This is a genomic window from Pseudomonas helleri (assembly GCF_009600315.1).
GTDB lineage: Bacteria > Pseudomonadota > Gammaproteobacteria > Pseudomonadales > Pseudomonadaceae > Aquipseudomonas > Aquipseudomonas helleri_A.
In genome coordinates, this window is record NZ_WIWC01000018.1 from 1 (window position 1) to 57,367 (window position 57,367).

Sequence of the window (57,367 nt, forward strand, 5' to 3'; positions counted from 1 at the left end):
GACGAAGGGGATCGAACCCTCGACAACGGGAGTCACAATCCCGTGCTCTACCAACTGAGCTACGCCCACCATATTGCATGAATCTTTAAAGAACAAAGCCGCTATAGCGGCTCTATTCCGCGAATTTATAGCCAGTAACGCTACAAACCCATATTTGGTGCGGACGGAGAGACTCGAACTCTCACACCTTTCGGCGCTGGAACCTAAATCCAGTGTGTCTACCAATTCCACCACATCCGCATTTCAAACACTTGAAGCAAAGACGCCAGATTATTAATCTGGCGGCCTTCTAAATATGGGGTGGACGAAGGGGATCGAACCCTCGACAACGGGAGTCACAATCCCGTGCTCTACCAACTGAGCTACGCCCACCATATTGCCTGTACTGCTTTACTTGTGCCAAAGCTGCCTAATGGCGCACCCGGCAGGACTCGAACCTGCGACCATCCGCTTAGAAGGCGGATGCTCTATCCAGCTGAGCTACGGGCGCCTTAATAATCTGTACTCTGTGACGACTACAAACTAAGTGCTTTCAGTATCACCAAGCTGGACAACAACTTCGCTCCACTTTCATAACCAGTGCTAGGCTGTGCCCGACAAGTGCGACGAATCTTATAGACGACCCCGTAGGTCGTCAACTCTTTTTTAAAAAAAGTTCAGAAATATAAAGGAGTTAGGGGAATAAGCAGACCAAGCGCCTTTGCCCTCACGTCACGGCATGCGAGAATGCTCGTCCTTTTTCCACCCTTTACGATGGTTAATCACGCGTAATGACTGCACAACTAATCGACGGTAAAGCGATCGCCGCCAGCCTGCGCCAGCAGATTGCCAAACGTGTTGCCGAGCGTCACGAGCAAGGCCTGCGAACGCCCGGCCTGGCAGTGATTCTGGTCGGCAGCGATCCTGCTTCCCAGGTTTATGTCTCGCACAAGCGTAAAGACTGCGAAGAGGTAGGCTTTCTCTCTCAAGCCTATGACTTGCCTTCAGACACCACCCAGCAAGCACTGACCGACCTGATCGACCGTCTGAATGACGACGCGAATATCGACGGCATTCTCCTGCAACTGCCTTTGCCCGAGCATTTGGATGCCTCCAAACTACTTGAGCGCATCCGCCCGGACAAAGACGTTGACGGTTTTCACCCCTATAACGTCGGCCGTCTTGCACAACGCATTCCGCTACTGCGCCCCTGCACCCCAAAAGGCATCATGGCGCTGCTGGAAAGCACCGGCCAGGACCTGTACGGAATGGATGCAGTGATTGTCGGCGCCTCCAATATCGTGGGCCGCCCCATGGCCATGGAGCTATTGCTGGCTGGCTGCACCGTGACCGTGACCCACCGTTTCACCAAGGACCTGGCTGGCCACGTTGGCCGCGCTGACCTGGTGGTCGTGGCAGCCGGAAAGCCGGGCCTGGTTAAAGGCGAGTGGATCAAGGAAGGCGCCATCGTCATCGACGTTGGCATCAACCGTCAGGCGGATGGCAAGCTGGTGGGCGACGTGGTGTACGAAACCGCCCTGCCCCGCGCCGGCTGGATTACCCCGGTGCCGGGCGGTGTAGGCCCGATGACTCGCGCCTGCCTGCTGGAAAACACGCTGTACGCGGCCGAAACACTGCACGACTGAGTGTTTGCCCCCGCATAAAAACGGCACCTCAGGGTGCCGTTTTTAGTTCCTCCAACAAAAGACGAACAAACAAAAGCCCGCACGCGGCGGGCTTTTGTTCACGCAACGGGCAACCTAGTCAGCCAAGCGCCAGGTTGTGCCGCCTTTACCATCTTCCAGCACCACGCCCATCGCTGCGAGCTGGTCGCGAATCCGATCGGACTCGGCCCAGTCTTTAGCTGCACGAGCCGCCAAACGGGCTGCGATCAAAGCATCCACTTCAGCCGCATCGACCTTGCCTTCAGCGCCCGCCTGCAAGAAATCATCCGCTTCGAGCTGCAAAATACCCAGCACGTCAGCCAACTGTTTGAGGCGCGCGGCCAAACCAGCCGCCGCCTGCAAGTCAGTTTCGCGCAGGCGGTTGATCTCACGAACCATCTCGAACAGCACGGCACAGGCTTCCGGCGTGCCGAAGTCATCGTTCATCACCTGCGTGAAGCGTTCAACAAACGCCTCACCACCGGCCGGAGCCGCTTTTGGCAGCCCTTTGAGCGCGTGATAGAACCGCTCAAGAGCCGCTTTCGCATCCTTGAGGTTGTCTTCGGAGTAGTTGATCGAGCTGCGGTAATGGCTGGACACCAACAGATAACGCACCACTTCCGGGTGATATTTCTCCAGGACGTCGCGAATGGTGAAGAAGTTGTTCAAGGACTTGGACATCTTCTCGCCATTGATGCGAATCATCCCGCAGTGCATCCAGGCATTGGCGTAGGTTTTACCCGTCGCCGCCTCGCTTTGAGCGATTTCGTTTTCATGATGCGGGAACTCAAGGTCACTGCCACCACCATGAATATCGAACGTCTCGCCCAGGCAGCAGGTGGACATCACCGAGCATTCAATGTGCCAGCCCGGACGACCCGCCCCCCAAGGAGAGGCCCAGCTCGGCTCGCCCGGCTTGACGCCCTTCCACAGCACGAAATCCAGAGGATCTTCCTTGGCCTCATCGACTTCAATGCGTGCACCGATGCGCAGGTCTTCGATCTTTTTACGCGACAGCTTGCCGTAACCCATGAACTTGGCAACGCGGTAATACACATCGCCATTACCCGGCGCGTAGGCATAACCTTTGTCGATCAGGGTCTGGATCATGGCATGCATACCGGCGATATGATCCGTGGCACGCGGTTCCATATCCGGCTTGCGGATATTGAGACGAGCTTCATCCTCATGCATCGCGGCGATCATGCGCTCGGTCAGCGCCTCAAACGCTTCACCGTTTTCACGTGCGCGATTAATGATCTTGTCGTCGATATCCGTGATATTGCGCACGTAAGTCAGGTCATAACCGCTAAAGCGCAACCAACGGGTCACCAGATCAAAGGCAACCATGCTGCGACCATGGCCCAAGTGGCAGTAGTCGTACACGGTCATGCCGCACACGTACATACGCACCTTGTTGCCATCCAGCGGCTTGAAAACTTCTTTGCTCTTGGTGAGCGTGTTGTAGATCGTTAGCACGACGACTTCCTTCAAAACTTGATCACTGGCCCCAGGAGTCACGCAGGGTCACGGTACGGTTGAATACCGGATGACCGGGCTTCGAGTCCTTGATGTCTGCGCAGAAGTAACCTTCGCGCTCGAACTGGAAGCGGTCTTCCGGCTGCGCATTGCCCAGCGAGGGTTCAGCACGACAACCGGTCAGCACCTGCAACGAATCAGGGTTGATGTTTTCCAGGAAGCCCGCGCCGTCTTCAGCCTTTTCAGGGTTCGGCGAGCGGAACAGACGGTCATACAAACGCACTTCGCACTCGACACTGGCCGCAGCAGGCACCCAATGCACCACACCTTTAACCTTGCGACCCTCCGGGTTTTTACCCAGAGTTTCAGGATCGTAGGAGCAACGCAGTTCAACGATGTTGCCATCGGCGTCTTTGATAGCTTCGTCGGCACGGATTACATAGCTGCCACGCAGACGCACTTCACCCGCTGGCTCAAGACGCTTGTAGCCTTTTGGCGGCTCTTCCATGAAGTCATCACGGTCGATATAGATTTCACGGGCGAAAGGCAGTACCCGTACACCCATGTCGGCTTTAGGGTGGCAAGGCAGCTCAAGGTTCTCGACCTGACCTTCCGGGTAGTTGGTGATCACGACTTTCAACGGGCGCAATACACACATGGCACGCGGCGCGCTGTGATCAAGGTCGTCACGGATGCTGAATTCCAGCATGCCGAAGTCAACCACACCGTCGGAACGGTTGGTGCCGACCATGTCGCAGAAATTACGGATCGATTTAGGCGTGTAACCGCGGCGACGGAAACCCGACAACGTCGACATGCGCGGGTCATCCCAGCCATTGACGTGCTTTTCATCGACCAGCTGTTTGAGCTTACGCTTGCTGGTGATGGTGTAGTTGAGGTTCAGGCGGCTGAACTCATACTGACGCGGACGCGACGGCACCGGCAGGCTATCGAGGAACCATTCGTACAGCGGACGATGGCTTTCGAACTCAAGGGTGCAGATCGAGTGCGTAATGCCTTCGATCGCATCCGACTGACCGTGGGTGAAGTCATAGTTCGGGTAGATGCACCATTTATCACCGGTCTGGTGGTGATGAGCATGGCGAATGCGGTACATGATCGGATCGCGCAGATTCATGTTGGGCGAGGCCATGTCGATCTTGGCACGCAGTACACGCTTGCCGTCTTCGAACTCACCGGCTTTCATGCGGGCAAACAGATCCAGGTTCTCTTCGACACTGCGGTCGCGGAACGGGCTGTTTTTGCCAGGCTCAGTCAAGCTGCCACGGTATTCCTTGGCTTGCTCAGGGGTTAGATCGCAGACATAGGCTTTACCTTCTTTAATCAGGTAAATCGCCCACTCATGCAGTTGATCGAAATATTGCGACGCGTAACGCACTTCACCGGCCCACTCGAAGCCCAGCCACTTGACGTCGCTTTCAATGGCGTCGATGTATTCCTGGTCTTCTTTTGCCGGGTTGGTGTCGTCAAAACGCAAATGCGTCACGCCGCCAAACTCTTGAGCCAGCCCAAAGTTCACACAAATGGATTTGGCATGACCGATGTGCAGATAGCCGTTTGGCTCCGGCGGAAAACGGGTCACGATCTGTGTGTATTTACCCGAGTCTAGGTCCGCCTGAACGATTGGACGCAGGAAGTTAGCCGGGACAGCAGGGCCAGCCTTTGAATTCAGAGTGGGGTCGACAATGGGCTTGCTCATAGGATCCTTGAACGTAACAGGTGCGCGGCCTGGGTCGGCCGACTAAATCAAAGCGCCTATCATAGCCGATGCTGTCAAGTCCCTGACAGAGCAGGTGTTGAATCAAAGCAATTGAAATGCCGGCTTTTAACCCCCATATGGCAAAAACACCATCGAAATGCACTGCGAGCACGCTAAACTCCGCCCGCGGCTGTATCTACCCAGCCAGTCCGGGGCCCGATGCGCGCATCCTCCAGACCCTACGAATTCCCTGATAGAGCGATACTCATCATGACCCAAGTAAAATTGACCACCAATCACGGCGACATCGTGATCGAACTCAACGCTGAAAAAGCACCGATCACTGTTGCCAACTTCATCGAATACGTGAAAGCCGGCCACTACGAAAACACGATTTTCCACCGTGTTATCGGCAACTTCATGGTTCAGGGCGGCGGTTTCGAGCCTGGCATGAAAGAGAAAAAAGACAAGCGTCCAAGCATCCAGAACGAGGCTGACAACGGCCTGTCGAACGACAAGTACACCGTTGCCATGGCGCGCACCATGGAGCCGCATTCGGCTTCCGCGCAGTTCTTCATCAACGTGGCTGATAACAGCTTCCTGAACCACAGCGGCAAAAACACCCAAGGCTGGGGTTATGCAGTGTTCGGCAAGGTTGTTGAAGGCCAGGACGTTGTAGACAAGATCAAAGGCGTTCAAACCACCTCCAAAGCCGGCCACCAGGACGTGCCTGTTGAAGATGTGATTGTCGAGAAAGCCGAGATCATTGAGTGATACTGCTGATTTCAGATTTGCATCTGGAAGAGGAGCGCCCGGACATTACCCGGGCGTTTCTGGATTTCCTGACCGGGCGTGCGCGCTCGGCTCAGGCGCTGTACATTCTGGGCGATTTTTTCGAAGCCTGGATTGGCGACGATGCGATGACACCCTTTCAGCGCTCGATCTGTGAAGCGCTGCGATCATTAAGCGACAGCGGCACTCAGGTTTATCTGATGCACGGCAATCGCGACTTTTTGCTCGGCCAGGCGTTTTGCAAAGCGGCTGGCTGCACCCTGATCAAAGACCCCACTGTGGTTGATTTCTATGGCGAGCCGGTATTGCTGATGCACGGCGACAGCCTGTGCACCCGTGATGAAGCTTATATGCGCCTGCGACGCTACCTGCGCAGCCCTGTGACTATGTGGGTGCTGCGCCATCTACCCCTGGGTACGCGCCATAAGCTGGCCCGCAAGCTGCGCAGCGAAAGCCGCGCGCAGACCCGCATGAAAGCCAATGACATTGTGGATGTGACGCCCGAAGAAGTGCCACGAATCATGGCGCACTTTGGTGTGCACACCTTGATCCATGGCCATACCCACCGCCCGGCGATTCACAAGTTGCAAATCGGCGAGCAGGCCGCCAAGCGCATTGTGCTTGGTGACTGGGACAAACAAGGCTGGGTATTGCAAGTGGATGAGAATGGCATGCAACTGGCGCCGTTTGATTTTGCGCCGGCTTTGATGTTGCCGCCGGCCTAGAAGCCCCTCACCCTAGCCCTCTCCCAGAGGGAGAGGGAACTGATTTGTGGTGTTCTTGAGTCTGCATGCGGTCAGTCCCCTCTCCCTTTGGGAGAGGGTTAGGGTGAGGGTGACCCATCAATGCCCGCTCGCCGCTGGCCCCGCCTTCGCGGTAAACGGCGGTTTCGCCAGCCATACCAGCAAAATCAAGCCCATGAACATCCAGCCCATCAGGGTGAAGTAATCCACGGTGGAGAACATATACGCCTGACTGGTCAGAATTTGATCCATCTGCGCATAGGCTGGTGTACTGGCGCCACCCAGACTCTCCAGCGTATGCCGGGTAATCGGGTCATAGGCGCTGATGCTTTCGCTCAAGTAGGCATGGTGCTGATCCGCGCGGCGAATCCAGATCCAGGTGGTCAATGACGCCGCAAAACTGCCGCCCAACGTTCGCAAAAACGTAGCCAGCCCCGCACCGTCGGCAATTTGATGAGGAGGCAAATCCGACATCAAAATACTCAGCGTCGGCATAAAGAACAGCGCTACGCCAATCCCCATAAAGAGTTGCACCATCGCAATATGCTGGAAATCCACCTCATTGGTGAAATCTGCACGCATAAAGCAGCTCAACCCGATCGCCAAAAATGCCAGCCCGGCCAGCAGACGCAAATCGAATTTGTGCGCGTACTTGCCGACAAAAGGTGACATCAGCACGGGCAAGATGCCAATCGGCGCCACTGCAAGCCCCGCCCACGTGGCGGTATAGCCCATCTGAGTCTGCAACCATTGCGGCAAGATCAGGTTGATGCCGAAGAATCCGGCATAGCCCAGTACCAGCACAATGGTGCCAATGCGGAAGTTTCGGTAAGCAAACAGGCGCAAATTGACGATGGGGTGCTTGTCGGTCATTTCCCAGATGACAAAGGCCGCCAGCGCCACCACAGACAATGCCGTGCCCATCAGGATGAATGTGGACTCAAACCAGTCCAGGTCATTGCCCTTGTCGAGCACGATTTGCAGCGCGCCAACACCAATGATCAGGGTGATCAGCCCCACATAATCCATCGGCTGACGGGTAATCACCACAGGGCGCGCCTTCAACTGCTGACGCACCACCATCACAGCGAAGATGCCAATCGGGATATTAATGAAGAAAATCCAAGGCCAGCTGTAACTGTCTGTGATCCAACCACCCAATATCGGCCCGGCAATGGGCGCAACCACCGTGACCATCGCCAGCAATGCCAATGCCATCCCCCGTTTCGCGGGCGGATACACCGCAATCAACAAAGTTTGCGTCATCGGGTAAAGCGGCCCGGCCACCAGCCCTTGCAGCACCCGAAAGCCCACCAACTCAGGCATGGACGTCGAAATACCGCACAGAAACGAGGCCAGCACGAACAGGATCGTGGCCCACAAAAATAACTTCACCTCACCAAAGCGCCGGCTCAACCAGCCCGTCAGCGGCAAGGCAATGGCGTTACTCACCGCAAATGATGTAATAACCCAAGTGCCCTGCTCTGAACTGACCCCTAGATTGCCGGAGATGGTCGGCAAAGCGACGTTGGCAATGGTGGTGTCGAGTACCTGCATAAAGGTTGCCAGCGACAGGCCAATGGTGGCCAGCACCAGGCTCGGCGGCGTGAAAGACGCGTTTGTACTCATCGCTAATCCTTTAAAACCGGGTGTGCAGCCCCGCCTGTTGAGCGAGGCTTATGGATTGGCGAATCAGCGCTGAGCGGTTGCAGCGCTGTTGCTGTCAATCAAACGCGTGATAAGCGCTTCGGCTTCAGCCAATTGCTGCTCGTAGACATTGGTGGTGAACATGGCTTTTTGCGGCGGTTGCTGCGCCAATACCGGCCCACTCTGGTCATGCAGGTTCACCTCGACCGTGGTCGACAGGCCAACGCGCAGTGGATGCTCGGCCAACTGGTCAGCATTGATGTGAATACGCACCGGCACACGCTGGACAATCTTGATCCAGTTACCCGTGGCGTTTTGCGCAGGCAACAAGGCAAACGCGCTGCCGGTGCCCGCGCCAATGCTGTCGACGGTGCCGCTGTATTTAACGCCGCTGCCGTAAATATCCGACTCAATGTCCACTGGCTGACCAATGCGCATCTGATGCAGCTGGGTTTCCTTGAAGTTGGCGTCGATCCACAGCTGATTCAGCGGGATAACGGCCATAAGCGCTGTACCCGGCTGCACACGCTGTCCCAATTGCACTGTCCGTTTGGCCACATAGCCGGTGACGGGGGCAATCAAGGTGGTGCGCGCATGTTCCAGATACGCCTGGCGCACTTTCGCAGCCGCAGCCATCACATCCGGGTGGCTGGCCACTGCGGTGTTATCCACCAGGGCGCTGGTGGTATCGAGTTGTTGCTCGTTATTGCGCAAGGCACTTTGCGCCGAAGCCAGATCATCCCGTGCATGGGACAGTTCTTCCTGGGAAATCGCCCCACCCACTGCCAGACTTTTACGACGGTTGTAGTTGTCCTGCGCTTTTTGCACTTCGATTTTCTGTGCAGCCACCTGCGCCTTGGTGCCGTTTACATTGCTGAACAGACCGCGAACCTGACGCACAGTGCGCGCCAGATTGGCCTCAGCGCTCTGCAAACCCACCAGCGAATCGCTGGGGTCAAAATTGAGCAGCACTTGCCCTTCGTGAACCAGGTCGCCATCGTCCGCGCCAATGCTGACCACGGTGCCCGTCACCAGCGGCGTGATTTCCACCACGTTGCCATTCACATAAGCGTCGTCAGTGCTTTCGCTCCAGCGGCCGTACATTTCGTGCCAACCCCAAACACCCAGGCCAACGAGAATGACCAGCAGCGCCAGACCGCCCAGCCAGAGTTTGCGTTTACGCTGATTGCCAGCGTCTTGAGCGTCTTGCGCTTGATTCGGTGTGTGATCAGTAGCCATAACAAGTACCTAAAATTATTCTGCCAGGGAGGCTTGAGTAGGAACGGCCGCAGCCGTGTTGCCGGGCTCATAGCCGCCGCCCAGGGCTTGCATCAGTTGAATCGAAAGGTCGATCTGCTCGGCATTCAGGTCCGCCAGCTGACGCTGGGCCCCAAGCAATTGCTGCTCAATGCTGAGCACATCCAGGTAGTTGCCGACACCCGATTCATAGCGTTGCAACCCGGTGCTGTAGGACTCTTGCGCAATATCCGCTGCGCGCTGTTGCGTGCTGATTTGCCGACCAAGGGCGCTGAGCTGCTCAATGCTGTCACTGACATCACCCAATGCAGCCACTAGGGTTTTGTTGTACTGCGCGACGGCCAGATCGTAATTGGCATCCTCGGCATCCAGCCCCGCACGCAGGCGCCCGCCGTCGAAGATCGGCAGCGATACGGCTGGCGCAATATTGAAGAAGCGGCTGGCTGAACCAAACAGCGCATCCCCCAACAATGACTGAGTGCCGGCAGCGGCGGTCAGGTTGAGGTTGGGGTAGAAGCGGGTTTTAGCTGCGGCAATATTCTTGCTTGCCGCTTCGACACGCCAGCGCGCGGCGATCAGATCGGGACGACGCCCCAACAACTCGGCAGGCAATGTGCTGGGCACGGCGACCGCACTGGGCAGCAATACTTTGGGCCGTGCGATGTCAGCCCCGCGATCCGGGCCCTTGCCCAGCAAAACAGCCAGTGCGATGCGTGCGCTTTTCAATTGCTTTTCAGCATTGATCAACTGCGCTTGGGAGCTGGCTTCAAGGCTTTCGGTTTGCTGGTATTGATAGTGACTGTCGATGCCGGCTTGCAGCCGACGCTGGCTCAACTCAAGCATCTGCCGGGTGCGCTTCAAGTCATCGCCAGCCAGATCGCGAACGCTGAACGCGTGGGCCAGATTGCTGTAACCGCGCGCCACATCGGCCGCCAGCGTCAGCCGCGCCGCCTGACTGTCTACTTCGGCTGCGCGGGCTTGGCCCAATGCCGCTTCCCAGGCATCACGCTGACCGCCCCACAGGTCGAAGGTGTAATTGAACGTCAGATTGAGGTCACGCTCAGTGCTGTAACGCCCGCCCTGCCCCGCAGGATCTTGCGCGCGCGCCAAACGTGAACGCGTGACATCGGCCCCGGCGTCCAGCGTCGGCATTCGCGCCGCATCCGCTGCACCCGCCGCCGCTGCGGCCTGATGGGCTCGGGCGGCGGCCATTTGCAGGTCCGGGCTGTCACGCAAGGCCTCTTCAATCAAGCCATCGAGCCGGGTATCACCCAAGCGCTGCCACCAGTTCTTTTCAGGCCAGGCGGCGGGCGTGACCTTGACACCGTCAAGCGATTGCGCGGCCTTAAGGTTCTTCGCCTCAAGGCTTTTACCTTCTGTGCCAAGACCGCTGTAGTTGGCACAACCCGCCAACACCATGGACACAAACACCAGGCTCAGGCCTGTACTTAGCGTTTTGTTGCTCATTTTTCACCCACACGCAGAATGGTGATCGGATCACCGGCCGCCAGCAGTATTTTTTTGAGAATCTGTTCCAGACTTTGCAACTCTTGCGGGCTGATCGCCCCTGCCAACTGGTTCATGGCGTCGGCGCCCACTTGTGGCAGCAGGTCTGCCAGCGCTTGGCCATCCTCGGTCAGCACCAGTCGCACTTGACGCCTGTCGGCTTCGGAACGCTGGCGAACCAACAGATTTTTCTGCTCAAGGCGATCCAGCATGCGGGTCATGGCGCCACTGTCCAAAGACAGGTGCCGACACAGCTCGGCCGGCGTATCCACCTCGAACTGAGCCATGATGATCAGGACTTTGAACTGTGCCGCCGTGATGCCGTAAGGCTCCATGTGGCGGTCAATGATGCGGTCTTTGAGCATGGCGGCTCTGCCCAAAAGCAAACCCAGCGTGCAGTTTTGAAAATTATCGGGATGGAAATGCTTCATTTGGCCACCAGAAAGCTGCCAAGGCAGTAATGTTTCAAGATGTTACTGCTTAGGCAGTTAATGTCAAGACGAACATTAGGTGGCTATCTATTGGGGCGCGACTTTTAGGCGTCTGGATCAATCTGTAGCAGCTGCCGAAGGCGTTCGAAGGCATAGCCTTCGTGAAATGGGGGTGTGCGATCCTTCAGGAAGACCGCATTGCCCCGTTTTATGACTGCTTCGCAACCGGACGCAGCCTTCGGCGGCCGCTAAGGGCGCTTAAGCGGCAGTGGGCACGCCACTGTGAAAGCGGAACTCCACATCAGGTGATTCGATCAGATCTTGCTCGGCCGCCCTGACCCGCTCGATCACGTGCGCGATGTCTTTGGCGTCGCCGTATTGATAGGCCAGCTTCAAGTAGCCCTGAAAATGCCGGGCTTCACTCTTGAGCAAACCGAAATAGAACGTACCAAGTTCTTCGTCCAAATGCGGCACCAGCGCCTCGAAGCGCTCACAACTGCGCGCTTCAATAAATGCCCCGACCACCAGCGTATCGACCAGCTTGACCGGCTCGTGATTACGCACCACCTTGCGCAAACCCGAGGCGTAACGCCCTGCCGACAATTGGCGCAGTTCGATTTTGCGTTTCTTCATTAACCGCATGACTTGCTCATGGTGCACCAGCTCTTCACGGGCCAGACGCGACATCATGTTGATCAGGTCCGCATGGGAGTGGTATTTGGCAATCAGGCTTAGCGCGGTGCTGGCCGCCTTGAATTCGCAGTTCTTATGGTCGATCAGCAGGGTTTCCTGATCAGCCAGTGCGGCTTGAATCCAGCCATCCGGCGTGCGGCAACCCAAAAACTCATGAATTTCAGGCAGGTTCATGCGCAGGCTCCAGACCATTGGGGGTTGCACAACAGAGGGGCAATGCTTTGGGGAATGGCTGACATGAGGCTCACTAAGACTGGATGGAGGCGTAACAAAAGCGGCGGATTATACGGGCGCACGCGGTGCAGCACCAACCGCCAGATTTGACCTGCATCAACATGGCGTTCTGCACCGAACAACTATAGTGAGCGCCTGCACCTTCATTCCAGATGGAGTTATCGGTCATGCAAAACACTCGCAACCTGTTAGTGGTGATAGACCCTAAACACAATGACAGCCCGGCTCTTAAACGCGCCAAACAGATCGCCGATCAAACCAAAGCTCATTTGCACTTACTGATAGCCGACAAAAATCACGATCACTTGGCGCTGCTGGACCTGCTTAAAGAAGGACTGGTGGAGAGCGGTTACAGTGTCAGCACAGAATGCGCCTGGCACGGCAGCGAGCACGAAACCATCATTCATGCCCAACAAGCCCACAACTGCGGACTGGTCATCAAGCAACACCTTCCCGAAAACCCGATCAAAGCCCTGCTATTGACGCCAGAAGACTGGAAACTGCTGCGTGCCTGCCCATGCCCGGTGCTGATTGCCAAACACAGCAGACCCTGGGAAGGCGGCGTGGTGCTGGCCGCGGTGGACGTGGGTAATACCGAACCTGAGCATCGGCAATTGCACGAGAGCATTGTCGACAGCGGCTTCAATATCGCCAGCCTGATCAAGGGCGAACTGCATGTGGTGAGCGCTTTCCCACCACCCATGCTGGCCACGGTCGATGCGGTTTACCCCATCGTTACCGACTATGAAGCGAGTTATCGCGCAGCCTGCAAGGAATTTCAGCGCACCAGCGACATCAGTGACAGCCGCCTGCATATAGAGCAAGGCCCACCTGATGTGATTATTCCGCTGCTGGCCCACAAACTGAACGCTGTAGTGACCGTACTGGGAACCGTCGCCCGTACGGGTCTGTCCGGTGCCTTGATTGGCAATACGGCCGAATCGGTCATCGATGCGGTCGAAACCGACGTTCTGGTGATTAAACCGCAAGACAGAATCCAGCAGCTGGAAGCTGACTTGAACGCAAAAATCTGATTGCCCAGCGACAGGCCGATCACGTCGCAGTTGCCGCCAGCAACTGCGACGCCGCCAGCCTGACTGTAAAGGGGCTCTATTCGCCCATCACGTCGCGCAGAAAACCTGGTGCGATATAGCGTTCGTAGTGAGCTTCTGACAGGAGGAAGAATTCCCGATCAATGGCGTCCCGCAGGTCAGGCAAGGGCCAGTCGCGGAACTCAGGCAACAACACCATGCCGTACATCTCCAGCTGGTTGATCACCCGGGCGCCGCGGGCAATCAATTGATAAGCCCAGCAATATTCCGACTGATGCGGCACAAAGCGGATTTTGCGCGTCACTAACTGGGTACGCAGCGCGCCAGGGTCGAAAACTTCCACCTTGCCCGCCATCACCTGCACCAATAATTGCTCAAGCCTCAGCCAGACAGCGCGTTTTTGCTCATCGTTGTAGCCATTCCAATGGATCACTTCATGGTGGAAACGCTTGCAACCACGGCACACGAGATCGCCATAAACCGTTGAGCACAGGCCGATGCAGGGAGTCTTGATGGTTTGATTGGACATGGCGCAATAGAGCACTTGAGAACGAAACAGGCGCCTATGTTAGCCCTTTGTCTAACGCATATCACCCCTCAACCTTCAGGGCCTAACTTACCTTTAACAAGTTTTTACCGTAGAATCAGCCTGCCTTTTAAGGCGCCAATGTCCGTTGGAAGCTGTTTTCAAAGCGTCACGAGCACAGTTGATCCCAAAGAACGGTGTTGGTGTTGGGCCTTTGTCATGCAAATGCCCGCACCAACCTGCATCACCTCCCCGTTCCGAAGGCGTAAAACTTTGAAAACAGCTTCTGTTGGGAATCCTTGAAACTCTGGCTAAGCGGCTCAAAAAGCCCCGCAGCGCATGAGAACTCGGCATTCCTGGATGAGCGTCCCGGACACCCATTTGGGACCAATGATGAGGGTAATAACTGTGCTTGAAGCCTACCGCAAACATATCGAAGAGCGTGCAGCCCTGGGTATCGTTCCCCAGCCGCTTAACGCCGAACAAACCGCAGGCCTGGTCGAGCTGCTGAAAAACCCGCCAGCTGGCGAAGAAGCGTTCCTCGTTGACCTGATCACCAACCGCGTTCCACCAGGTGTTGACGAAGCTGCCTACGTGAAGGCCGGCTTCCTGTCCGCCGTCGCCAAAGGCGAAGTCACTTCCCCCCTGATCGACAAAAAGCGCGCTGTTGAACTGCTGGGCACCATGCAAGGCGGCTACAACATCGTGACTCTGGTCGAGATGCTGGACGACGCAGAGCTGGCTCCGGTTGCCGCTGCGCAACTCAAGCACACCCTGCTGATGTTCGACGCCTTCCACGACGTTGCTGAAAAAGCCAAAAACGGCAACCCGCACGCTAAAGCGGTTGTGCAGTCATGGGCTGACGGCGAATGGTTCAAGAACCGCCCTACTCTGGCTGACAAAATCAGCCTGCGCGTGTTCAAGGTCACCGGCGAAACCAACACCGACGACCTGTCGCCAGCACCTGATGCCTGGTCGCGCCCTGACATCCCGCTGCACGCCCTGGCCATGCTGAAAATGGCCCGCGAAGGTATCGTGCCGGACGTGCAAGGCTCCATCGGTCCGATGAAGCAAATCGAAGAAATGCGCGGCCAAGGCTTCCCTATTGCCTACGTTGGCGACGTGGTCGGTACCGGTTCGTCGCGTAAATCGGCCACCAACTCCGTACTGTGGTTCTTCGGCGACGACGTCCCTTACGTGCCGAACAAGCGTGCCGGCGGTTTCTGCTTCGGCAGCAAAATCGCTCCGATCTTCTACAACACCATGGAAGATGCCGGCGCACTGCCAATCGAGTTCGATGTTTCCAACATCAACATGGGCGACGTGATCGACCTGTACCCGCACGCTGGCAAAGTCTGCAAGCACGGTACTGACGAAGTCATCACCACCTTTGAACTGAAAACGCCGGTTCTGCTGGACGAAGTTCGTGCTGGCGGCCGTATTCCGTTGATCATCGGCCGTGGCCTGACCGAGAAGGCTCGCGCCGAACTGGGTCTGGGTCCATCCGACCTGTTCAAAAAGCCGGAAGCTCCAATCGAAAGCACCAAGGGTTTCACCCTGGCGCAGAAGATGGTGGGCAAGGCTTGCGGCGTGACCGGCGTACGTCCGGGCACTTACTGCGAACCGAAGATGACCACCGTAGGTTCTCAGGACACCACCGGTCCAATGACCCGTGACGAACTGAAAGACCTGGCGTGCCTGGGCTTCTCCGCAGATCTGGTGATGCAGTCGTTCTGCCACACCGCGGCTTATCCAAAGCCGATCGACGTGACCACCCACCACACCCTGCCTGACTTCATCATGACCCGTGGCGGCGTTTCCCTGCGTCCGGGCGACGGCATCATCCACAGCTGGCTGAACCGTATGCTGCTGCCGGACACCGTTGGTACTGGCGGTGACTCCCACACCCGTTTCCCAATGGGTATTTCGTTCCCGGCAGGTTCGGGTCTGGTGGCATTCGCCGCAGCCACTGGCGTAATGCCACTGGACATGCCGGAATCGGTTCTGGTTCGCTTCAAAGGCGAAATGCAGCCGGGCATCACCCTGCGTGACCTGGTTCACGCCATTCCTTACGTCGCGATCCAAAAAGGTCTGCTGACAGTAGAGAAGAAAGGCAAGATCAACGAATTCTCGGGTCGTATCCTGGAAATCGAAGGCCTGAACAACCTGAGCATCGAGCAAGCGTTCGAACTGTCCGACGCCTCGGCAGAACGTTCGGCTGCTGGCTGCACCATCAAGTTGTCCAAAGAGTCGATCACCGAATACCTGAACTCCAACATCACCCTGCTGCGCTGGATGATCGGCGAAGGTTACGGCGATGCACGCACCCTTGAGCGTCGTGCTCAAGCGATGGAAGCCTGGATTGCCAATCCTGAATTGATGGAAGCCGATGCTGACGCCGAATACGCGCACATCATCGAAATCGATCTGGCCGACATCAATGAGCCTGTGCTCTGCGCGCCAAACGATCCGGATGACGCCCGTCTGCTGTCCACCGTTGCCGGTGAGAAGATCGACGAAGTGTTTATCGGTTCGTGCATGACCAACATCGGCCACTTCCGCGCTGCGGGCAAGTTGCTGGACAAGGTCAAAGGTCAGCTGCCAACTCGTCTGTGGCTGTCGCCTCCGACCAAAATGGACGCTCACCAACTGACCGAAGAAGGCTATTACGGCATCTACGGCAAAGCGGGCGCACGCATGGAAATGCCAGGTTGCTCGCTGTGCATGGGTAACCAGGCACGCGTAGAACCGAACTCGACGGTTGTATCGACGTCGACCCGTAACTTCCCGAACCGTCTGGGTGACGGCGCCAACGTTTACCTGGCTTCGGCTGAGTTGGCGTCGGTGGCCTCGATCCTGGGTCGCCTGCCTTCCGTTGAGGAATACATGGCCTACGCGGCAGAGATCAACACCATGGCAGCGGACGTGTACCGCTACCTGAGCTTTGATCAGATCGCCGAATTCCGTGAAGCGGCAGCCAATGCCAATATCCCGGTTATTCAAGCGTAACGTGATGCTGTAACGAAAAAGCCCCGGCTGCGAAGTCCGGGGCTTTTTTCATGTCTTGCGTTCAGCGATTCACAGCAGCGGTGCGACCGCTTGCTGTTCACGCGGCCAAGCGTCGAGCACGGCCTTGAACAGAGTGGCCAGCGGGATGGCAAAGAATACCCCCCAGAAACCCCACAACCCGCCAAACAACAGCACGGCGCAAATAATTGCCACCGGGTGCAGGCTCACCGCCTCGGAGAACAGCAACGGCACCAGCACATTGCCATCCAGGGTCTGAATGATCCCGTACACAGCCATCAGGTAAATAAACTGATCGCTCCACCCCCATTGAAACAGCGCGATCAACAGCACCGGCACCGTGACCACCACTGCGCCCACGTAAGGCACCACCACAGAAACACCCACCAGCAATGCCAGCAAAGCCGCGTAGTTAAGGCCCATCGTCACGAAAGCGATGTAGGTCACACCGCCGCAAATAAAGATTTCGATGACCTTGCCGCGAATGTAGTTGGCAATCTGACGATTCATTTCTTCGGCGACACGGGTAATCAACGCCCGCTCACGAGGCAAGTACCCCCGCGCCCAGCGCCCGATCAATGAGCGGTCCTTGAGAAAGAAAAACACCAGGATCGGCACCAGCACCAAATAGATCATGATGTTGACCAGCAGCGGCAAGCTGGACAGGGAAAAGGTCAGGGCCAACTGGCCGAATTTGCCTATTTCGCTACGCGCCACTTCAATGGCTTGCAACACCTGCTCATCCGAGACCAGATGCGGGTAGCGCTCCGGTAACAGCAGCAACAGCGATTGCCACTTGGCCAGCATGCCGGGCAGCTCGTTGAACAGCGTGATCAACTGGTGCCACAGCAACGGCAATACCACCACCAGAAACACCAGCAGCAACCCCATAAACAGCGCAAACACCAACCCGACAGCGGCCGCAGCGGGCACCCGCAGGCGTTCCAGCGCAACCACCAGCCCTTGCATCAGATAGGCCAGCACCATGCCTGCCAACACCGGCGCCAGCATGCCACCCAAAGTCAGTACGGCGGTGAAGGCCAGCACCAGAAGTACCGCCAGCACCACGGCCTCCTCATCTGAAAAATAGCGCTGTACCCAACCACGCAACACGTTGAACATCAGTTTTCCTCGGGAGAAGGCTGAGCAGGCGTCAAGCCTTGCGCAGCCAGTAACGGTAAGTGCCGGCATCGGCCTGTTCATGCAACAACGCATGTCCGGCCAAACGCGCGAATGTGTGAAAGTCGCGCACAGAGCCTGCGTCCGTGGCGATCACTTTAAGCGTCTGACCACTGAGCATTTTGTTCAGCGCCATCTTGGCTTTGAGCAATGGCAACGGGCAATTCAAGCCTGACGCATCCAGCTCAACATCATGGGCGAAGGTTTCATTCATGATGGATTCCTCTGAAGTGGGCCTTTTGCGGCCGGCTAGAATACCCCAAGCCGAGCCGCTACTGGTCGCCAGCCACGTGTGCAGCTACAGTAAGCGCTTTATCGACCAGAGCTTTGTGCATGACTTTTCTGCGCCCGACCTTGTTGACGCTCGCTTGCCTGCTCGCATCACCGAGTTTCGCCGACGATTTACCGTCTCTGGGCGACGCCAGCTCGTCCATTGTCTCCCCCCAACAAGAGTACCAACTGGGCCGTGCCTGGTTGAGCATGCTGCGCGGGCAGGTGTCGCAGCTCAACGATCCGCAGCTCAAGGATTATGTTGAAACCAGCGTTTATAAACTGGTTGAAACCAGTCAAGTGCAAGACCGCCGTCTGGAATTCATTCTGATCAACAGCCCGCAGCTCAACGCCTTTGCGGCGCCGGGCGGGATCATTGGGGTCAATGGCGGGTTGTTTCTCAATGCGCAAACCGAAGGTGAATATGCCTCGGTACTGGCTCACGAACTGGCTCACTTGTCACAACGCCACTTCGCTCGGGGCGTAGAAGCCCAACAACGCATGCAACTGCCGATGATGGCCGCCCTGCTGGCCGGAATCGTCGCCGCCGCGGCCGGTGCGGGTGACGCTGGCATTGCCGCGATTGCCAGCACTCAGGCCGCTGCTGTGCAGGAACAACGGCGTTTCTCGCGCCAAAATGAACAAGAGGCCGACCGCATCGGCCTGCTCAATCTGGAAAAAGCCGGCTACGACCCACGCTCCATGCCCACCATGTTTGAGCGTTTGATGCGCCAATACCGTTTTGACTCCCGGCCACCTGAATTTCTGCTGACTCACCCGGTGACCGAATCGCGTATTGCCGACACCCGCAACCGTGCCGAGCAAGCCCGGCCTGGGGGCACGGAAGACAGCCTGCGTTACCAGTTGATTCGCGCCCGCGTGCAGCTCAATTACGAAGAAACGCCCGGCATCGCGGCCAAACGCTTTCGCCAGCAGCTGGATGAAAATCCGAAAAATGACGTTGCCCGTTATGGTTTGGCGATCGCCCAAATAAAAGGCAGTCAGTTCAACGATGCGCGCGCCAATTTAAAGGTGCTATTGGACAAGTCGCCCAACGACATCACCTACAACCTGGCGCAAATCGAGCTGGACATGGCCAACAACCGGCTGGATGACGCTCAGCAACGGGTTGATCGCATGCGCACCTTGTATCCTGGCAATTACCCGCTCAACCAGATGCGCGTCGACCTGTTGCTCAAGCAGAACAAACCGAAGGAAGCGGACAAGGCGCTGGAAGCCCTGCTCAAAAGCCGGCCGGATGACCCGGATGTCTGGTATTCAGTGGCTGAAACGCGAGGCTTGTCGGGCAACATTATTGGTCTGCATCAAGCGCGGGCCGAATACTTTGCCTTGGTCGGGGATTACCGGCAGGCCATACAACAGCTGGATTATGCCCAGAAGCTGACGAACAACTTCCAGTTGTCGGCAAGGCTGGATGCGCGCAAGCGCGAGCTGATGGATCAGGAGCGGGCGCTCAAGGAAATGATGAACTGACTGAAAAGCCCCTCACCCTAGCCCTCTCCCGGAGGGAGAGGGAACTGACCGGCCCCCTCTCCCTTTGGGAGAGGGTTGGGGTGAGGGTCAGGCATTCCCCGCCAATTTCAATCGTGCCGCCTGTGTAAAATCCAGCATCCGTTTAAGGGGGCGCACCGCGTTCGGCACCAGCGCCGGATCAACAAAAATCTCGTTCGTGCCTTGCTGCAAACACTCAAGCGTACGCTCCAACGTGTTCATCGCCATCCACGGGCAATGCGCGCAACTGCGGCACGCCGCACCGTTACCCGCAGTCGGCGCTTCAATAAACACCTTGTCCGGGCACAGCTGCTGCATTTTGTAAAAAATGCCGCGATCGGTCGCTACGATAAAAGTTTTATTCGGCAGGTTTTGCGCCGCCGCAATCAACTGACTGGTCGAACCCACCGCATCCGCCAGATCAATCACCGACTCCGGCGACTCCGGGTGTACCAGAATCGCAGCGTCCGGGTACAGCGCCTTCATGTCTTCAAGCTGTTTGGACTTGAATTCTTCGTGAACGATGCACGCACCATCCCACAGCAGCATGTCGGCGCCGGTCTGACGCTGGATGTAGCGCCCCAAATGCTTATCCGGGCCCCAGATAATGGTTTCGCCGTTATCCATCAGGCTTTCGACAATCTCCAGCGCGCAGCTTGATGTCACCACCCAGTCCGCCCGGGCTTTAACCGCCGCCGAGGTGTTGGCATACACCACCACCGTGCGTTCGGGGTGCTGGTCGCAAAACGCCGAAAACTCTTTCACCGGGCAGCCCAGATCCAGCGAGCACGTGGCTTCCAGTGTCGGCATCAGAATGCGTTTTTCAGAGGTCAGGATTTTCGCCGTCTCGCCCATAAACCGCACACCGGCCACCAGAATCGTCTTGGCGGGATGGGCTGCGCCAAAGCGCGCCATTTCCAGCGAGTCGGACACACAACCGCCCGTCTCTTCGGCCAGGGCCTGAATCACCGGATCACAGTAAAAGTGCGCCACCAGCACCGCATCGCGGGCTTTAAGTTCCGCTGCAATCGCGGCGCGCAGTGTGGCCTCTTGTGCCTCAGTCAACGGTTTGGGTTGCTTGGCATCGAGATGGGCTTGAACCAGAAGTCGTTCGGATATTTGCGTCATGTTCGCAAGACCTGCAAGCGCTAGTGCGCGAAAGTCGAGTGTACCACCGGCTCTGGACCTTTAAAGTCCGGCCGGAAGAGTGTGGGTTATCAGGCACGGGTGATCTACTGCGCGCGCAAGGCTACAGAATATGCAGGGGATTCAAAAGTTTAATGTGGCCTGGACGAAGGCTGGAGAGACGCTGATGCCGACAGACGTGGTCGGCATCAGACAAAGGGCAGGCTACTTTATGACAGGGTCGCCAATACGAGGTCGGCTACGGCGCCACCCGACGCAGGATTCTGGCCCGTCACCAAGCGCTGGTCTTCAAGGGCAAACGGGGCCCAGGGTTTATCCGCTTTTTGATAGTGAGCACCGCGTTTAACCAGCTCTGTCTCGGTCAAATAGGGCACCACTTTATCCAGCCCGGCCAACGCTTCCTCTTCATTGGAGAAACCGGTCACCCGTTTGTCCTTGATCAGCAATTGGCCGTCGGACAGCTTGATATTGAGCAGGCCCACAGCGCCATGGCAGACCGACGAAACCACCCCGCCGTTTTCATAAATATGCCGACTCAGCGCCTGCAATTGTTCGTTGTCCGGGAAATCCCAGATCACGCCATGACCGCCTGCGTAATAGATCGCCACGTAATCGTCCGGCTTGACCTGGTCTGGCCTGAGCGTCGCGCCCAAACGATTCATGAAGGCCTTGTTGTGATACCACTCCCAATCAATTTCGGACGTCATGTCTTCGGACAGGCTGTGCGGGTCGATAGGCGTGTAGCCGCCTTGCGGACTGACGTAGTCCACCTCATACCCGGCCGCCTCCACCTTCTGCACAAAATGCACCGCTTCGCCCAGCCACAAGCCCGTGGGCCGCTTGAGGTCGGGATATTTTTCAACACTGGTCAGTACCACGAGTATCTTCTTGCTCATCGCTAGCCTCCTGAGTTCCGGGTCTGATCCCGCCGAAGAGCCCACCGGCAGGTGTGGCTCTGGAGCATAGACCATCAGTGGACCCTGCTCAGGTAATGGCGTTCCCCCTGCCCGGCCACACAGACGCCGAGATACACACAAAGCCGTCGAACAATGCGCGGGCCGTGCGGATCAAGCCGCAGCCCACAAGCTGCCCATCGTGCAAGCGCAACTCCACGGAGAACTCGCCCGTCGGGTGTTCGATCGAAAGACGCCTGACGTCACCCTCGCTCGCATCCGCCAGCTCCGCCGCCACGCTCCCCTCAATCAAACATGCCGAAGCAACGCTCACCGCACCAAACACGCCAATACTGGTATGGCAACGGTGAGGGATAAACGAACGTGTACTCAACGCTCCACCCGCCTGAGCCGCCGCCACCAGACACATTTTCGGCACGTTGCGCTGGCTGACATCCCCCAGATTCATCCGTGGCCCGGCCTGCAAGCGTATGGCTTCAAGGCGCGCCTTCAACACGCTGTCCGCCTCAAGCTGCTGTGGGCTTTCATAGCCGCTGCAACCAACATCTTGCGCGCGTAGCAGCACCACCGGCATGCCATTGTCGATACAGGTGACTTCGACCCCGTCAAACACATCGCGTGCATGGCCCGTGGGCAACAGTGCCCCGCAACTGGAGCCAGCAATGTCTTCAAACTCGACGATCAAGGGCGCCGCCGTCCCCGGAACGCCGTCGATGCGCGCATCACCCGTGTACACCACCTCACCCGCCGCCGTCGGAACGTGGGCGACCGCGATCTGTCCGGTGTTTTGCATAAAAATACGCACCACCGTCCGCTCGCCCGTCACCGGCACGAGCCCGCGCTCAATGGCAAACGGCCCAACCCCGGCGAGAATGTTGCCGCAGTTCTGCCCGTAATCGACCCGGGGTTCATCCACCAACACTTGCCCAAACAGGTAATCGACATCCGCGTCCGGGCGCAGCGATGGCTGGACGAGCGCCACCTTGCTGGTCAGTGAATCCGCGCCGCCGATGCCGTCAATCTGGCGCCGGTCCGGCGAGCCCATCACCGCCAACAGCACGCGATCTCTAAGGTCGGCCTGCGCGGGCAGGTCTGCGGCCAGAAAGTACGCGCCCTTGGAGGTGCCGCCCCGCATCAACACACAGGGAATACGGGTTTGCGCCATGCTCAGTCCCCAAGCTCGTCGAGGCTGTCGATATAGCGCAAGCCCTTCTCGGCCAACCGCTCGCGCATGTTGTAAATATCCAGCCCCAACTCGCCCTTGGCCAGACGCAAGGCCTTCTGGTCTTCCAGATCGGCACGTTGGCGACTGGCTGCAACCACCTGCGCCACCTCGGCGCGACGCACAATCACCACCCCGTCGTCATCCGCCACCACCGCATCGCCGGCATTGACCAACTGGCCCGCGCACACAATTGGCAAGTTGACCGAGCCTAACGTTTCCTTGATCGTGCCTTGGGCACTGATGGCCCGCGACCACACCGGGAAACCCATGCCGCGCAAGGTGTGTGTGTCGCGCACCCCGCCGTCGATGATCAGGGCACGCACGCCACGGGCCTTGAGTGAAGTCGCGAGCAAGTCACCGAAATAACCGTCAGTGCAGGGCGAGGTCGGCGCCACCACCAGAATATCGCCGGGCTGGCATTGCTCCACGGCCACATGAAACATCCAGTTGTCACCCGGCGCGACCAGTACCGTCACCGCCGTACCGCTGATCACCGTGCCCCGCTGAATCGGCGTGATGGCCGAGGCCAGCAAGCCTTTGCGGCCTTGCGCTTCATGGATCGTGGCGACACCGTAACGGCCAAGTTCGTCCACCAGCGCCGCCTCGGCGCGTTGGATATGACGCAACACAATGCCGGTTTTGCCGATCAAATCACTCATGCCAGATTCTCCGTTACTCGCGGGAACAGGCTTTGATAGCCCTCGCCGTAAACAATGTTGCGGCTGGACGCGATGCCCACGTTACGTTTGGCCTGCACACCGCGCTGCAACGCGACACGGGTGTAGTACTCCCACAGATGCTCCTGACCGGCCATGCACTGAATCGCCGCGTACTTTTTGTCCCACACCTCGGTGATGTCCAGCAGCACATCCGGGCGCCATTCGCACTGCTCGGGCTGATGCGGCTCAAAGCTGTACACGGGCGGGGCGCCAATGATGGTTTCGCCCGGACGATAACCTTCCGCCTGCGCAATGATCCGCGCCTCCTGGGCGAGGTTCATGGCCAGCGGATGATCATAGTTGTACGGGTCTTTGATCGAATGGCTGAGGACAAATTCCGGTTGTACCCGGCGATACACATCGGCCAGACGGAACAGCGTGTCCTTGTCGGCGCGCATCGGGTAATCGCCGATGTCAAAAAACTCCACCGAGGCACCCAGAATATCGGCGGCGCGCTGCGCTTCTTCGCGGCGCGCATCCTTGACCAACTGCTCGGTCATTTCGCCTTTGCGCCACAGCTTGGCCGACTCGCCTCGCTCACCGAACGACAGGCAGACGATATGCACCGCGTAACCCTGTTGCGCATGCAGGGCGATGGCACCGCCCGCACGCCAGACAAAATCGGCGGAATGAGCGCTGACCACCAGCGCGGTTTTCGGGTTTGAGTTCATTGACAGGCTCCTTCAACAGTGGTCGAAGGATCGCACCCCCGGGCTGCGCCGCAGTAATGCGTAAGCCTGTTTCAGGTATGCGTTTTATTTATTGCCAGACCAGGGCACCAGAGGCATAGTCCGCCTCACACGCTGACCTGCGAGCCGACCTTTATGCAAACCCGTGAACTGCCGAGCCTGATGCACGTGCGCGCCTTTGTCCGGGTAGCCGATTACGGCAGCGTGTCCAAAGCCTCTGAGGCGCTGTTCCGGGCGCAGTCCGTGGTCACCCGCTCGATTGGCGAACTGGAAACGCGCCTCGGCGTGCCCTTGTTTGAACGTCACGCCAACGGCATGCGCCTGACCGATTACGGCACCCGTTTGCTGCCTCGGGCGCGGCGCGTACTGGCCGAGCTGGAATCGGTGCCGGCATTGCTGGCTGGGACCGACAAACACCTCAACGAGCCGCTGTATCTGTTTCAGGCCAGACGCTTGCAGGTGTTCGTCAAACTCTGCGAAACCCACCATATGCAAACCGTGGCCAGCTTGCTGGGCCTGAGCCAGCCCGCCGTCAGTTCGACCCTCAAGGTACTTGAAAGCGGCTGCGGCAAAGCGCTGTTCGAGCGCACGCCCCGTGGTTTGCTGCCGACACGGGCCAGTCTGGACATTCTGTTCCCGATCCGCCGGGCGCTGAACGAGCTGCGCCACATTGACACTGACCTCACCGCCATTCGCGGCCGCTTGCAAGGTGTTGTCCAGGTCGGCGCCCTGCCCTTGGGCCGCACCCGCATCCTGCCTGAGGCCATTGTGCAGTTGATGGCGTTGCACCCCGGCATTCAGGTGATCACCAACGAAAGTCCGTTTGATTTACTGGCGACTGAACTGCGTGCAGGCGACGTGGATTTTATCTTCGGCGCCTTGCGCTCGACGGCGTACGCCAGTGACCTGACAGGCGAAGCGTTGCTGACGGAGGAGATGGTGGTGCTGGGACGGCGCGGTCATCCGCTGACTGAGCAAGGTGCGTTGGCGAGTGAACTGAGCGGCGCGCAATGGGTTTTGCCGCGCGCGGGATCGCCCGCCCGGCATATGCTGGATGATTGTTTCAGCGCGTTCGGCATCGCACCGCCACGTCCTGTGGTTGAAAGTGGCGACATGGCGATCATTCGCGGCTTGTTGTTGCGCTCAGACATGCTGGCGGCGGTGTCGGCCCACCAGCTTGAGCCGGAGATCGCCAGCGGCGAACTGTGCATCCTGCCACTGGAACTCAAACACACCACCCGCCCAATTGGTTTGACCACACGCACCGCCAGCTTGCCGTCGCCGGTTGCTCAAGCGTTGATGGACATGATCCGCCGAGTGACCGAATAACCCCCCCCCCGTAGCAGCTGCCGCAGGCGGCGTCCGGCGGCGTAGCCGTCGTAAAACCTGCGATCGCTACGCAATCGGACGCCGCCTTCGGCAGCTGCTACAAAATACTCAACGGATAGCTGACGATCACCCGCGTTTCGTCAAACTCGTTGGTGCTGTAGTCCCGACGCATGGTGGAGTTGCGCACCCGCAGGTTCAGGTCTTTAAACGTCCCCTCCTGCAACACATACGCCAGTTCGGTTTCGCGCCCCCATTCCTTGCCGTCTGTGATGGTGCCCGTGTGTACGTTGTCGCCGCTGATGTAGCGGTTCATCAACGTCAAACCCGGTACACCCAGCGCCGCAAAGTTGTAGTCATGACGCACCTGCCAGGATTTCTCTTTGGCACTGTCGTAGCTGGCGTTGAACGAGTCGTTGGCCAAGGTGCCGCCGCTGGTGCCGTTGACCCGCATCCAGCCATCGTCGCCACTGACCTTTTGCAGGCCGACATAGAAAGTACTGGCACCATACCGCGCAGAAAGCAGCGCCGAAATCGTGCGGTTGTCCAGGTTGCCGGCTTTGGCGCTGCCGTCTTCGCTGCCGCGGAAATAACCCAGATTGGCGCCCAGCGTCCAGTCGCCCAACGGCTGGCTGTGGGTCACTTGCAGGTATTGCTGTTGGTAGATGTCCTTCAGCTCGGCATTCCACAGCCCGATCAGCGTGCGCTTCTCATTGAAGGTGTATTCACCCCCGACAAAGTTGAAGCGATCGGACGTGACCGCGGCGTTGCCCTGCATGAACATGTCTTCCATGCTCGAATCGTTACGCGGGCTGTTTTTGCGGAACTGGCCGCCATAGAGGCTCAGGCCGTCGATGTCCTGCGACGTGACTTGAGCGCCTTCAAAGGTTTGCGGCAATGAACGGCCATCGTCGGAACGCAAGATCGGCAGCACCGGCATCCATTCACCGACTTTGAGCACGGTCTTGCCGATTTTCATTTTGCCAGCCACCGCCAGACGCCCGAAGTCGTCAGCCGGACGCCCGTCGCTGCCCACCGGCAACAGTTGGGTGCCGCCGCTGCCTTTGCCGCCATCGAGTTTGATCGAGTACAGCCCCAAAGCATCCACGCCAAAGCCAACCGTGCCTTGGGTGAAGCCGGACTTGGCGTCCAGAATGAAGTTCTGTGTCCATTCCTGCGCCAACCCTTGGGCATTGCCGGGGTTGGTGAAGTTGCGGTTGATGAAGAAGTTGCGCAGGTTGAGGTTGACGCTGGCGTCATCGACAAACCCGGCAGCCTGAGTCGGTAAAGGCAGCGCGCAGGCCAGCGCCAGCGCGCAACAGGTGCGAACGTTCAGGGTGGAATTCATTGTTATTATTTTCCGTTTTTTGGTTGAGCAGATCGGTTTAATGCGCCGGGATCAGCGCTTGGCTTTGCCCGCCACTGAATAGAGCACTTGCTGGTTGCGGGTCTGGATAAAGTCTTCAAGGCGCTCACCACGCATCGCGGCATACACCTGCAAGTTGGGGATGCCCAGCACCGCCGCGAGTTTTTCCAGCACGAAGAAAATCACCCCGTAATGAATCAGCCCGCGCCAGTCACGACGGCGCAACAGGTCGCGCTCTTCGTCACTGAGTCCAGCCTCGCTAAACAGCACTTCAGGCTCGGCCAAAAAGCGTTCCCGCCACTCTGGCTCGATCATGCGGTGCAGGAATTTGTTGAGCCGATAACCCTTGGCACTGCGCTCCAGGGTGAACGGATAAGTGCCTTCGAGCTTTTCAATGCCGGCCAACTGGTGCTGCATGTGCGCCAGATGCCGCGCGTTGACTTCGGCGGGTACCGGGCGGTCCTGATTTTCCAGCAACAGCGTGGCAATTCCGGTCATGGACGGCAGGTAATAGTCTTGATGCAGGTTTTTCACGGTGGCCGACAACGCACCGCGCATGATCAGCCAGGTGATCACTTCCGCACCTTCCAGCCCGCCCAACGTGGCAAATTCGGCCAGGGTCATCTCGGTCAGACGCACCGGATCATTGACCAGCAGATCCACAAACTGCGCGTCCCACTCGGGGTTGTTAAAACCGCAGCGCTCGCCGTGAACCTGATGCGACACCCCGCCCGTGGCGACGATGGCCACTTTCAAATCCTCGGGGTAGCTTTCAATCGCCCGGCGCAGCGCCAGCCCCAGCTTGTAGCAACGCAACGCACTGGGAATGGGAAACTGCAACACGCCAACCTGCAACGGTACGATCTCTACAGGCCAGTCCGGCTCGTGGGGCAGCAGCGCCGACATGGGCGAGAAGAAGCCGTGGTCCAGCGGTTTGTCACGGAAAAAACTCATGTCGAATTCGTCGGCCATCAGGCTTTCGCCGATGTGCCGTGACAAGGCCGCGTGACCGCCAATGCCCGGCAACGAACGCGGGTTGCCGCCCTCGTCGGCCACTTCATAACGTTCGTCGACGCCCAGCGAGAACGCGCCGTAGTGGTCGAAGAAGAACGAGGTGACGTGGTCATTGAAGATGTAAAACAACACGTCCGGTTGCTGCTCTTTGAGCCACACCTTGATCGGCTCGAAGCCTTCAAAAATGGGTGCCCACGCCGCTTCATGCTGCTTGTCGTGATCGACGGCGAAGCCAATGGTCGGGGTATGAGAGACAGCGAGGCCACCGATAATGCGTGCCATGACGAGTTCCTTGAAATAAACGAATTAGTGCGCCAGCGCTGCGCGACTGATGGCGCGGCGACGTGCCCGGCCATTGCCCAGAATCGCCAGCGCGGCAAAAAAGGCCGGCACCGAGAGCATCGCAAACAGTAACGGCAAGCCCAGCCCAAGGCTGAGCACGGCACCGCCGATCAGCGAGCCGAAGATGGCGCCGAAGCGGCCAATGCCGAGCATCCAGCTGACCCCGGTGGCGCGGCAATCAGTCGGGTAAAAACCCGGCGCAAAGGCGTTAAGCCCGGTCTGCGCGCCGCTCATGCAAAAGCCCGCGGCAATCACGCCCACGGCCAACAGGCTGGACTCCAGACTGAACGCGCCGAGCAGCAGAATAAACGCGCCGCCCAAGGCATAGGACGTGGCGATCACGGCGTTGGGGTTGTGCCGGTCCATCGCCCAGCCCACCACAATGGCACCCACGGTGCCGCCAATCTGGAACAGCCCGGTGATGGTCGCCGCCCGTTCGATGGACAAACCACCGTCGCGCAGCAAGGTCGGCATCCAGCCCATGGTCAGGTAGATCACCAAAAGGCCCATGAAATACGTCAGCCACAGAGCCAGCGTGCCAAAGCGGTATTGGTCGGTGAACAACATACGCACCGGTGCTTTGTGTTGTACCTGAGGTTCGGACATGACAAAGCGTGTGGCCGCCGTAAAGGTGCCGCCCAACTTGTTCAGCACGTTAGCGATTTGACTGGCTGAGGCATTGTGCGCCGCCAAAAACCGTGCGGATTCGGGCAGCAACAGCCACAGGAAGGGCAACAGCAGCAACGGCATGATCCCGCCAAACAGCAACACCGACTGCCAGCCGTGGCTGGGGATCAGCCAAGCGGCGACAAAACCGCCCAGCCCCGAGCCCATATTGAAGCCGGTGAACATGATGGTGATGAACAACGCACGGTTGCGCTCAGGCAGGTATTCGGCCAACAGCGTGGTGGTGTTGGGCAACGCGGCACCCAGCGCCACGCCGGTCAGCAAACGCAGGAACGCCAGTTCATAGGGGTTGCGGGCGAAGGCGCAAGCCAGGCTCAAGATGCTGAAGCCGGTGACCGCAAACAGCATGATTCTCTTGCGACCCAAACGGTCCGCGTAGGGGCCCGCGGTCAGTGCGCCGATGGCCAGACCGACCATACCGGCACTCATCACCGGGCCAAATGCAGCCCGCGACAGACCCCATTCCTGAATCAGCGACGGCGCGACAAAGCCCATCACTGCCACATCAAAGCCGTCGAACAGCACCACGAAAAAACACAGTGCCAGAATCAGCCACTGGTATTTGGCCACGGGCCTGTCGTCGATCCAGGCTTTTATATCGACCGTTTCGAGAGTCATATTTTTCACCTTATTATTTTTGTAGTCATACCGATGGGTGCAGACACCAACGCGACTTCAGACAGCAGCCACACCCTCGAATCCTGGGCGTGACTCTAAAGCCGCACGGGCCTTCCCCGCCTCTGGGAAATCCTTAAGCGGGTATCGGTTTTACTTATCAGGTGATGTTAAGCGGGTCCCTCACGTCTTGGCCCACACCCTTAGCGTTGCAGCGGCGCATAGGGGGTAAAGAAGTCCGAGCCCATCCATTGCGGTGTTTTTTCATCCGCGCTGGCCTTGCCAGGTACGTAACTGTCGGCTGATTTCACATCGCCTTTGCCGTCATACACCGCCACATCCGGGTACGGGAACACCAGACGCGTGCGCCCTTCGTTGGCCGGGTCTTGCGCCACCTCAGGTATCAGCGGTTTTTTCTCGGCATTGGCCGGCAGGTTGGTCGGCGCGCCGAACTCGCTGGGGCCCGACTGTGTACTGCTGGCTTGCAGGGTCACGATGGCACCCGGCGCTTGGCCTTTTTCAACCCATGACATCATCGGCGTCAGCAGGTCGAGCAGGCTTGGGCCTTCACCACCGGCGCAGTGGTAAACGCCCGGCAACAGGTACAGGCGCTCAAAGGACTCGGCCTTCGATTTACCCATCTGCACCTCTAACGCTTGGTGATAAGCGATGGTGTTCAGCGGCGAGATATGCGGGTCGGCCCAGCCGTGCCACAGGATCAGCTTGCCGCCACGCTGCGCGAACGCCGACAAATCCGGGTTGGTGGCGTCGTACAACGGGTGCAGCGGGCGCAGTTGATCAAAGGTGCTGCGATCGAACTTGACGTCCGCCAAGCTGAAATCCGACCCCGGGTTGTGCTCGAAAGCCAGATTGCGCAACGCATCCAGCGCCATTTTTTCGCTGTTGATCGGCTGATCGACGCTGTCTGGTACAAACACCCCGGCCCACGCCAACTCGGAACCCGGCTGCGGCCCGGCGATGGTCAGGCGTTCGCCGCTCGCAGGATCACGCGGGCCTTCATAAAAGCGCCGCGCCGCGTTGACTTCTGCGGTCGTCAGGCAAGCCGAAGTGTCCGTGGCTGACGCCTTGCACTGCACCACGCCGGGGTCAAAATGGCAGGCCCGAGGGTCGCTGATCAGGCCATCGACCTGACCGTCCAGCCCGTCGCACTGTTGCAATACCGCCTTGTGCAGGATCGGCAAACGCGACGCGATCAAAATCGCCTTGCCCTGCTCGTCCGTATTGGAGCGCGCCTGCCAGGCGTGATAGATCGAGTTCTGCACCTGAAAATTCAGGGCCGGGGCCCCGGCGATAATGCCGTTGAAATCGTCCGGGTAACGCTGGGCTTCCATCAAGGCCTCGCGCCCGCCATCGGAACACCCGGTGAAATAGGCATACGTCGGCTGTTGCCCGTAGAACGTGGCGATCAGTTTTTTCGCCGCCAGCGCCGTCAGGTGCACGCCTCGGTGGGCGAAGTCTGCGCGCTTCTGCGGGTCGTTGCCCCAACTGTTGTCCATGCCTTCATGGCCCATATCGGTGGCCGCCAGAACAAAGCCGCCACTGTTGAGTGGCGCACAGCTGTCCGCCGCGCCCACCTGCATCGAAATTCGCCCGCACAGGCCGCCGCAGCCGACTTGCAGGTAGCGCTGAGTCCAGGTGTGGGTCGGCAGGATGACTTTGAAACCGATGCTGGGCGCCAGCGTGCCCTGCACTTCGCAGGCGGTGATGCCGTCGGTGGTGGTTTCGCTGGCCGAAAGCACTTGGCTGCCTTTGCCGCCGATGGGCTGCAAATCCGTCTGAGTCAGGGCCGCGCAACTGATGGCGGGTTTGACCACGGGCAGCGCCGCGATGGGCATTTGGGCATGGGCCAAACTGGGCAATTGCAGGAGAAGCACTGTGCTGCCGAGTAATAACCGGCGCAGGGTTTGAAGGGCGATCATGACAGCTCCTTTTCAATGAAATATCCGACGTAAAACCTGTAGTCGCTGCCGAAGGCTGCGATCGGTTGCGCAGCGACCGTAAAAGGTAGGCCTGCACTCAGTTCCAGCCACCGCCCAGCACTTTGTATAACGTCACGCGGTTGCTTTGTTCGGCCAGTCGCAGGGTGATCAGGTCTTGTTCGGCGCTGTACAGCGAACGCTGGGACACCAGCGCTTCAAGGAAGCTTTGCGAGCCTCCCCGGTACAACGCATCCGACAGTTCGTAGCTTTTGCGGCTGGCTTCGGTCAGCGCTTGCTGGGCGCTCAGGCGCTGGTCCAGGGTGCTGCGCACCGCCAGTGCATCGGCCACTTCCTTGAACGCGGTCTGCAAGGTCAACTGGTAGGTCTGCTCCTGAATTTGGCGCTCCACTTTGGCTGAGTCCAGCGTAGCCCGATTACTGCCCGCGTCGAAGATCGGCAGGCTGATGCTCGGCGCAAAACTCCACGCGCCGCTGCCGGCCTTGAACAGGCTCGACAGGCTGGTGCTGGCTGACCCGGCACCGGCGGTCAGGGTGATGCTGGGGAAGAACGCTGCCCGCGCCGCGCCAATGTCGATGTTGGCGGACATCAAGGTATGTTCAGCGGCCAGTACGTCCGGGCGACGCTGCAACAAGGTGGACGGCAACTCGGCTGGCACTTGCACCAGCATCGCCGCCGATTCCAGGCTGTCGCCCGGCAGCAGGTTGGCCGGGATGTCGCTGCCCACTAACAGGCGCAGCGCATTCTGATCTTGCAGCACCTGACTGGCGTACTCGGCCACATCGACCCGCGCCGATTCCACGGTGGTTTGCGCCTCAGAGACCGCCAGCCCCGATGAACCGCCCAAACCATGGCTGCGCTGGGTCAGTTCGTAGGTGGACTGCTGGCTGGTCAGCGTCTCTTGCGCCAACTTCAGGCGCTCGTTGTCCGCCGCCAACGTCAACCATGCGGTGCCCACTTCGGCGACCATGCTGATCTGGGTGCTGCGCCGGGTTTCGGTCAGCGCCAGATAGGATTGCAGCGCTTCGTCCTGAAGGTTTTTGACCCGCCCGAATACGTCCACTTCATAGCTGCTCAACCCCAGTTCGGCACTGTAGCTGTGGCTGGTGCTGCTGTTGGCCCGGCTGGAACTGCCGCTGACGCTGGCGTCGATCCCCGGAAACGAGGCGGCACGCTGGATGCGGTATTGCGCCTGAGCCTTTCCGATATTCAGGCTGGCCACCCGCAGGTCGCGGTTGTTGGCCAAGGCCAGGGTCTGCAACTGCGCCAGCCGCGGATCGGTAAAAAACTGCTGCCATTGAATGTCCGCCGCCACCTGCCCTTTGGGCGTGCTGGCACCCGGCAGCCATTGCTCGGCCACCGGTGCTTGCGGGCGCTCATATTCAGGCGCCAGATTGATGCAGCCAGCCAGCAGCGCGAAAACGGCCAGCAGCGGCCAACGAAAGCGACTCATGCTTCACCTGTACGGTCAGTGGTGGGGGTCGACACGCGGCTGAAACGGCGGCGAATCAACACGAAGAACAGCGGCACAAAGAAGATCCCCAGCACCGTGGCGCTGAACATGCCGCCCAGCACACCGGTGCCGATGGCCTGACGCCCGGCCGAACCTGCGCCGGAACTCATGGCCAGCGGCAACACGCCAAACATAAAGGCCAGCGAGGTCATCAAAATCGGCCGCAGGCGCTGGCGCACCGCGATCAGCGTGGCGTCGATCAAACTGTTGCCCTGCTCTTGCAGGTGCTTGGCGAATTCGACGATCAGAATGGCGTTCTTCGCCGCCAGCCCCACGGTGGTCAACAGCCCGACCTGAAAGTACACGTCATTGCTCAGGCCGCTAAAGCGGGTGGCCAACACTGCGCCCACTACGCCCAACGGCACCACCAGCATCACCGAAAACGGCACCGACCAGCTCTCGTACAACGCCGCCAGGCACAGGAACACAAACAGCACCGAAATCGCATACAGCAACGGCGCTTGCGAGCCGGACAGACGCAGTTGATAGGACTGCCCCGTCCATTCGTAGCTGATGCCTTCAGGCAGTTGCTTGATGATCGACTCCACAGCGTCCATCGCCACCCCGGAACTCACGCCCGGTGCCGGATCGCCCACCACCTCCAGCGACGAACTGCCGTTGTAGCGTTCCAGCAGTGGCGACCCGGAAGTCCATGAGCTGCTGGCGAACGAGGAGAACGGCACCATTTCGTCATTGCTGTTGCGCACAAACCAATGATCAAGGTCGTCAGCCTGCATCCGCGACGAGGCCTGCCCTTGCACATAAACCTTTTTCACCCGGCCCTGATTGAGGAAGTCATTGACGTAACTGCCGCCCAACGCCGTGGATAACGTGGTGTTGATGTCGCTGGTGGTCAGGCTCAGCGCCCCGGCCTTGCGGTCATCAATCGTCACCTTGAGCTGCGGCGTGTCGTCCAGACCGTTGCTGCGCACGCCTTGCAGGCGCGGGTCTTGCTTGGCCAGCTCGATCAATTGTTCACGCGCCGCCACCAGCGCTTCATGGCCCAGCCCGGCGACGTCCTTGAGTTGCAAATCAAACCCGGAACTCTGTCCCAACCCGCGCACGGCCGGCGGCTGCATCACGAATACATCGGCATCGCCGATGCTCGACAGCGCCTGCGTGGCGCGCTGCGCGATGGACGCAGAATCCTGCCCGGCGCCAGTGCGCTCGCTCCAGTCCTTGAGACGGATAAACGCCCGCGCCGAGTTCTGGCTGTTGCCGCCCATGCCCATGCCGGAAATGCTGATCATGGCCTCGACTTCCGGCTGTTGCAGGATGTAGCTCTCGAACTGTTTGAGCACCGCTTGAGTGCGGTCATCGGTGGCGCCCACCGGCAATTGCATCTGCGCCATGAGGATGCCCTGATCTTCATCGGGCAGGAACGAGGTGGGCAGCTTGATGTAGCCCACCGCCATCGCGGCGACCACCAACACGTAGACCATCAGGCTGCGGCCACTGCGCTGCAAAATCTTGCCGACGACGGCTTGATACGCCTGCGCGCCGCGCTCAAAGGTGCGGTTGAACCAGCCGAAGAAACCGGTCTGCGGGCCGTGCCCGTTAGGGTCAACCGGCTTGAGCAAGGTTGCGCACAGGGCCGGGGTCAAGGTCATGGCCACCAGCACCGAGAGCACCATCGCCGACACAATCGTCACTGAAAACTGGCGGTAGATAATCCCGGTCGAACCGCTGAAAAACGCCATGGGAATAAACACCGCGCTCAGCACCAGAGCGATACCGATCAAGGCGCTGGTGATTTCATCCATCGACTGACGCGTCGCCTCCAGCGGCGACAAGCCCTTCTCGCTCATCACCCGCTCGGCGTTTTCCACCACCACAATGGCGTCATCCACCAGCAAGCCGATGGCCAATACCATGGCAAACATGGTCAGGGTGTTGATCGAGTAACCAAATATCGCCAGCACACCAAAGGTGCCCAGCAGCACCACCGGCACGGTAATCGCCGGGATCAGCGTGGCGCGAAAATTCTGCAGGAACAGGAACATGATCAGCACCACCAGCACGATGGCCTCACCCAGCGACTTGACCACTTCTTCGATGGACAGGCTGACAAACGGCGTGGTGTCGTAGGCGATCACGTTTTTGAGCTGCATTTCACTCGGGTAGTACGGTTCCAGCTCGGCCAGCTTGGCCTTGACCGCTTCACCGACTTTCAGCGCATTGGCGCCGGTGGCCAGTTGCACGCCCATGGCGGCGGACGGTTTTCCATTAAGGGCCGAGTTGACGTCATAGCTGTCACTGCCCAGCTCGACCGTGGCCACCTCACCGAGCAACACCACGGCACCGGCGCTGTTGGACTTGACCACCACATTGCGAAATTCTTCAGCGGTTTGCAGCTTGCTGCGCGCGGTGATGGTGGCGTTGAGTTGCTGCCCGGCCGTTGCCGGCAAAGCGCCGAGCTGGCCCGCAGAGACTTCAGTGTTTTGTGCTTCCAGCGCCGTGCTCACATCGGACGGCATCAGCGAATATTTTTCCAGCAGTGCCGGGTCCAGCCAGATGCGCATGGCGTAGCCCGAACCCATGGCCTTGACCTCGCCCACGCCGTCGATGCGGCTGATGGAGTCGAGCAAGGTGCTGGAGATGTAATCGCCAATCTGCGTGCCGGTCACGCTCGGGTTATCCGAGGCCAGCGCGGCAATCATCAAAAAGTCCGAGCCACCCTTGGTCACGGTCAGGCCTTCGCTCTGCACCGAGCTGGGCAGGCGCGATTCCACTTGCTGGAGTTTGTTTTGCACCTGCATCTGCGCGACGTCGGGGTCAGTGCCAGCTTCAAAGGTGAGGTTGATACTGGCGCTGCCCGCCGAGCTGCTGGAGGCCGACATGTAGGTCAGCTTGTCGATACCGGTCATTTGCTGCTCGATCACCTGAGTCACCGAGTCCTCCACCGTCTTGGCCGAAGCACCGGTGTAGGTGGCGGCGATTTTCACCGTCGGCGGGGCAATGTCCGGGTACTGTTCAAGGGGCAATTGGGTGATCGACAGCGCGCCCGCGAGCATGATCACAATGGCAATCACCCAGGCGAAAATCGGCCGATCAATAAAGAAACGCGCCATGTTCAACCCTCCTTGGCAATTGCAGTGGGCGCCGCACGGGTCGGCAGCGAACGGGTTTCGCTGTTTTGTGCCAATACCTCGTTGCCCACTCGGACTTTCTGCCCGCCCTCGACAATCACCTGATCACCGGCATTCAACCCGGAGGTGACCCACCATTGATTGCCCACGGCACGGTCAATGGTCAGCACGCGCTGTTCGACTTTGCCCGCGACCACTACCAGCACCGAGGTCACGCCACTGGCGCTGCGGATGACGGCTTTTTGCGGGATCAAAATGGCTTTGTCGTCGATGGCCTGATCCAGCACGGCGCGCACATACATGCCCGGCAACAACAGGTGATCGGGGTTGGGGAACACGGCGCGCAGGGTCACGGTGCCGGTGCCTTCAGTGACGGTGACGCCGCTGAATTTGAGGCTGCCGGCATGGTTGTAGGTGCTGCCATCATCGAGCTTGAGCAGCACCGGGGTTTCGCCCTGACCATTGTTTTGCAGGGTGCCGCTGGCCAGATCGCGTTTGAGACGCAGCAACTCGCTGGTCGACTGGGTGACGTCGACATAGATCGGGTCCAGTTGCTGCACGGTGGTCAGTGCGGTGTCCTGACTGGCCACCACCAAAGCGCCGGGGGTCACGGTAGAGGTTTCGATGCGGCCACTGAGCGGCGAACTGATGCGCGTGTAAGCCAGATTGATGCGCGCGGTTTCAACGTCGGCCAAGGCCACTTGCAGGTCGGCCTCGGCGGTTTGCAGGCTGACCTGCGCGTCTTCATTGTCTTGTTGGCTGATGGCATCGATCTTCGCCAGTTGCGCATCGCGACGGGCCGTGGCCTGGGTGGACTTCAACGTGGCGCGGGCCTTGGCGGCGGTGGCCTGCGTCTGGGTAAAGGCCGCCTTGTACGGCGCCGCGTCAATTTGATACAGCGCCTCACCGGCCTTGACCTCGGCCCCTTCGACAAACAGGCGCTGCTGCACAATGCCACTGACCTGCGGACGGATCTGCGCAACCATAAAGGCTTGGGTGCGCCCGGCCAGTTCAGTGGTCAGCGCCTGAGGTTGCGGTTGCACGGTCAGCACCGACACCTTGGGGGTCTGCGCAACGGGGGCGGAATCACCCGCCGAACAGCCGCTCAGCACAATAAGCAGCAGTAACGACACCACCACGGCGGCGGTGACCAAGGATTTGGTAAAGAGTTTGAACGACATATCTGCCTCTGCATGACGGGGGGCGTTAGCCATGACCCATGCTGCGAGACAAATGTGCAGGAAAATTGAAGATTGTCTGCACGTCTTGAATCTTCGTCGTCCGGGGGCCTAAATGAGCGGGTCATTCACCGACCCGCACGAGCCCATGAAACTGAGTATCTCCACCAAATTGTTTAGCGCGGTTCTGGCCAGCGTGTTGTTTGTGATCCTGAGCATGGGCCTGGCCACCAGTTGGAGCTTTACCCGCGGCTTTCTCGGCTACCTCAATGAGCAGGCGCTGGAGCGCATGGCGCCGGTGTTGCCGCGTTTGGCCAGTGCTTATGAGCGCGAAGGCAGCTGGGAGTTTTTGCGTAACAAGCCAGACCGCTGGTTTGAAATCATGCGCCCTGACCACACCGATGAGCCGACGACCCATGACTTGCGAATCCCTTCCGCCTCCGACCTGACCGGCGCGTTGTTTCGCATCGCCCTGCTCGATCAGGACAAAAAACGCGTGACGGGCTACCCGTCCATCGCCGATGACGCCCTGCTGCGCCCTATTGAAGTGGACGGCAAAGTCGTGGGCTGGCTGGCCGTTACGCCGTTTCAAAGCGTCACCGAGGCGGGTGGTTCACGCTTCCAGCAATACCAACTGCAAACCAGTCTGGCGATGGGTTTTGTGTCGCTGCTGCTGGCGATGCTGATTGCCTGGTGGATTGCCCGAACCTTGCTCGACCCGGTCAAACGCGTGGCCGCGGCGACCCATAAACTGGCCGCCGGGGAATACAGCAATCGGGTACAGGTGTCGTCCAATGACGAAGTGGGCCAATTGGCCCGCGACTTTAACCAATTGGCCTATACCCTGGAACGTAACGAGAAAATGCGCCGCGAGTTTATGGCCGATGTGTCCCATGAACTGCGCACCCCACTGTCGGTGCTGCGCGGTGAACTGGAAGCCATTGAAGACGGTGTGCGCAGCCTTGATCACAGCTCCATGAAATCGCTGCAAGGTGAAGTCGGCATGCTCAGCAAGCTGGTGGACGATTTGTATGAGCTGTCCTTGGCCGACGTTGGTGCGCTGACCTACCGTAAAAGCCCATGCGACCTCAATGAGTTGTTGGAAACCGTGGTGGCGATGTTTCAGGAACGCTGCAACGCGGCCGGATTGAAAGTTGAACTGAAACTACCGGAGCAGTCGCTGTTGCTTGAGGCGGATGCCAAGCGCCTGCAACAACTGTTTGGCAACCTGCTGGAAAACGCTGTGCGTTATACCGATGCGGGGGGCTTGTTAGTGATCAGCGCCAGCGCGGACGGCGACGACGTGCGGGTTAGCCTGATGGACTCGGGCCCTGGCGTCGACCCGCAACAACTGCCGCGCCTGTTCGAGCGCTTCTATCGCGGCGAGGCTTCGCGCAACCGCGCCAGTGGCGGTGCGGGGCTGGGGTTGGCGATCTGTCACAGCATCGTCCTTGCCCACGGCGGCAGTTTGACGGCCGATCATTCACCGCTGGGCGGCCTGTGGCTTAGCCTGCGTTTGCCACGCAAGGTGTAAGCATGGAAGAGCACGCAGAGATTCTGATTGTTGAAGACGAACCAAAACTGGCGACGCTGATGCGCGATTACCTGTCAATGGCGGGGTACGCCGTGCATTGCCTGGTGAATGGCCTGGAGGTGATCCCGTGGGTGCGCAGCCACACGCCTCGGTTGATCCTGCTCGACCTGATGTTGCCGGGGCGTGATGGTCTGGACATTTGCAAGGAACTGCGCGGTTTCAGCGCCGTGCCGGTGATCATGATCACCGCGCGGGTGGAAGAAGTGGACCGCCTGCTGGGGTTGGATATTGGCGCTGACGACTACATCTGCAAACCCTTCAGCCCGCGCGAGGTGGTGGCCCGGGTCAAGGCTATTTTGCGTCGCAGTCCGCAGCTGGAAGTGGTGGCTCAAGCCCGTATCCACATTGATGAAGAGCACTACCGGGCGTCTTTTGATGGCGTGGCGCTGGACTTGACGCCGGTGGAACTGCGGCTGCTGAGTACCTTTGCGCGGGCGCCGGGGCGGGTGTTTTCGCGGGATCAGTTACTGGACAAACTGTACTCGGACCATCGCGTGGTGACTGACCGCACGGTGGACAGCCATATTCGCAACGTGCGCCGCAAACTGGCGCAGGCGTGTCCGGGGCAGGATCCGATTCAGTCGTTGTACGGGGTGGGGTACAAATTGGAGCTTTGAGGGTAAGGCAGCCCCTCACCCTAGCCCTCTCCCGAGGGAGAGGGAACTGACCGCGTGTGGCCGCACCATCACCGCCATTCAGCCCTTAAAAAGCAGGAACTGAGCGCGTGCGTTCTGTGCATCACTACAGAACAGCCCCCTCTCCCGAGAATGTCCCTCAGTCGCTCAGCAAGTGTACGCGCGATTATTTGACGCGCTGGGCTGCGAGCGGCGGTTAGTAGCCGCATGTTTATCGGCGGATCAGAAATACAGCAATAGCTACTCGATACTCGCCAAAGCCATTCGACTTTTCTGTCCGCCCGAACATGTCGAAACCGTATTGAAGTGTGGCCAGTGCATACGGATCAAATGCAGATGCCGGTAAAGGGATTAGTGCGACAACGTATAACGCCCGGTATTTTGCCGAACATCGGGCTTGATCGGTCCTGATTGCTGGCTGAACACAAAAGTGCCACGACGATTGGTTTCACACACCAGCGTCAACGTGTAATCCACGGGGGCGCCCTGGTAAACCTCATGCATCACCAGCTGGCCCAAATCCGGCGCGTGTTTGCGATAGGTATATTCGCCGCTGGACACACTCTCGGTGCCCAGCACCTCAAGCTGATAGCGGCCCTCATCCAGTTTCAAACGCAGCAAGTTGCCAGCGTTCGGGTTGCTGGGCGAGTAATGAGGATCGGCCACATTGATCATGGTTTGGTTAACCAGTGAGTCCGGCACATCACAGCTGGCCGTTGCGTGTGAGGCCAATGCGGCGAGTATGGGTAGCGTTAAAAGACGTACCAGCATCTGAAATACCTCATAGGTTTTTTAAAAAAACACCCTATGGCTCAGAACGTCTTTCGTCGCCCGCGAAGATTTTACAAATCGTAACTCGTCGAAACCCAGGCCCGACAAAGGGAGTCATCCGCAGGCGCAGATGCACATTGAAGAGGGACTGCACGCGGGTTTGCAACCGGCGCGCAGCCGCTCAACTGACGGTTCGTAACGGCGTTAAGGCGCTATGCACACTTTGGCCGCCTCGGGATCATTGGGCACGAACGAGTCACGCGCGCCGGGCTTGAGCACGACATAGCCGCGGCGCCAGGGTTGGTCGTCGACCATCTTCCAGCGGTGCCCCGAGCCAGTATTGTCTTCCGCGACCAGTACTTCACCCGGATGCAGGGTGAATGTCTCGCCGCCACGAGTTTCAAACGCCAAGGTTCCGGACAGCGTGATGACGTACTGCGGCTCCGGGTCGTTATGCCAGTCAAAAGATGCATGGGCCGGGGTTTGTTTGAAGTGAATCGAGGTCACATCGTTGCGCTGGGTCTGGTCGATGGTGCCTTGCAGAACATGCGAGGCGTTATCGGCGCCGGTACACAGTTTGTAGGCCTTGATGGTGTCAGTCCCGGAGGGGGCCGCTTGAGCACCGGTCATGCCAGCAAAGATGAGCGCGATAACCCCCGCCGTGCTCAGGCCTAACCGTTGAATAGAAAAATGCCGGGCCGATTGTTTTGGTTGCTGCATGGGACGGGTTTGCCTCGTATGTGGATGAATATTCGCTATCGTCGTCTCGGGCCAGTATCGGGACAACTAACTAATAATTCATTAAACGAGGTGTTCCGCGAATACCCACGCACGCGAGCACAAGTGCAGCATTTATCGCGGACGAGGTTAGGGTCAATCAAACACCGTGCATCGCTTTCAGGCCAGCAGTTCGGTAATCCACCGGGCCTGTTGAGCCACCTCGTGCACTTTCACGTCTGGTACGGCCTGTCGCGCCTTGGCGAACTGCGCCAGGGTCTGCTGTTTGTGGCGCAATATGCGCTGCCATTTGCTCAGAAACGCAGGGCTACGCGCCTGCATCTGCAAGGGACCGAAGTACAGTTCCTCGGCGCTATACAGCACCGGCCCGGCACGCTCGGCGACGATGATTTCGTAGTAGAAGCTGTTTTCACTGAGCAGCTCTTCGCTGACGATGCGGTAGCCGTTTTCCATCAACCAATAACGCAGAGGCTGCTCGCCGCCGTTGGGCTGCAAGATCAAACGCTCCTGGCCGCTCAAACGCGCTTTACCGTTTTCAAGAATGTCGCGGATAGTTTCACCGCCCATGCCGCATACACTGATCGCCGTAATGGCGTCTTGCGGCTCTATCGCCTCAAGACCATTAGCCCTGCGCACAGTGATCTGTTGTTCAAGGCCATTGTCACGCACGGTACGTTGCGCCGCCTGAAACGGCGTCAAAGCCACCTCACCCGCCACGGCCGCCGCGATAAGCCCCCGGCGCATCAATGCCACCGGCAAATAGCCGTGATCCGAACCGATATCTGCCAGCCTCGCACCGACAGGCATATGGGCCGCCACCCGCTCAAGGCGCATGGACAATGTGTGCTGATTCACTGCAAATCCTTAATGTTCACGAATATCTGAACTTCTTAAATAAAAACGACGTGCGCCGCCAGCCCCATGCTGCGGTTCGATTTTCCAAACTGCTATCATTCCGGCCTTCGCAATACCGGAATGAACACCATGAATCGTCGTAAAAAAATCACTCAGCTTCTGAAGGCTCACGCTAAAAAGGCCAGTGCCAAATTGGCCCCAAAAAATAAAGTGAAATACATTAGCAAAGCTGACCGTTTAAAACTGGCCGTTGAAGCCGATCAGGAGCCAGCGACGCCGTCCGAAAGCTGATCCGCGCACTGGTCAACAGCCCTCAGATCGAACGCTGGTTGACTCGGGCCATCAGTTGCTCCGCCGTTTCCTTGCGCTCTGAGTAACGGTCTACCAACGTGGCCTGCTGATCACGCAACAACAGGGTGAATTTGACCAGTTCTTCCATCACATCCACGAGCCGGTCGTAAAACGGAGATGGCTTCATCCGACCGTTGTCGTCGAATTCCATATAGGCCTTGGGGACCGAAGACTGATTGGGAATAGTGAACATGCGCATCCAGCGGCCCAACACACGCAGTTGGTTGACCACATTGAAGGACTGCGAGCCACCACAGACTTGCATCACCGCTAGGGTTTTGCCCTGCGTGGGACGAACTGCCCCCATCTCAAGCGGTATCCAGTCGATCTGCGCCTTGAACACTGCCGACATTGCGCCATGCCGCTCCGGCGAGCACCAGACCTGACCTTCCGACCACAGCACCAGCTCGCGCAGCTCTTGTACTTTCGGGTGCTCCACCGGGGCATCGTCGGGCAACGGCAAGCCTGAAGGGTTGAAGATGCGCACCTGGGCACCGAAATGCTCCAGCAAACGAGCGGCCTCCTCCACCATCAGACGGCTGAAAGAGCGTTCGCGGGTTGAGCCGTATAACAACAGGATGCGTGGCATGTGCTCTGGCGCGTCCGAAGAGGGCAGGCCTTTAAAAAGGGATGTATCGAGGTTGGGCAAGTGTTCTGACATGGCTCCTCCTGAAGAGCGTCAACTATTAAACAGTGCGCTGGAACCCAATGCCGGGCCGTAAACTGGTGCGCATGGGGGGCGTCAGCAGCGGGCGGCTTCACGAACGGGACGACCCTTCATGTGTTGCAGCCGCGAAATATTGTCCTTGAGCCATTGCGTATTGGCTTCGAACGTCACGTTTAGAACCTCGCGAACCCACTCGGGAAGATCCGGATTGAGACGGTAATAAACCCACTGACCTTGACGGCGATCCAGCAACAGGCCGCTGCTGCGCAAGTGCGCAAGGTGGCGGCTTATTTTGGGTTGACTGTCGTCAAGCGCGCACATCAGTTCGCAGACACACAACTCACCCTGATGCGCTATCAGCAAGGTGGCACGAGCCCGGGTTTCGTCGGACAAGCTCTTGAATACATCGCAGGGTGTGTACATCTGACGCTCATAACATGCGGATAACCGAATATACGGCTTTGCATATATCTCTGGCAACCCCTGTGTTGCAAGCCCCTAGTTCGAACAGACGATGTAGCTCCTAACGTCGCACAGCACAGTTTCTTCATCTATTCGCCTGCCCTTGCAGCGAACGACTGATGACGGAGACAGCATGGGAACGCTTGAAGACCGGGTGGCAATAGTGACCGGCGGCGCCGCCGGCATTGGCCGCGGCATGACAGAGGCATACGCCCGCGCCGGTGCGTATGTGCTGATGGCTGATGTCAATGTGGCGGCGGGCGATGAGTGCTTGAGCAACCTGCCTGCCGAGCTACGCAAGCGGGTCAGTTTCATGCAGGTGGATGTCACCGAAAAAACACAGGTTCAGGCGATGGTGGCTCAAGCGGTCAGTCGTTTTGGGCGTCTGGATATTCTGGTCAACAATGCCTGGCGCGGCTCGGGGTTTGCCCGCCTGGAAGAGCAGACTGACGAACAACTGCGCGGTGCCTTCGACATGGCGGTGATGGCAGCCTTTTGGGCCATGCAAGCCGCTCTCCCGCATTTCAAGCAAGTGGGTTCCGGGCGGGTGATTAACCTGTGTTCGCTCAATGGCGTGAATGCACACCTTTACAGCGCCGATTACAACGCCGCCAAAGAAGCGCTGCGTACGCTGACCCGAACCGCTGCGCGTGAGTGGGCGCAGTATCAGGTCTGTTGCAACGTTATCTGCCCAGGCGCAGCCAGCGACGCTTATCAACGCTTTGCGCGCCATCATCCTGACAATGCCGCCGAAATGGCCAAGGCAAACCCGATGGGACGAATAGGTGATCCGTTGACTGACATTGCTCCGGTGGCAGTTTTCCTCGCCAGTGACGACAGCCGCTACCTCACCGGCAATACCCTGTTTGTCGACGGTGGCGCGCATATCAATGGCGTTCAATGGGCGCCAAAAGTGACGTGATCATGAGCGTTCGTAGCAGTTGACGAGTAATGCGAGGCTACGTTCGACGATGCAATCGTCGCAAAACCTAAACCCCCGCAATGAAGGTGAGCCTGTTGCTCCGGATTAGAATGGATTTACGACGGCTACGCCGCCGATCGCAGCCTCGCGGAGCTCGTCAGCGGCTACAGGGATTTTGCCCGCCCTTTGTTGACACTGACACAAGTAGATACCTGTTTAATTGAACTTTCGCCAACTCATCACAATCCGTACTTAGCACGTTAGCGCGACCTTCAAGGCCAGTGCATGCGCACTGAAACCGGCGGGTCGTACAACAACAAGGAGCCGTCGTGACCGTTTCAGCCCCCCTTACCTTCCGATGCACGCCCTCGCCGCTGCACGCGACCCTGCTGGCCGGGACCGTGCCGCTGTTTATGGGTGCAATGTTCAGTGACATTGCCTACTTCAATTCCTTTCAAATTCAGTGGAGTAATTTCGCCGCTTGGCTGATCGCCGGAGGATTGTTGTTTGCAGGTCTGGCCCTGCTGTTCGCCTTGGTCAATCTGCTCAGGGCGCAGCCCAAAAGCGGCCGTCCGGTGATCTATTTTCTGTTGCTGCTGTGCACCTGGGTACTCGGGTTGGTGAACGCGTTTGAACATGCCAAGGACGCCATGGCGACCATGCCGTATGGCTTGCTTCTTTCAGTCATTGTTACCGTGCTGGCCTGTGTGACCACGTGGGTCGGCCTGACCGGCCTGCGCTCGGGAGAAGCAAAATGAAGCCTGAACATGCACTCACAGTAATCGCCATGGCGGTGTTGTTAAGCGCCTGTGGCGGCGAAGCCGACAGTAAGCTGGCGGTAGGCCCGAATCCGAATTTGCCTGAGCCACAACGTGGCTTGTTGCCCAGCATGAAAATCGCCGAGCCGGTGAAATGGGCGGAGCAAAAGCCCACCGTGCCCCAGGGCTATTCGGTCACGGCGATTGCCACTGACCTGAAAATCCCGCGTCAAACCCTGGTCTTGCCCAATGGCGACATTCTCGTGGCCGAGGGGCGTGGCGGTAATGCGGCCAAACTCAAACCCAAGGATGTGATTGCCAGTTACATCAAGGCGCAAGGCAACACGCAGGTCAAAGGCGGTAATCGGCTGACCTTGCTGCGCGATGCTGACGGCGACGGTGTTTACGAAGTCAAATCGGTGTTTGCCGAGAACCTCAATGCGCCCTACGGGCTGGCCTACGCCGATGGCAAAATCTACGTCGCCAATCAGGACGCACTGGTGCGCTTCGATTATGAAGACGGTCAAACCAAGGCCAGTGGCCCCGCCATCAAGCTGACGGATCTGCCCTCGGCCATCAACCACCACTGGACCAAAGCACTGACCATCAGCCCGGATGGCCGCTCGTTGTACGTGGGTATCGGTTCCAACAGCAACATCACCGAACGCGGTCTGGAGGTTGAAGCCGACCGCGCTCAGGTGTGGCAGATCGACGCCCAAACCGGCGCCCACAAGCCTTATGCCACGGGGCTGCGCAACCCGACGGCGCTGACCATCGAGCCAAACACCGGCAAGCTCTGGGTGGTGGTTAACGAACGAGATGAGCTGGGGCCTGATCTGGTGCCGGACTACCTGACCTCTGTGCAGCAAGGTGGCTTCTACGGCTGGCCTTATAGCTATTGGGGGCAACACGTAGATCCCCGCGTGCAGCCGCAAAACCCGCAAAAAGTGGCCGCTGCCATCAAGCCTGATTACAGCCTGGGTTCACACGTGGCTGCACTGGGCGTGGATTTTTCCATCCCGCCAATGGGCACACAGTTCGCTGAAGGCGCCTTTGTGGGTGAACACGGCAGCTGGAACCGCGATAACCCGGTGGGCTACAAGGTGATTTTTGTACCCTTCAAAAATGGCAGCCCGGCGGGTGATCCAGTCGACTTTGCCACGGGCTTTCGTGACGCTGACGGCAAAACCCGCGGCCGACCGGTCGGTGTGACGGTTGATCCAAAAGGTGCCCTGATTATTGCCGACGACCTTGCCAATACCGTGTGGCGCGTGACGCCGAACCAATAATCGGAGTATCGGCAGGGCGGACTCGACCGCCCTGCCTTTTGGCACTCAGGTGGCTTTTTTGCGGGCCGGGCTGCGCCGTTTAGGGGCTGGTGCTTCGGCTGCTTTCTTCTTGTTCGGCGCGGCCGTTTTAGCGGACTCGGCGGCCCGTGGCTTTTTACTGTTCAAACTTCTTTTCAGCAGCTCTGTCAGGTCAATCACATCGGCTGACTTCTGCTCATCTGCATCGCCCGGCGTCTCGACGCTCTCGATCTTGCCTTCCCGCGCCTTGGTTTCAACCAGTTGCATGATCTGGTCTTGAAACGTATCGACGTACTCATCTGGCTGCCAATCGGCAGACATGTCCTTGACCAGACGTTTGGCCATATCACGTTCGCTTTTGCTGAGTGTGACCTTAGTGACCGCCTCGGTCAGCTCAAGGGTGTCCAGACTGCGCACCTCGGCTGGCCAACGCAACAACACCAGCACCAGCGCTGAGTCAACCGGCATCACCGCCGCCAGATGCTGCGTGGTGCGAATAACCACATGCGCCAAGGCGACTTTGCCGGTGTCTACCAAAGTGTGTCGCAACAACGCATAGACCTTCTCGCCGCGCTTCTGCGGCGCCAGGTAGTAAGGCGTATCGATGTTCACCAATGGAATTTGAGCGCTGTCGACAAAGGCGAAAATATCAATAGTTTGAGTTGAGTCAGGATGTGCAGCGCGAATCTCTTCTTCGCTGATCACCACGTATCGACCCTTTTCAAAGGCCACGCCTTTAACAATATTTTCTTTGGTCACTTCCTTGCCGGTCACTTTGTTGATGCGTTTGTAACCGACCGGGTCCATCGTGCGTTTGTCCAGCCAATCGAAGTCGACGCCTTCTTGCGAGGTGGCCGACACCAACCCCACAGGGATGTGGACCAAGCCAAAACTGATAGCGCCTTTCCAGAGGGTTCTCATCTGTACCGCTCCTTTATTCATCGAGACCGATGGTTTTACGCATGCTTTTGGTAATCATCTGCCGGGTCTTGCCGTACTCGACCCAAGGGTCTTGCGCCAATGCAGCCAAGCGTTTGGGCAAGGTGAAAATGGTCCAGGCATCAGCGCCCTTGATCTCGCTCAGCTCATCTTTGGCGATGGGCACTGACACGGGCAGGCCTTCACGCGCTCTGGCTGCGTAAGCATTAATTGTGGTCGCGCCTTTGCCGTTGCGCAGGTAATCGATAAAAATCTTGCCCACGCGGTTTTTAGGCCCGGCGACCGCCGAAAAACGGCCGGGCATCAGGTGGGCCATGTACTTCACCAGTGCATGGGTAAAGGTTTTAACGGTGTCCCAAGAGTCTCTGCGGGTCAGCGGCACCACGATATGCACGCCTTTGCCGCCGCTGGTTTTGATAAACGAGGTCAAACCCAGTTCATCAAGCAGAGTCAGGATCAGCTGAGTCGCTTCGACCATGCTTTTCCACGGCAAGGCAGGGTCCGGGTCAAGATCGAGGACAAACCGATCGGGCCGCTCAAGCTCAGGCACTTTCGCATTCCCGCTATGGAACTCCACCGTGTTCATCTGCACCGCTTCGAGCAGTGCCTTCACGCTATTAATGACAATCACCGACTCGCCTTTTTGCGAGTCGACACTGGCGAGGGCCAAACCATGGGCATTCTTCTGGAAAAACAATTCACCCGCGATGCCCTCCGGCGCTCGCACCAGCGCTAGCGGGCGATCCTTGAGGGTCGGTAATAGCCAGTCCGCCACACTGACGTAATAGTCAGCAAGCTGGCCTTTGGTCGCGCCACTTTTGCCATCAATCACCCGCTCTGCATGAGTCAGCTTGGGGTGACTGTCCGAAGGTGTGGGTTGAGCCACATCGCGGGTGATGTTTTTGACTGGCTTGTCATGGCGCAGCCCTTGAAATACGGCATGGCGAACAGCGCCATCCTCCGTGAGCTGCGCGTAGCTCACCTGCGCCAGCTGCTGCGGTTTGAGCCAGTGCACTCCCTTGGCTTCAAACCCGGTAGGCGGATTAACGACGGGGGGCGTTTTGACTTCCAGCGGTTTGAGTTGCTTATGCACCGTTCGCAGGGTCTCGCCATCGAATCCAGTGCCCACTTTGCCGGCATAGCGCAGCTCACCACTGTCCTTGTCGTGTAGCCCCAGCAGTAAAGCCCCAAAATAGTGGCGGCTGCCTTTAGGCTCGGTGAAGCCCACCACAACAAACTCTTGGCCCTGCTTGCATTTGAGTTTGATCCAGTCATCCGAGCGCCGGGATACATAAAGGCTGCCCGCGCGCTTGCCGATCAAGCCTTCCATGTTCATTTGGCAGGCGCTGCGCAGCAGGCTTGCGGCATCTTCGGCAAAATCGTCGGAATAACGCAGAACGGTATTTTTAGTGCTGTTGAGCACCTTTTTCAGCGCTGATCGACGCGCTTGCAGCGGCACGTTGCGCAGGTCTGCTCCATTGAGATACGGCATGTCGAACAGATAAAAGACGATATCGCCGCTTTTATCGGCGTCAAAAGCCTGTTGAAGCTGTTGGAAACTGGGGACGCCCTCGCTGTCGAGTGCCACCACTTCACCGTCCAGCCAGGCTGACTCCAGCTTTAATGTCGCGATGGCCTTGGCCAATTCGGGCAACTTTGCAGTCCAGTCATGGCCATTGCGGGTGAACAGCTTGACCTCACCCTTGTCGACCCGTGCCAACATGCGGTAGCCGTCGAATTTGATTTCGTAATGCCAGTCGCCCGTGGGCGGGTGCTCCACCAGCGTCGCCAGTTGCGGTTTCAGACTGGCAGGCTGCGGACCGGCTTTGGCGCCCGTCAGTTGCCCTGTTGTGCGGGGTTTGGGCGCAGATTGGCTGGCCTTTTTTTTGCTCTGTGTCGCAGCCGCCTTGGGCTTTTTCTCGCCAAGGGTGCGGTCGCTGAGCACCGAATCGGGCATGGCCTTTGTCACGTCAAACTCAGACTCAGGCCGGGCCGCCTCGTCCTGATGCTTGATCAAAAACCACAGTTGTTTTTTACCCTCCTGATTAGAGCGCACAAGGTTCCAGATGCCCTGAAGTTTCTCGCCCTCCAGTTCAAATTTGAGCCGGCCTTTTTTAAGCAGCTCTACCGGGTCACCGATGGGTTTCCACACGCCACGGTCCCAGACGATGACATCGCCCGCGCCATAGTGGCCTTCAGGAATATTCCCTTCGAAAGTAGCGTAATCCAGCGGATGGTCTTCCACCTCTACAGCCAGACGTTTGACGTGAGGGTCCAGGCTCGGCCCTTTAGGCACCGCCCAGCTTTTGAGGGTGCCTTGCAGTTCGAGGCGAAAGTCATAATGCAGATGGCTGGCATCATGCTTCTGGATACAGAACTGCAAGGCCTGCCCCGAGGACTTTTTCTTGACAGCGCCGGACGGCTCAGGCGTCGCCGCAAAATTGCGCTTCTTTTGGTAGTCGTCCAGAGCGTCAGTCATACGCAATCCTCACGTGGTAAGCGTGTGAGGGTCACAACGGGGCAGGAGTTCCTTCTATTTCAAGACTGGTGTAAACGGTGATGACCTGTTCTCAGCATCCACCCAACGCCAGTTGCTTTCGTTCGGCCCCAAAGAACAAAGGACGCAGGCGCACACCCACGCTATTGCCGATAAATGCAGCCACTAACCACACCCAGCCATGCAGACTGCCCGAGGCGATGCCACTGAAATACGCGCCAATGTTGCAGCCATATGCCAGACGCGAACCATAACCGAGCAGCAGCCCACCAATGACCGCCGCGACCAAGGAGCGGGCCGGGATTTTCAGGCTGGGAGCAAAGCGCCCGGCTAGACCTGCGGCCAACAGCGCACCCAGCACGATACCGATATCCATGACGCTGGTGATGTCTTCCCACACCGGTGCGGCCAAGGCCTTGGCATTGCCTGGCATCTGCCAGAACGCCCAGCTGCTGACATCGACGCCTAACCCGCTGGCCGCCTTGGCGCCCCACAGGGCAAAGGCCGAGGTAATGCCCCACGGCCGACCGGCCAGCGCCAAGGTTGCATAGTTGAGCAGCGCCAGACCAATAGCCCCCCACACCAATGGCCACGGGCCACGCAAGAAACGGCGCAAACCCTGATATTCACTGGTCACACCCGCTTCAAGCGTGCCATGACGGGCTTTTTCAAGCCGCACGGTCACCGCCGCAATGATCGCAAACACGGCCAGGCTCATCAGCAAGGCTGGCACTACGCCCAGCGTTTGGACGATGGACGTTGCCGGGAACGAGGGCAACGCGAACCACCAGTCTACGTGGTGAGTAGCAATCAACGACCCACAGATAAAAAAGAACAGCGTCACCAGCATGCGCGCATTGCCGCCGCCGACGGTGAACAGGGTGCCCGACGCACAGCCGCCACCCAGTTGCATACCGATGCCGAAAATAAACGCCCCGAACAGGACAGAAACCCCTACCGGCGCCACCAGCCCGACCACCGGTTGGCCGAATAACGTGCCCGCACCCAGCGCGGGGAAGAACAGCACCACCGCCACGGCCAGCATGACCATTTGTGCGCGCAGACCGGCGCCACGCCGGTCATTGATAAACACCCGCCAGGCCGAGGTAAAACCGAAGGCCGCGTGGTACAGCGTCAAGCCCAGCGCGGCGCCGACGATCAGCAATAGCACTTGATGCGAACCGACGCTGTTTTGCAGAAATACAGCGCCCAGCAACAGAAGGATAATAGCCAGCCAGGGCGCGAAGGATCTGCGCTCAGGTGACAGAGTAAGAGAACGGCTCATGAAGAATTCCGGTACGGTTGATTGGGGTAAAAGCGGAGGGGCGCAGTATACCGTTGAGCGAAGCAATCAGAGCGCTTACAGAGCCATCAGGTTCGACAATGCAACATGGGCTGGAGCGGCCAGAAAGAAAACATCGGCGGTGCTGACGTAGTACTCACCCAGATTGATCTCGCATAACCCAGCGACGTTCGGGGGGGTAAATCTGAAATTTCAGCTTTACTCTGCTGCACCTCACCTCAGGAGCACTCTTATGAAAATCACTCGGGTCGGCTCGACACCTTCGCAACAAGGCCCCGCCAACTGGTTCACCGGCCAGGTGCGCATCGACAGCCCTTTTCAGGGCGAAGAACCGGCACGGATTGCCGGCGCTATCGTCACATTCGAGCCGGGTGCACGCACTAACTGGCACACACATCCTCTGGGGCAGACGCTGATTGTGACTCAAGGCAAAGGCTGGACCCAATGTGAGGGTGGCCCAAAAGTGGAAATTGCGGCGGGTGACATCATATGGTGCCCGTGCCAGCGACGTCATTGGCATGGCGCCACGGCAACCACCGCCATGACGCATATCGCTATTACCGAATACCTCGACGGCAAAAATGTCGAATGGCTGGAGCCCGTCAGTGATGACGAGTATCTGGCTGACACTTCTCAAGACTGATGACTGGGTGTCTGTCCTTTGAGGGGGTGTTCGGATGCCGCGTGAAGCCCAACGATATACCCGAATGTCATGGCAGGTCCTAAGTTGATGCCTCCTGAGGGATAGAAACCACCCATAACGCTCGCCATGTCTGTACCTACTGCATAAAGCCCTGTAATTACGGTCCCGCTACGATCCAACACTTGAGCATGACCATTGGTCTTTAGGCCCGCAAATGTTCCAAAGCAGCCCGGTCTAACCTTAACCGCATAAAAGGGGCCTTGCTCGATTGGGGCCACACAAGGGTTACCCTGCGCTATGAGCGGATCACCCTGCTTGCGGTTGTAAGGTGTCGAGCCGCGACCGAACTCTGGATCTTCACCGTTGCGGGCATGCTCGTTGAAATTGCGCACAGTCACGTGCAATCCGGCCGGATCGATACCACAGACCTCGGCCAGCGCTTTAATGGAGTTGGCGCATTGTAGATACCCGCTACGAACCGAAGGCCCGACGGGCAGCGGAAATGGACGCGAATGACCCAGTCCAAAACGGCGCTGGAAGCGGTGATCGCAGATCAGCCATGATGCTACTTCTTCACCTTCAGGGGCCCCTGCAACCATAGCAGCGGTGTAATCGTAATAGCCGTCAGCTTCGTTTACGAACCGCTTGCCCGTGGACAACACGCCGATCAAACCGGGCTTAGCTCGGTCAATGATGTGGGGGAAGTGTCCAATTGTGCCATTGCGATGGCGCACTAATGACACGGGTGCCCACGCAGCAGGTGATGCCACGTCGATATCAAGCTCACCACCGGCCGACTCTCCCAACGAAATACCATCGCCAGAGCATTCCACCGGGGGCAATGCGAGGTGGTCTTCGTCTGTAGACGTGCGCGGGAAAAGTGCTTTACGCCGATGCATGTCGTTGGGGAAACCACCTGTTGCAAGTACCACCCCTCTATTGGCGTGGATCTGCGTCGGACCGTCTGGTGTGTCGACGATTGCCCCCACGACCTTGCCTTGATTCAGTATCAATTCGCGCGCGGGTGCTGACTCGATCAGCGTCACACCGAGATCGACCGCCGATTTGGCTAGCCGTGCCACTAACGCCACGCCATTGACCAAGTGCATTGCCCGACCATGGAGCGTCAAATCCCGCAAGTGCGACAGAAAACGTTTAGTGACATGAATAAAAGATTTTAGCGATCGGGTCATGCTCAAAAAAGCAGCGAGATCGGGACCGGCCATGATGGGCATGCCCAGAAAAGATGTCTCTCTCATCGTCTTGCGCAGGCGATGGATCAACGGTCCCATCTCTCTCGCATCATAAGGCGCAGCGATCACCTGATGGCCTTGAACAGCGGCGCCGGGAACGCGGCCATGAATATCCGGGATGCCATTACCATCGACCCATTTTAAAGTCGTTTTTTCCTCAAAAAACGACACCATACGAGGCGCATTGTCCAGGAAAGCATCTATGCGTTCGGCGTTGTAACGGGAACCCAGTTCATTCCTCAAATAGGTACGCGGCTGCTGCGGATCTTCATGAATGCCAGCCCGTTTGGCCAAAGGATTGCCAGGAATCCACAGCCACCCACCCGACCAGGCGGTCGCGCCACCGAATGTTTCATGCTTTTCCACCACAATGACCTTAAGGCCTTGGGCCGCTGCGGTTACGGCAGCGGCAAGGCCGGAAGCCCCCGAACCGATCACCAGCAGATCACAATTGAGGGATCTGGAATCTGCGTTAGTCTGGGTGTTCACACTTAGCCACCTTGATTGCTATGGAGTGCCGAGAGCCTTGGGCTCATAAGGGCCGCGGAGCCCGGAATCAGCTGCTGGATTTGCGCCACAGCAGCGATCAGAGACGGGGCAATTTGATGCAGACGCTCTTCGCCAAGCCGGAAAACAGGACCCGCGACGCTCACCACTCCAATCACTTTGCGGCTGACGGGATGAAGCAAGGGGACGGCGATGGCTGACATCCAGTCAGCAAAGGTTTGAATGGCTAACGCATAACCGAGCGCGCGGGCTGACTCGATTCTTGGCAGCAACGCGTCAACGGATTGTGGGGCGTATGGGCCGTACTCTTGAGTCGAGCCAAAACCCTGCCGCCCTACCAGCGCCAGCGCCTGCTCGTTGTCCATGGTTGCCATCCAGGCATATCCAGTCGCAGAACACGATAACTTGGCAGCCATGCCCATGTCGGGGTCATAACGCAGACCAGAGCGTGCCCCTTGCGCACGAGCAACCCAAGTCAGCCTGTCCTCGTCCACCACCGACAGTCGCACCAGCTCTCCTACCTCGGCGGCTAGTTGATTGAGAACCGGCTGGGCTGAATCAATCAGCCCGTCCGCGCTTAGATGGGTGAAGGCAAGGACCTGCAACTTTGAGGTCAGTACATAGGTGCCACGCTCCTGTTCTTGACGCGCATATCCGGTCTCACACAAGGTGTTCAACAGGCGATGGGTAGCGCTACGTGGGATACGCAGTTTTTCCGAAATCTCAGTCAGTGCAATCCCTTCACCGCTACTGGCCAGCATTTCCATAATGGCAAGACCACGGTCAAACAGTCCTGTGTAACTCAACTGCGGGTTGCTCAGCACGCTTGGCATGGCGTTTCCTCATGGGCCGTCATGGCACCTGTATGTGTGTTGAGATTCATTTTTGATGATTCTGGAAAACCATTCCAGTTTCAGCAATGATCTCAATTCGCCCGTTACCTCAGGTGAGGCGTCGAAGATTCTGGGGAGTTTGATGCTTGTGCAGAGAATCGCCTGGATACGTCGAACAGCAGGTTCAGATAGGTGATCAACGCTTTGGCAAGGTCAGTTTTCAGACTCTCAACCGTACGAGGTGCCATGAGGTACAACCGAAATTATTTTGAGCAATTTTTACGACGGAAGAGTCCGGGCCCCGAATTACGGGCGTTTCAGTCAGTTGTTGTTTTTTATTTTTGGGTGCCAGACGTAGAAAGGTCAACCGTAAAACAGGGCTTGTGTGCGATTAACGAACACAAGCCGCTACCGAAATAATCATTCATGCGGGGCAAACTTTTTTTCTTGATTTGAAACTGGAACTCAGTTCTAACTAAAAAGAGACAGCTGACCAAATCGTCGTCTTTCAAGTTAGGGCGCGTGTCTTTTTAGAATTAGAAAACGAGAGTCGACCATGAGCGATCAGATATTTTCCCTTGCCGCCTTGACCGTGCTGGAGCTATCGCCCCCAGACATGGTCGAGGTTGCTGCCCGCGCCGGATACAGCCACCTCGGTTTGCGGCTGGAACCGGCAACAGCCCAGGAACATCACTTTCCTCTGATGACAGATGCCCAGTTGCGGCGTCAAACGCACCAACGCCTGAAGGAAACCGGCATCAAGGTGCTGGATATAGAGATTCTGCGATTGAAGCCGGAAACCTGCGTGCAGGATTTCCTTGCCTATCTGGAGGTCGGTGCCGAGTTTGGTGCGACTGAATTGCTGATAGCGGGCAACGATCCGCACGAATCTCGCCTCGCAGACAACTTCGCTGCCCTGTGCGAGATGGCAGCGCCGTTTGGCCTACACCCACATCTGGAATTCATGCCTTGGACAGACGTGCGCGATCTGTCGCAAGCATGGCGCATTGTGCAGAGTGCTGCACATCCCAACGGGAGTGTCTTGATTGACGCTTTTCACTTCAATCGGTCTGCCTCATCACTTGAGGAACTGGCAGCTGCGACTTCCCGTGCGCCGCAACGATTTCGCTACGCTCAACTGTGCGACGTGGCGGGTCCGCGCCCGGAAGATATGGATGAAATCCTGCGTCAGGCTCGCCATGAACGGAGATTTCCAGGAGATGGCGATTGTGACCTGCGCGGGCTGTTAAACGCGCTGCCCGCCGGTATCCCGCTCAGCTTGGAAATCCCCACACAGCAATTGCTGGAGCAGGGAGTCAGTGCATTAGACCGGGCAACATGGGCGCTGGAAAAGGCCCGCCAAGTATTAAAAAGCCGCTAACAGGCAGCGGTGAGGTGGTGCTCTGTGGTTAATGACGGGACAGGCGCGGGGAAGAACAGCACCACCGTACCCAGCTACAAAAGGACAAAAGCCGCCACAGGCGCAGCCGATACGCGCGCAGACGGCAGGGAGAGAGAACGACTGATGAGAAATCCCGGTTCATTTGATCGGGGTAAATTCGAGGGCGCCGAGTATACGCAGAGGTGGCTCTGCATGGGCTCAAAACCTTAAAGAATGACCTGTGCAGGCCGATAGCCATTACCGAATAATACCCACTACTCACAGGAAGATTCGGATGGCCACCGCAAAGGAAAAGCAAGACAACGCACGCGCGATATGTTTGCTGGTTGGATTCGTTGTATTCATACCCTTGATGATCTTTTCATTTATCCGCTATCAAACCTTCAAAACCACCTACACCGAGAACGAATACTCACAACGCATTTTTGATATTGGCAACCTGGCCCCGGCCTTCATCACCGCCGGATCGTTTTTATTGTTCGCCTATATCGTGTGTGCTTATTCATTCGGCTCACCCATCGGTTACGTGCTCGGACCTATTGCCTTGATCGGCACCGGACTGATCTGCGTAAAAATCGCCCAGTCCATCGCCGCCACCTATTTCGGCGTCTTCGTTGACCCCTTCAACAACCGCGTACTGTTGCCCAAAGACATGGCCAACTACTCAATCACTGATTACTTCAACCTGAAGTTCATCACTGACTTGGGCACGATGGAACAAGTGCCGCTGGATCAGATCAGAAAAATCACGCGACAAGGCGGCAAGAAGCTGTTTATCCACGGCAAGTTCGGCTCGCGCGGCATGACCTTTTCCAACAAGCAAAAACGCGACGAATGTATTTCGGCTATTGAAGATGCGGCCCGAGTGTCCGCTTCGCTGGAGTTTGAGGACGCGGCTTAAGGGGATGGGAATGTGCGACTTTTTTTGTCAGAATCGCACAATACAATCATTCTCATTCGCAGGTTTACCTCATGCACTATGCCTCTCCCTCTCATGTGCCCACGCGAATTCTGGCCATTGAGGATGATCCGGTGCTGGCCGCCGATCTTGATAGTCACTTGGGCCAGAGGGGGTTTGCCGTCACGTTGCGTCACGATGCCAATGAGATTCTGCATCTGGTCGGCACCGAGGCGTTCGATTTGATCCTGATGGACATCATGTTGCCTGGCAGCAGTGGTCTGGAGGTGCTCGCTCAAGTGCGCCAGTGCCAGCGTGTACCGGTCATCCTGATGTCGGCACTGGGTGCCGAGCAGGACCGGATAACAGGTTTCAGTCAGGGCGCGGACGATTACTTGCCCAAGCCGTTCAGCATGCAAGAGATGGATGTGCGCATTGATGCCATTCTGCGGCGCGTGGCCTACGAGCATGAGGCCCAGGTAAAAGTGGGCAGCGATCCGCAGTTGGAGCTTGATCAGCAGGCCATGGATGTTTGCTGCA

General features: G+C 58.2%; 49 protein-coding genes and 3 tRNA genes (1 of these 52 cut by a window edge). 17 read left to right on the forward strand and 35 right to left on the reverse strand.

The features are described 5' to 3' along the window. Nucleotides 1–155 precede the first annotated feature (155 nt). The 3 genes from GHN86_RS12605 to GHN86_RS12615 form a co-directional block, all read right to left on the reverse strand. Nucleotides 156–240: transfer RNA gene (locus tag GHN86_RS12605), tRNA-Leu, on the reverse strand. A gap of 56 nt (nt 241–296) precedes the next feature. Next, nucleotides 297–372: transfer RNA gene (locus GHN86_RS12610), tRNA-His, on the reverse strand. Nucleotides 373–413: 41 nt separating this feature from the next. Next, nucleotides 414–490: transfer RNA gene (locus GHN86_RS12615), tRNA-Arg, on the reverse strand. 280 nt (nt 491–770) lie between these two features. On the opposite strand from GHN86_RS12615, the gene folD reads away from it, so the two are divergent. Continuing rightward, nucleotides 771–1,625 carry a bifunctional methylenetetrahydrofolate dehydrogenase/methenyltetrahydrofolate cyclohydrolase FolD gene (folD, locus tag GHN86_RS12620; RefSeq protein ID WP_153382991.1) on the forward strand — a complete coding sequence of 285 codons (855 nt, stop codon included), beginning with the start codon at nt 771–773 and terminating at the stop codon, nt 1,623–1,625. A gap of 114 nt (nt 1,626–1,739) precedes the next feature. Here the strand turns inward: folD and cysS are convergent, their stop codons facing one another. Both cysS and GHN86_RS12630 read right to left on the reverse strand, forming a co-directional pair. Further along, entirely contained in the window at nt 1,740–3,122 is a 1,383-nt protein-coding gene (cysS, locus tag GHN86_RS12625) for a cysteine--tRNA ligase (protein WP_323369597.1), read from the reverse strand. Between the two features lie 22 nt (nt 3,123–3,144). Then, nucleotides 3,145–4,842, reverse strand: a complete 1,698-nt coding sequence (locus GHN86_RS12630) for a glutamine--tRNA ligase/YqeY domain fusion protein (RefSeq protein ID WP_153382995.1) — start codon at nt 4,840–4,842, stop codon at nt 3,145–3,147. A gap of 270 nt (nt 4,843–5,112) precedes the next feature. Between GHN86_RS12630 and GHN86_RS12635 the strand changes: the two genes are divergently transcribed. Then, nucleotides 5,113–5,616: a peptidylprolyl isomerase gene (locus GHN86_RS12635; RefSeq protein WP_122786101.1), complete on the forward strand. Its 504-nt coding sequence runs from the start codon at nt 5,113–5,115 to the stop codon at nt 5,614–5,616. Next, nucleotides 5,613–6,359, forward strand: a complete 747-nt coding sequence (gene lpxH / locus GHN86_RS12640; RefSeq protein WP_323369598.1) for a UDP-2,3-diacylglucosamine diphosphatase — start codon at nt 5,613–5,615, stop codon at nt 6,357–6,359. The genes GHN86_RS12635 and lpxH overlap by 4 nt, the downstream gene beginning before the upstream one ends. Nucleotides 6,360–6,476: 117 nt before the next feature. On the opposite strand, the gene GHN86_RS12645 is transcribed toward lpxH, so the two are convergent. The 5 genes from GHN86_RS12645 to GHN86_RS12665 form a co-directional block, all read right to left on the reverse strand. Continuing rightward, the gene (locus GHN86_RS12645) at nt 6,477–8,006 is read right to left on the reverse strand and encodes a DHA2 family efflux MFS transporter permease subunit (protein WP_153382997.1); all 1,530 of its coding nucleotides are present in this window, start codon (nt 8,004–8,006) and stop codon (nt 6,477–6,479) included. A gap of 63 nt (nt 8,007–8,069) precedes the next feature. Continuing rightward, nucleotides 8,070–9,263 (reverse strand): efflux RND transporter periplasmic adaptor subunit, encoded by a 1,194-nt coding sequence (locus tag GHN86_RS12650; RefSeq protein ID WP_153382999.1) that lies wholly within the window; start codon nt 9,261–9,263, stop codon nt 8,070–8,072. Nucleotides 9,264–9,278: 15 nt separating this feature from the next. Beyond that, the gene (locus GHN86_RS12655; RefSeq protein WP_153386680.1) at nt 9,279–10,748 is read right to left on the reverse strand and encodes an efflux transporter outer membrane subunit; all 1,470 of its coding nucleotides are present in this window, start codon (nt 10,746–10,748) and stop codon (nt 9,279–9,281) included. After that, entirely contained in the window at nt 10,745–11,218 is a 474-nt protein-coding gene (locus GHN86_RS12660) for a MarR family winged helix-turn-helix transcriptional regulator (protein ID WP_153378623.1), read from the reverse strand. The genes GHN86_RS12655 and GHN86_RS12660 overlap by 4 nt, the downstream gene beginning before the upstream one ends. A gap of 258 nt (nt 11,219–11,476) precedes the next feature. Next, nucleotides 11,477–12,085 (reverse strand): tRNA-(ms[2]io[6]A)-hydroxylase, encoded by a 609-nt coding sequence (locus GHN86_RS12665; protein ID WP_153378624.1) that lies wholly within the window; start codon nt 12,083–12,085, stop codon nt 11,477–11,479. A gap of 227 nt (nt 12,086–12,312) precedes the next feature. Between GHN86_RS12665 and GHN86_RS12670 the strand changes: the two genes are divergently transcribed. Then, nucleotides 12,313–13,179 (forward strand): universal stress protein, encoded by an 867-nt coding sequence (locus GHN86_RS12670; RefSeq protein WP_153378625.1) that lies wholly within the window; start codon nt 12,313–12,315, stop codon nt 13,177–13,179. A 76-nt stretch (nt 13,180–13,255) separates the two neighbouring features. On the opposite strand, the gene GHN86_RS12675 is transcribed toward GHN86_RS12670, so the two are convergent. After that, nucleotides 13,256–13,726, reverse strand: coding sequence for a DUF1289 domain-containing protein (locus GHN86_RS12675; protein WP_153378626.1), 471 nt, complete (start codon nt 13,724–13,726; stop codon nt 13,256–13,258). Nucleotides 13,727–14,131: 405 nt separating this feature from the next. On the opposite strand from GHN86_RS12675, the gene acnB reads away from it, so the two are divergent. Continuing rightward, nucleotides 14,132–16,732 (forward strand): bifunctional aconitate hydratase 2/2-methylisocitrate dehydratase, encoded by a 2,601-nt coding sequence (gene acnB, locus GHN86_RS12680; protein ID WP_323369283.1) that lies wholly within the window; start codon nt 14,132–14,134, stop codon nt 16,730–16,732. A 69-nt stretch (nt 16,733–16,801) separates the two neighbouring features. Here the strand turns inward: acnB and GHN86_RS12685 are convergent, their stop codons facing one another. Further along, entirely contained in the window at nt 16,802–17,872 is a 1,071-nt protein-coding gene (locus tag GHN86_RS12685) for an AI-2E family transporter (protein ID WP_153378628.1), read from the reverse strand. Between the two features lie 31 nt (nt 17,873–17,903). Beyond that, nucleotides 17,904–18,143, reverse strand: a complete 240-nt coding sequence (locus GHN86_RS12690; RefSeq protein ID WP_153378631.1) for a sulfurtransferase TusA family protein — start codon at nt 18,141–18,143, stop codon at nt 17,904–17,906. Nucleotides 18,144–18,262: 119 nt separating this feature from the next. On the opposite strand from GHN86_RS12690, the gene GHN86_RS12695 reads away from it, so the two are divergent. Then, nucleotides 18,263–19,693 (forward strand): M48 family metalloprotease, encoded by a 1,431-nt coding sequence (locus GHN86_RS12695; protein WP_153378632.1) that lies wholly within the window; start codon nt 18,263–18,265, stop codon nt 19,691–19,693. A gap of 87 nt (nt 19,694–19,780) precedes the next feature. Here GHN86_RS12695 and nadA read toward each other — a convergent pair whose 3' ends face one another. The 5 genes from nadA to galB form a co-directional block, all read right to left on the reverse strand. Next, a complete protein-coding gene (gene nadA / locus GHN86_RS12700; RefSeq protein WP_153378634.1) occupies nt 19,781–20,839 on the reverse strand; it encodes a quinolinate synthase NadA in 1,059 nt (352 codons plus the stop codon). Between the two features lie 227 nt (nt 20,840–21,066). After that, nucleotides 21,067–21,753: a type 1 glutamine amidotransferase domain-containing protein gene (locus GHN86_RS12705; protein ID WP_153378636.1), complete on the reverse strand. Its 687-nt coding sequence runs from the start codon at nt 21,751–21,753 to the stop codon at nt 21,067–21,069. An 88-nt stretch (nt 21,754–21,841) separates the two neighbouring features. Next, entirely contained in the window at nt 21,842–22,936 is a 1,095-nt protein-coding gene (locus GHN86_RS12710; RefSeq protein ID WP_153386682.1) for a 4-oxalomesaconate tautomerase, read from the reverse strand. A gap of 2 nt (nt 22,937–22,938) precedes the next feature. Beyond that, a complete protein-coding gene (locus GHN86_RS12715; protein WP_153378638.1) occupies nt 22,939–23,655 on the reverse strand; it encodes a 4-carboxy-4-hydroxy-2-oxoadipate aldolase/oxaloacetate decarboxylase in 717 nt (238 codons plus the stop codon). Further along, nucleotides 23,652–24,386, reverse strand: a complete 735-nt coding sequence (gene galB / locus GHN86_RS12720; protein WP_153378640.1) for a 4-oxalmesaconate hydratase — start codon at nt 24,384–24,386, stop codon at nt 23,652–23,654. The genes GHN86_RS12715 and galB overlap by 4 nt, the downstream gene beginning before the upstream one ends. Before the next feature lie 153 nt (nt 24,387–24,539). On the opposite strand from galB, the gene GHN86_RS12725 reads away from it, so the two are divergent. Continuing rightward, nucleotides 24,540–25,733: a LysR family transcriptional regulator gene (locus GHN86_RS12725; protein WP_153386684.1), complete on the forward strand. Its 1,194-nt coding sequence runs from the start codon at nt 24,540–24,542 to the stop codon at nt 25,731–25,733. Between the two features lie 97 nt (nt 25,734–25,830). On the opposite strand, the gene GHN86_RS12730 is transcribed toward GHN86_RS12725, so the two are convergent. The 7 genes from GHN86_RS12730 to GHN86_RS12760 all read right to left on the reverse strand — a co-directional run bounded on the left by GHN86_RS12730 (nt 25,831) and on the right by GHN86_RS12760 (nt 37,495). Further along, nucleotides 25,831–27,078: an OprD family porin gene (locus GHN86_RS12730; RefSeq protein WP_153378644.1), complete on the reverse strand. Its 1,248-nt coding sequence runs from the start codon at nt 27,076–27,078 to the stop codon at nt 25,831–25,833. A 51-nt stretch (nt 27,079–27,129) separates the two neighbouring features. Continuing rightward, on the reverse strand, nt 27,130–28,392 hold the full coding sequence (locus tag GHN86_RS12735; RefSeq protein WP_153378646.1) for a gallate dioxygenase: 1,263 nt from the start codon (nt 28,390–28,392) through the stop codon (nt 27,130–27,132). A gap of 24 nt (nt 28,393–28,416) precedes the next feature. Beyond that, complete coding sequence (locus GHN86_RS12740) at nt 28,417–29,757, reverse strand: MFS transporter (RefSeq protein ID WP_153378647.1); 1,341 nt, start codon at nt 29,755–29,757, stop codon at nt 28,417–28,419. A gap of 200 nt (nt 29,758–29,957) precedes the next feature. After that, a complete protein-coding gene (locus GHN86_RS12745) occupies nt 29,958–31,694 on the reverse strand; it encodes a tannase/feruloyl esterase family alpha/beta hydrolase (protein WP_153378648.1) in 1,737 nt (578 codons plus the stop codon). Between the two features lie 97 nt (nt 31,695–31,791). Beyond that, on the reverse strand, nt 31,792–33,165 hold the full coding sequence (locus tag GHN86_RS12750; RefSeq protein ID WP_153378650.1) for an efflux transporter outer membrane subunit: 1,374 nt from the start codon (nt 33,163–33,165) through the stop codon (nt 31,792–31,794). Then, entirely contained in the window at nt 33,162–36,296 is a 3,135-nt protein-coding gene (locus tag GHN86_RS12755; protein WP_153378652.1) for an efflux RND transporter permease subunit, read from the reverse strand. Before GHN86_RS12755 ends, GHN86_RS12750 begins: the two co-directional genes overlap by 4 nt. Before the next feature lie 2 nt (nt 36,297–36,298). Then, nucleotides 36,299–37,495 (reverse strand): efflux RND transporter periplasmic adaptor subunit, encoded by a 1,197-nt coding sequence (locus tag GHN86_RS12760; RefSeq protein WP_153386686.1) that lies wholly within the window; start codon nt 37,493–37,495, stop codon nt 36,299–36,301. Between the two features lie 112 nt (nt 37,496–37,607). Between GHN86_RS12760 and baeS the strand changes: the two genes are divergently transcribed. Beyond that, entirely contained in the window at nt 37,608–39,026 is a 1,419-nt protein-coding gene (gene baeS, locus GHN86_RS12765; protein ID WP_153378654.1) for a sensor histidine kinase efflux regulator BaeS, read from the forward strand. Between the two features lie 2 nt (nt 39,027–39,028). Then, nucleotides 39,029–39,703 carry a response regulator gene (locus tag GHN86_RS12770; protein WP_153378655.1) on the forward strand — a complete coding sequence of 225 codons (675 nt, stop codon included), beginning with the start codon at nt 39,029–39,031 and terminating at the stop codon, nt 39,701–39,703. A gap of 369 nt (nt 39,704–40,072) precedes the next feature. Here GHN86_RS12770 and GHN86_RS12775 read toward each other — a convergent pair whose 3' ends face one another. The 3 genes from GHN86_RS12775 to GHN86_RS12785 all read right to left on the reverse strand — a co-directional run bounded on the left by GHN86_RS12775 (nt 40,073) and on the right by GHN86_RS12785 (nt 42,085). Continuing rightward, nucleotides 40,073–40,492, reverse strand: a complete 420-nt coding sequence (locus tag GHN86_RS12775) for a hypothetical protein (RefSeq protein ID WP_153378656.1) — start codon at nt 40,490–40,492, stop codon at nt 40,073–40,075. A 204-nt stretch (nt 40,493–40,696) separates the two neighbouring features. Continuing rightward, nucleotides 40,697–41,212, reverse strand: a complete 516-nt coding sequence (locus GHN86_RS12780) for a cupin domain-containing protein (protein ID WP_153378657.1) — start codon at nt 41,210–41,212, stop codon at nt 40,697–40,699. Between the two features lie 177 nt (nt 41,213–41,389). After that, nucleotides 41,390–42,085, reverse strand: a complete 696-nt coding sequence (locus GHN86_RS12785; protein WP_323369263.1) for a tRNA (adenine(22)-N(1))-methyltransferase — start codon at nt 42,083–42,085, stop codon at nt 41,390–41,392. 129 nt (nt 42,086–42,214) lie between these two features. Here GHN86_RS12785 and GHN86_RS12790 point away from each other — a divergent pair, with 129 nt between their 5' ends. Continuing rightward, entirely contained in the window at nt 42,215–42,376 is a 162-nt protein-coding gene (locus GHN86_RS12790) for a DUF2986 domain-containing protein (protein WP_153378658.1), read from the forward strand. A 22-nt stretch (nt 42,377–42,398) separates the two neighbouring features. Here the strand turns inward: GHN86_RS12790 and arsH are convergent, their stop codons facing one another. Both arsH and GHN86_RS12800 read right to left on the reverse strand, forming a co-directional pair. Continuing rightward, entirely contained in the window at nt 42,399–43,097 is a 699-nt protein-coding gene (gene arsH, locus GHN86_RS12795; RefSeq protein ID WP_153378659.1) for an arsenical resistance protein ArsH, read from the reverse strand. A gap of 81 nt (nt 43,098–43,178) precedes the next feature. Continuing rightward, nucleotides 43,179–43,526 (reverse strand): metalloregulator ArsR/SmtB family transcription factor, encoded by a 348-nt coding sequence (locus GHN86_RS12800; protein ID WP_153378660.1) that lies wholly within the window; start codon nt 43,524–43,526, stop codon nt 43,179–43,181. 172 nt (nt 43,527–43,698) lie between these two features. Between GHN86_RS12800 and GHN86_RS12805 the strand changes: the two genes are divergently transcribed. The 3 genes from GHN86_RS12805 to GHN86_RS12815 all read left to right on the forward strand — a co-directional run bounded on the left by GHN86_RS12805 (nt 43,699) and on the right by GHN86_RS12815 (nt 46,534). Next, the gene (locus GHN86_RS12805) at nt 43,699–44,487 is read left to right on the forward strand and encodes an SDR family NAD(P)-dependent oxidoreductase (protein WP_153378661.1); all 789 of its coding nucleotides are present in this window, start codon (nt 43,699–43,701) and stop codon (nt 44,485–44,487) included. 329 nt (nt 44,488–44,816) lie between these two features. Beyond that, nucleotides 44,817–45,245: a DUF2231 domain-containing protein gene (locus GHN86_RS12810; RefSeq protein ID WP_323369264.1), complete on the forward strand. Its 429-nt coding sequence runs from the start codon at nt 44,817–44,819 to the stop codon at nt 45,243–45,245. After that, nucleotides 45,242–46,534 (forward strand): PQQ-dependent sugar dehydrogenase, encoded by a 1,293-nt coding sequence (locus GHN86_RS12815; protein ID WP_153378663.1) that lies wholly within the window; start codon nt 45,242–45,244, stop codon nt 46,532–46,534. Before GHN86_RS12810 ends, GHN86_RS12815 begins: the two co-directional genes overlap by 4 nt. 45 nt (nt 46,535–46,579) lie before the next feature. Here the strand turns inward: GHN86_RS12815 and GHN86_RS12820 are convergent, their stop codons facing one another. The 3 genes from GHN86_RS12820 to GHN86_RS12830 form a co-directional block, all read right to left on the reverse strand. Beyond that, a complete protein-coding gene (locus tag GHN86_RS12820) occupies nt 46,580–47,473 on the reverse strand; it encodes a Ku protein (RefSeq protein WP_153378665.1) in 894 nt (297 codons plus the stop codon). 13 nt (nt 47,474–47,486) lie between these two features. After that, nucleotides 47,487–49,970, reverse strand: a complete 2,484-nt coding sequence (gene ligD / locus GHN86_RS12825; RefSeq protein WP_153378666.1) for a DNA ligase D — start codon at nt 49,968–49,970, stop codon at nt 47,487–47,489. Nucleotides 49,971–50,061: 91 nt separating this feature from the next. Beyond that, a complete protein-coding gene (locus tag GHN86_RS12830; RefSeq protein ID WP_153378668.1) occupies nt 50,062–51,273 on the reverse strand; it encodes a YeeE/YedE family protein in 1,212 nt (403 codons plus the stop codon). 250 nt (nt 51,274–51,523) lie between these two features. On the opposite strand from GHN86_RS12830, the gene GHN86_RS12835 reads away from it, so the two are divergent. After that, the gene (locus tag GHN86_RS12835) at nt 51,524–51,934 is read left to right on the forward strand and encodes a cupin domain-containing protein (RefSeq protein ID WP_153378669.1); all 411 of its coding nucleotides are present in this window, start codon (nt 51,524–51,526) and stop codon (nt 51,932–51,934) included. Here the strand turns inward: GHN86_RS12835 and GHN86_RS12840 are convergent. Together GHN86_RS12840 and GHN86_RS12845 are read right to left on the reverse strand one after the other, a co-directional pair. Then, a complete protein-coding gene (locus GHN86_RS12840) occupies nt 51,925–53,676 on the reverse strand; it encodes an FAD-dependent oxidoreductase (RefSeq protein ID WP_323369265.1) in 1,752 nt (583 codons plus the stop codon). The genes GHN86_RS12835 and GHN86_RS12840 overlap by 10 nt on opposite strands. Before the next feature lie 2 nt (nt 53,677–53,678). After that, the gene (locus GHN86_RS12845; protein WP_153378671.1) at nt 53,679–54,527 is read right to left on the reverse strand and encodes an IclR family transcriptional regulator; all 849 of its coding nucleotides are present in this window, start codon (nt 54,525–54,527) and stop codon (nt 53,679–53,681) included. Between the two features lie 556 nt (nt 54,528–55,083). Here GHN86_RS12845 and GHN86_RS12850 point away from each other — a divergent pair. The 3 genes from GHN86_RS12850 to GHN86_RS12860 all read left to right on the forward strand — a co-directional run. Beyond that, entirely contained in the window at nt 55,084–55,908 is an 825-nt protein-coding gene (locus GHN86_RS12850; RefSeq protein ID WP_153378673.1) for a sugar phosphate isomerase/epimerase family protein, read from the forward strand. 295 nt (nt 55,909–56,203) lie between these two features. Beyond that, entirely contained in the window at nt 56,204–56,830 is a 627-nt protein-coding gene (locus GHN86_RS12855; protein ID WP_153378675.1) for a hypothetical protein, read from the forward strand. Between the two features lie 71 nt (nt 56,831–56,901). Beyond that, nucleotides 56,902–57,367, forward strand: the 5' portion of a protein-coding gene (locus tag GHN86_RS12860; protein ID WP_153378676.1) for a response regulator transcription factor. 251 nt of this gene lie beyond the right edge of the window; the window shows 466 of its 717 coding nt (coding positions 1–466); its start codon is at nt 56,902–56,904; the stop codon falls past the right edge of the window.

What these genes read in the sequence shown, in the direction of transcription:
- folD (WP_153382991.1), top strand. Translation starts at nt 771, where the DNA reads ATGACTGCACAACTAATCGACGGTAAAGCGATCGCCGCCAGCCTGCGC.
- GHN86_RS12630 (WP_153382995.1), bottom strand. Translation starts at nt 4,842, where the DNA reads ATGAGCAAGCCCATTGTCGACCCCACTCTGAATTCAAAGGCTGGCCCT.
- GHN86_RS12635 (WP_122786101.1), top strand. Translation starts at nt 5,113, where the DNA reads ATGACCCAAGTAAAATTGACCACCAATCACGGCGACATCGTGATCGAA.
- GHN86_RS12645 (WP_153382997.1), bottom strand. Translation starts at nt 8,006, where the DNA reads ATGAGTACAAACGCGTCTTTCACGCCGCCGAGCCTGGTGCTGGCCACC.
- GHN86_RS12650 (WP_153382999.1), bottom strand. Translation starts at nt 9,263, where the DNA reads ATGGCTACTGATCACACACCGAATCAAGCGCAAGACGCTCAAGACGCT.
- GHN86_RS12655 (WP_153386680.1), bottom strand. Translation starts at nt 10,748, where the DNA reads ATGAGCAACAAAACGCTAAGTACAGGCCTGAGCCTGGTGTTTGTGTCC.
- GHN86_RS12660 (WP_153378623.1), bottom strand. Translation starts at nt 11,218, where the DNA reads ATGAAGCATTTCCATCCCGATAATTTTCAAAACTGCACGCTGGGTTTG.
- GHN86_RS12665 (WP_153378624.1), bottom strand. Translation starts at nt 12,085, where the DNA reads ATGAACCTGCCTGAAATTCATGAGTTTTTGGGTTGCCGCACGCCGGAT.
- GHN86_RS12670 (WP_153378625.1), top strand. Translation starts at nt 12,313, where the DNA reads ATGCAAAACACTCGCAACCTGTTAGTGGTGATAGACCCTAAACACAAT.
- GHN86_RS12675 (WP_153378626.1), bottom strand. Translation starts at nt 13,726, where the DNA reads ATGTCCAATCAAACCATCAAGACTCCCTGCATCGGCCTGTGCTCAACG.
- GHN86_RS12685 (WP_153378628.1), bottom strand. Translation starts at nt 17,872, where the DNA reads ATGTTCAACGTGTTGCGTGGTTGGGTACAGCGCTATTTTTCAGATGAG.
- GHN86_RS12690 (WP_153378631.1), bottom strand. Translation starts at nt 18,143, where the DNA reads ATGAATGAAACCTTCGCCCATGATGTTGAGCTGGATGCGTCAGGCTTG.
- GHN86_RS12695 (WP_153378632.1), top strand. Translation starts at nt 18,263, where the DNA reads ATGACTTTTCTGCGCCCGACCTTGTTGACGCTCGCTTGCCTGCTCGCA.
- nadA (WP_153378634.1), bottom strand. Translation starts at nt 20,839, where the DNA reads ATGACGCAAATATCCGAACGACTTCTGGTTCAAGCCCATCTCGATGCC.
- GHN86_RS12705 (WP_153378636.1), bottom strand. Translation starts at nt 21,753, where the DNA reads ATGAGCAAGAAGATACTCGTGGTACTGACCAGTGTTGAAAAATATCCC.
- GHN86_RS12710 (WP_153386682.1), bottom strand. Translation starts at nt 22,936, where the DNA reads ATGGCGCAAACCCGTATTCCCTGTGTGTTGATGCGGGGCGGCACCTCC.
- GHN86_RS12715 (WP_153378638.1), bottom strand. Translation starts at nt 23,655, where the DNA reads ATGAGTGATTTGATCGGCAAAACCGGCATTGTGTTGCGTCATATCCAA.
- galB (WP_153378640.1), bottom strand. Translation starts at nt 24,386, where the DNA reads ATGAACTCAAACCCGAAAACCGCGCTGGTGGTCAGCGCTCATTCCGCC.
- GHN86_RS12725 (WP_153386684.1), top strand. Translation starts at nt 24,540, where the DNA reads ATGCAAACCCGTGAACTGCCGAGCCTGATGCACGTGCGCGCCTTTGTC.
- GHN86_RS12730 (WP_153378644.1), bottom strand. Translation starts at nt 27,078, where the DNA reads ATGAATTCCACCCTGAACGTTCGCACCTGTTGCGCGCTGGCGCTGGCC.
- GHN86_RS12735 (WP_153378646.1), bottom strand. Translation starts at nt 28,392, where the DNA reads ATGGCACGCATTATCGGTGGCCTCGCTGTCTCTCATACCCCGACCATT.
- GHN86_RS12740 (WP_153378647.1), bottom strand. Translation starts at nt 29,757, where the DNA reads ATGACTCTCGAAACGGTCGATATAAAAGCCTGGATCGACGACAGGCCC.
- GHN86_RS12745 (WP_153378648.1), bottom strand. Translation starts at nt 31,694, where the DNA reads ATGATCGCCCTTCAAACCCTGCGCCGGTTATTACTCGGCAGCACAGTG.
- GHN86_RS12750 (WP_153378650.1), bottom strand. Translation starts at nt 33,165, where the DNA reads ATGAGTCGCTTTCGTTGGCCGCTGCTGGCCGTTTTCGCGCTGCTGGCT.
- GHN86_RS12755 (WP_153378652.1), bottom strand. Translation starts at nt 36,296, where the DNA reads ATGGCGCGTTTCTTTATTGATCGGCCGATTTTCGCCTGGGTGATTGCC.
- GHN86_RS12760 (WP_153386686.1), bottom strand. Translation starts at nt 37,495, where the DNA reads ATGTCGTTCAAACTCTTTACCAAATCCTTGGTCACCGCCGCCGTGGTG.
- baeS (WP_153378654.1), top strand. Translation starts at nt 37,608, where the DNA reads ATGAGCGGGTCATTCACCGACCCGCACGAGCCCATGAAACTGAGTATC.
- GHN86_RS12770 (WP_153378655.1), top strand. Translation starts at nt 39,029, where the DNA reads ATGGAAGAGCACGCAGAGATTCTGATTGTTGAAGACGAACCAAAACTG.
- GHN86_RS12775 (WP_153378656.1), bottom strand. Translation starts at nt 40,492, where the DNA reads ATGCTGGTACGTCTTTTAACGCTACCCATACTCGCCGCATTGGCCTCA.
- GHN86_RS12780 (WP_153378657.1), bottom strand. Translation starts at nt 41,212, where the DNA reads ATGCAGCAACCAAAACAATCGGCCCGGCATTTTTCTATTCAACGGTTA.
- GHN86_RS12790 (WP_153378658.1), top strand. Translation starts at nt 42,215, where the DNA reads ATGAATCGTCGTAAAAAAATCACTCAGCTTCTGAAGGCTCACGCTAAA.
- arsH (WP_153378659.1), bottom strand. Translation starts at nt 43,097, where the DNA reads ATGTCAGAACACTTGCCCAACCTCGATACATCCCTTTTTAAAGGCCTG.
- GHN86_RS12800 (WP_153378660.1), bottom strand. Translation starts at nt 43,526, where the DNA reads ATGTACACACCCTGCGATGTATTCAAGAGCTTGTCCGACGAAACCCGG.
- GHN86_RS12805 (WP_153378661.1), top strand. Translation starts at nt 43,699, where the DNA reads ATGGGAACGCTTGAAGACCGGGTGGCAATAGTGACCGGCGGCGCCGCC.
- GHN86_RS12815 (WP_153378663.1), top strand. Translation starts at nt 45,242, where the DNA reads ATGAAGCCTGAACATGCACTCACAGTAATCGCCATGGCGGTGTTGTTA.
- GHN86_RS12820 (WP_153378665.1), bottom strand. Translation starts at nt 47,473, where the DNA reads ATGAGAACCCTCTGGAAAGGCGCTATCAGTTTTGGCTTGGTCCACATC.
- ligD (WP_153378666.1), bottom strand. Translation starts at nt 49,970, where the DNA reads ATGACTGACGCTCTGGACGACTACCAAAAGAAGCGCAATTTTGCGGCG.
- GHN86_RS12830 (WP_153378668.1), bottom strand. Translation starts at nt 51,273, where the DNA reads ATGAGCCGTTCTCTTACTCTGTCACCTGAGCGCAGATCCTTCGCGCCC.
- GHN86_RS12835 (WP_153378669.1), top strand. Translation starts at nt 51,524, where the DNA reads ATGAAAATCACTCGGGTCGGCTCGACACCTTCGCAACAAGGCCCCGCC.
- GHN86_RS12845 (WP_153378671.1), bottom strand. Translation starts at nt 54,527, where the DNA reads ATGCCAAGCGTGCTGAGCAACCCGCAGTTGAGTTACACAGGACTGTTT.
- GHN86_RS12850 (WP_153378673.1), top strand. Translation starts at nt 55,084, where the DNA reads ATGAGCGATCAGATATTTTCCCTTGCCGCCTTGACCGTGCTGGAGCTA.
- GHN86_RS12855 (WP_153378675.1), top strand. Translation starts at nt 56,204, where the DNA reads ATGGCCACCGCAAAGGAAAAGCAAGACAACGCACGCGCGATATGTTTG.